The sequence below is a fragment of the Enterobacter cancerogenus genome (assembly GCF_019047785.1).
GTDB lineage: Bacteria > Pseudomonadota > Gammaproteobacteria > Enterobacterales > Enterobacteriaceae > Enterobacter > Enterobacter cancerogenus.
In genome coordinates this window covers 3,488,146-3,545,816 of record NZ_CP077290.1, presented here as the reverse complement: position 1 = coordinate 3,545,816, position 57,671 = coordinate 3,488,146, and the positions used below count along the sequence as shown (strand labels likewise).

The window sequence follows — 57,671 nt, the reverse complement described above, 5'->3', positions numbered from 1 at the left end:
GCAGCTGTTTAACGCCTGGGACAAGATGTATCCGGTGACGGCGTGGGAGTGCCAGCGCGATGAGCGCATTGCGAAAGTTCAGGGGAATCACAACCCTTACGTCCAGCGGGCTTGCCAGGCGCAAAAGAGCTAACCTACACTAGCGGCAATTCGCTTACACCGCATGACACATGGAATTTCTGACTATGCGCATTCCCCGCATCTACCATCCTGAACTGATTACCGCAGGCCGTGAGATCGCCCTGTCTGACGACGCCGCCAACCACGTAGGCCGCGTGCTGCGTATGGGCGCAGGCCAGGCGATTCAGCTCTTCGACGGCTCCAACCAGGTGTTCGACGCTGAAATTACGCGCGCCGACAAAAAAAGCGTGCACGTCAACGTGCTGCGCGGTGAAGTGGACGACCGTGAATCGCCGCTGCATATCCATCTGGGACAGGTGATGTCGCGCGGTGAAAAGATGGAGTTCACCATTCAGAAATCCATTGAACTCGGTGTAAGCCTCATTACGCCACTTTTTTCTGAGCGCTGTGGCGTTAAACTGGATGCTGAACGTCTGAACAAAAAGATCCAGCAGTGGCAGAAAATTGCCGTTGCGGCCTGCGAGCAAAGCGGCCGCAACCGGATACCGGAGATCCGCCCGGCGATGGATCTTGAGGACTGGTGTGCTGAAGAGGAGAGCGGGCTGAAGCTCAATCTCCACCCTCGCGCCAGCGCCAGCATCAACACGCTGCCGCTGCCCGTCGAGCGCGTGCGCCTGTTGATTGGCCCGGAGGGCGGCCTGTCGGCTGACGAGATCGCCATGACGGCACGTTACCAGTTTACTGATATTCTGTTAGGGCCTCGCGTTCTGCGCACTGAGACAACGGCGCTCACCGCCATTACCGCACTACAGGTGCGTTTTGGCGATCTGGGTTGACCCATATTGATGGAGAAAAAAATGATCAAGCTCGGCATCGTGATGGATCCCATCGCAAACATTAACATCAAGAAAGATTCCAGCTTCGCTATGCTGCTGGAAGCGCAGCGTCGCGGCTATGAACTCCACTATATGGAGATGAACGATCTTTACCTGATCAACGGTGAAGCCCGCGCGCGTACCCGCCTCGTTAACGTCGAGCAGAACTACGACAAATGGTACGAATTCGGCAGCGAGCAGGATATCGCCCTGGCCGACCTCAACGTCATCCTGATGCGTAAAGATCCGCCGTTCGATACCGAATTTATCTACTGCACCTATATCCTGGAACGCGCAGAAGAGAAAGGCACGCTCATCGTCAACAAGCCGCAGAGCCTGCGCGACTGCAACGAGAAGCTTTACACCGCCTGGTTCTCTGACCTGACGCCGGAAACGCTGGTGACCCGCAGCAAGGCACAGCTGAAAGCGTTCTGGCAGCAACACGGCGATATCATCATGAAGCCGCTGGACGGCATGGGCGGCGCGTCTATCTTCCGCGTTAAAGAAGGCGATCCTAACATTGGCGTCATTGCCGAAACGCTGACCGAGTTGGGTACCCGCTACTGCATGGCGCAGAACTACCTGCCTGCCATCGTCGACGGCGACAAACGTGTGCTGGTGGTGGACGGCGAGCCGGTGCCTTACTGCCTGGCGCGTATCCCGCAGGGTGGCGAAACCCGCGGCAACCTCGCAGCCGGTGGTCGTGGCGAACCGCGCCCGTTGACCGAAAGCGACTGGGAAATTGCCCGCCGCGTTGGCCCTACGCTTAAAGCCAAAGGGCTGATTTTCGTCGGCCTGGACATCATCGGCGACCGTCTGACCGAAGTGAACGTCACCAGCCCAACCTGCATCCGTGAAATCGAGGCGGAATTCCCGATTTCGATCACCGGTATGCTGATGGACGCCATCGAAAAACGTTTACAGAAGTAACCCACCAAAGAGTGACAGCGTTGTCGTTTCTCCGCATACTGGACGCTGTCGCTTTTTAAACCAGGAAACAGACCCTCTGACAATGAATTTACAGCATCACTTTCTTATTGCCATGCCTGCACTCCAGGACCCAATTTTCCGCCGCGCCGTGGTGTACATTTGTGAATACAATGAAGACGGTGCGATGGGAATTATCATCAACAAGCCGCTGGAAAACCTCCAGGTAGAAGGGATTCTGGACAAGCTGAAAATCACCACGGAAGAGCGTCTGCCAGAGATCCGTCTTGATAAAGCCGTCATGCTGGGTGGGCCGCTTGCAGAAGATCGCGGTTTTATTCTGCATACCCCGCCGGTCTTTTCCTCCAGTATTCGCATTTCGGATAACACCGTTATCACCACCTCGCGCGATGTCCTTGAAACACTCGGTACGGCAAATCAGCCTTCCGAAGTGCTGGTTGCCCTGGGCTACGCCTCATGGGAGAAAGGCCAGCTTGAGCAGGAAATTCTGGATAACGCCTGGCTGACCGCGCCCGCGGATATGAACATCCTGTTTAAAACCCCGATTGCCGATCGCTGGCGCGAGGCCGCAAAACTTATCGGCATTGATATTCTGACCATGCCGGGCGTAGCGGGGCACGCCTGATGAGCGGAACGCTTATTGCCTTCGACTTTGGCACCAAAAGCATCGGCGTTGCCGTGGGCCAGCGCATTACCGGCACGGCACGCCCGCTGACGGCGCTCAAGGCCAACGACGGCACGCCCGACTGGAACCTTATCGAACGTCTGCTCAAAGAGTGGCAGCCGGACGACGTGATTGTCGGGCTGCCGCTGAACATGGACGGCACCGAGCAACCGCTTACGGCCAGAGCGCGTAAATTTGCCAATAAAATTCATGGCCGCTTTGGTGTATCCGTGAAGCTGCATGACGAGCGTCTGAGCACCGTCGAAGCGCGCGCCGGGCTGTTTGAACACGGTGGCTTCCGGGCGCTGAACAAAGGCAGCGTCGACTCGGCCTCCGCCGTCATTATCCTCGAGAGCTATTTCGAGCAGGGTTACTGAGCCTCTTTTCACGCGGTAGCCCGGCAGGTTCCTATAGCCTGCCCTGCGCCCGGCGCTCAGCCAGGCTCTGTTCAAAGTTCTGCATGCCCGCCTGCTGACCCGTTTGAACGATCCCGGGAAGCTGCCAGGTTTTGCCTTCACGGATCAGGTTCGCCGCCGCCGGGGTATTCACCAGCAGCTCATAAAGCGCGACGCGCCCGCCCTGCAAATCCGGGCGCAATTTTTGCGCCAGAACCGCCCGCAGGCTGCCCGCCAGCTGGGTGCGCACCGGGTCTTTCTCCTGCGCCGGAAAGGTATCCACCAGCCGTTCAATGGCCTGCGATGCCCCGCGCGTATGCAGCGTTGCCAGCACCAGATGCCCGGTTTCTGCCGCCGTCAGCGCCAGGCGGATCGTTTCGCTGTCGCGCAATTCCCCCAACAAAATCACATCCGGATCTTCACGCAACGCGCCCCGCAGCGCCTCGGCAAACGTCGGGCTGTGCTGGCCTATCTCGCGCTGCTGGATCAGGCAGCGTTCACTCTGATAGATAAATTCCACCGGATCTTCGAGCGTCAGAATATGCCCGTCGGTGTGGTGGTTGAGAAAATCGACCATCGCCGCCAGAGTAGTGGATTTTCCGCTGCCGGTTGCCCCGGTCACCAGCAGCAGCCCGCTGTCATTCAGTAACAGCTCCGGGATCGCCCGCGGCACGCCCAGCGCAGAAAGTTGCGGGCAGGCACGCGGCAGCAGTCGCAGCGCGACAGAGGCACCCTGCATATGCATAAACGCGCTGCCGCGCAGGCGCTGGTTTTCGCCGGTGGTGACGGCAAAATCCACCTGCCCGTTTGCCCACCACGTCCCCTGCTGTTCATCATTAAGCCACTCCCTGAGCAGCACGTTCACGTCCGGAGGCGGAAACGGGGCGGGCTCAAGGCGGCCTAATCGCCGCCAGCGCGGGGGGGCATCACTGCACAGGTGTAGATCGGAGACGTTATGCTTTACACTAAGGGCCACGATTTCTTCCACATCCATAGACTACTCCTCGGAAAATGAACGACATTGCGCATAACCTGGCACAGGTCCGGGACAAAATCTCAGCCGCTGCAACGCGTTGCAACCGTGCTTCAGAAGAAATTACGTTGCTTGCAGTCAGTAAAACTAAGCCTGCGAGCGCCCTCGCAGAAGCGATTGCCGCCGGGCAGCGGGCGTTTGGTGAAAACTACGTGCAGGAAGGCGTGGACAAAATTTGCCATTTCCGTGACCAGGGGCAGGACGATTTGCAATGGCACTTTATTGGCCCGCTGCAGTCGAACAAAAGCCGTCTGGTCGCGGAGCATTTCGACTGGTGCCACACGATCGATCGTCTGAAGATTGCCTCGCGCCTGAACGACCAGCGCCCGGCAGACATGGCTCCGCTTAACGTGCTGATTCAAATCAACATTAGCGACGAGAACAGCAAATCCGGCATTGCGCTGAGCGAGCTCGACGCCCTGGCGGCAGAGGTGGCAGCGCTGCCGCACCTGACCCTGCGCGGGCTGATGGCAATCCCGGCACCTGAGTCAAGTTATGAAAGGCAGTTTGCCGTAGCACGGCAAATGGCTGTAGCATTTGAGGCGCTTAAAGCGCGCCACACAACGGTAGACACGCTTTCTCTGGGCATGTCGGATGATATGGAAGCCGCGATTGCGGCAGGCAGTACGATGGTGCGCATCGGCACAGCAATTTTCGGTGCGCGCGATTACACCCAATAATAAGGAAACCTAAGGAACGCCATGAAGACGTTGACTTTCCTGCTCTCAACAGTGCTTGAGCTGTATACGATGGCGCTGTTACTGCGCGTCTGGATGCAGTGGGCCCGCTGTGATTTTTATAATCCGTTCTCACAGTTTGTCGTGAAGGTAACCCAGCCCGTCGTGGGGCCGCTGCGCCGCATTATTCCGGCGATGGGGCCTATCGACAGCGCCTCGCTGCTGATGGCGTTTATCCTGAGCGTTATCAAAGCGATCGTGCTGTTTATGGTTATTACCTTCCAGCCAATTATCTGGATCGCTGCCGTTCTGATCCTCATCAAAACCGTCGGCCTGCTGATCTTCTGGGTCTTGCTGGTGATGGCAATCATGAGCTGGGTGAGCCAGGGCCGTAGCCCGGTGGAGTACGCGCTTATCCAGCTGGCTGAACCGCTGCTGCGCCCGATTCGCAATCTGCTGCCGTCGATGGGCGGTATCGACTTTTCGCCGATGATCCTTGTCCTGCTGCTGTACGTGGCTAACATGGGGATCGCCGAGCTGTTACAGGCGACGGGCAACATGCTGCTGCCGGGGCTGTGGATGGCGCTATGAGTGCCGTAAGCACCTGCGCTGACGGGCTGGTTTTACGGCTGTATATTCAGCCGAAAGCCAGCCGCGACAGCATTGTTGGGCTGCATGGCGACGAGCTAAAAGTCGCCATCACCGCCCCGCCGGTGGATGGTCAGGCCAATGCGCATCTGACCAAATATCTGGCTAAACAGTTTCGCGTCGCCAAAAGCCAGGTCATCATTGAAAAAGGTGAACTGGGGCGACATAAACAGGTAAAAATCCTCAATCCGCAATCGATCCCGACTGAAGTCGCGGCGCTGACAGAACAGGACTAAACCATGCAGAAAGTTGTTCTCGCTACCGGTAATGCCGGTAAAGTGCGCGAGCTGGCCTCGCTTTTAAATGATTTTGGGCTGGACGTGGTCGCCCAGACCGAGCTTGGCGTGGATTCCGCCGAGGAGACGGGCCTGACGTTTATCGAAAACGCGATCCTGAAAGCGCGCCATGCCGCTCAGTTTACCGGGCTGCCTGCCATTGCCGACGACTCCGGCCTGGCCGTGGATTATCTTGGCGGCGCGCCGGGAATTTACTCCGCGCGCTACTCTGGTGAAGATGCCACCGACCAGCAAAATCTGGAAAAGCTGCTTGTCGCCCTGAAGGATGTGCCTGACGACCAGCGCACCGCGCAGTTCCACTGCGTGCTGGTTTACCTGCGCCATGCCGAAGACCCCACGCCTGTTGTCTGCCACGGCAGCTGGCCGGGCGTGATCGCCCGCGAGGCGGCTGGCAGCGGCGGCTTTGGCTACGACCCAATTTTCTTTGTCCCGTCTGAGGGCAAAACCGCTGCGGAACTGACCCGCGAAGAGAAAAGCGCGATTTCCCACCGTGGACGCGCGCTGAAACTGTTACTGGAAGCATTACGTAATGGCTAACCTGCCACCTCTGAGTCTGTATATTCACATCCCGTGGTGCGTGCAGAAATGCCCGTACTGCGATTTCAACTCGCACGCGCTGAAAGGCGAAGTGCCGCACGATGATTACGTTGCGCATCTGCTGGCCGACCTGGACGCCGATGTACCTTACGCACAGGGACGTGAAGTTAAGACCATTTTTATTGGTGGCGGTACGCCGAGCCTGCTTTCAGGCCCGGCGATGCAGACGCTGCTGGACGGCGTGCGTGCGCGCCTGAACCTGGCAGCGGATGCTGAAATTACGATGGAAGCCAACCCCGGCACCGTTGAGGCAGACCGTTTTGTCGACTATCAGCATGCGGGGGTGAACCGTATCTCCATCGGCGTACAGAGCTTTAGCGAGCAAAAATTAACGCGCCTGGGGCGCATTCACGGCCCGGACGAGGCAAAGCGCGCAGCGCATCTGGCAACGGGGCTTGGCCTTCGCAGCTTTAACCTCGATTTGATGCACGGCCTGCCGGACCAGTCGCTCGACGAAGCGCTGGACGACCTGCGTCAGGCGATTGAACTTAATCCGCCGCATCTCTCCTGGTATCAGCTGACCATTGAGCCAAACACGCTGTTTGGCTCTCGCCCGCCGGTACTGCCGGATGACGACGCGCTGTGGGATATCTTCGAGCAAGGACATCAGCTGTTGACCGCTGCTGGCTATCAGCAGTACGAAACCTCCGCCTATGCGAAGCCGGGCTACCAGTGCCAGCACAACCTGAACTACTGGCGCTTTGGCGATTATCTGGGGATAGGCTGCGGCGCGCACGGCAAAGTGACCTTCCCGGACGGGCGCATCCTGCGTACCGCTAAAACGCGCCATCCGCGCGGGTACATGGAAGGCCGCTATCTGGAGCGTCAGCACGACGTCGAGGCGGCGGATAAGCCGTTTGAATTCTTTATGAACCGCTTCCGCCTGCTGGAAGCCGCGCCGCGTGCGGAGTTCTCGCGCTATACCGGGCTGGCAGAGTCGGTGATCCGCCCGCAGATCGACGAGGCGCTGGCGCAGGGGTATCTCACCGAATGTGATGAATACTGGCAGATCACCGAGCATGGCAAACTGTTCTTAAACTCCCTTCTTGAGCTGTTCCTCGCCGACGATTCCTGAAGACAGCGTCAGGATTTTGTATCCCGTTCTGCCAGCTGAGGGATAGGCTGGCAGAGTATGGGGATGGAAAAATCAAAACAACTCCGCAAGGAAATGACGCCCGAAGAATTACGCCTCTGGTATTTACTCAGAGGACGCCGATTCTTTGGCTATAAGTTTCGCCGCCAGATGCCGATTGGCACATACATCGTTGATTTTGCCTGTTTTAAAGCCAAGCTGATTATTGAGCTTGATGGGGGGCAACATCAGGATGAAGAAGCATATGACTTACGCAGAACGGCTTTTTTAAAGGCTAACGGCTGGGAAGTGATACGGTGCTGGAACAATGAGTTCAGGGTAAATGAAGAGGAGGTACTGATGGCTATTGTGCAACGATTGCAATGCCTGATGCCCTCACCCTAACCCTCTCCCACAGGGAGAGGGAACTTTGCCCCAGGGGTGAGAGTACGTTTACTCCCTCTCCCCTGGGGAGAGGGCCGGGGTGAGGGGCCCGGCACGCAAAACTTACTTCAACGTCCCCACCAGCGCCTTTCTGCTATCTTCCAGCGACACCACGCGTTTACACACGTCTTTGCCGAACTGCTGGAAATCGGCTTCCTGGTTTTTCCATTCGTTCTGAATCGACGTCTGTAATCCGCCCAGGCTACCCAGCACGCCCTGCAGCGGGTTACCGCCGCCTTTCAGCACGGCTTTTGCGCCCATCTCGTTGATGCTGTCCTGCAAAATACCGCCCATCGCCTGGTTCACCAGGTTTTGGCCGTCGGCGCGCACCTGATCAATGGCCTTGTAGTGGAACGTCAGGCCGTCGGTGCGAGTCTCGATAATGCGATTCATCTGCTCTTTCAGCTGCTTGTCCAGCCTGGTCAGGCGGGTGCGCATGTTGCTGCTCTCACCCACCTCTTTAGTGATGATCTTGTCCAGCGCCACGCGGCTTTTCTCAACGCGCGTCAGGGCACCGTCGTTCACCCACGGCAGTGCGGTGCGCAAATCAGCCTGATAATCTTTTGCCTGTTCGCGCTGAGCGGCCGTCAGATTTTGCGGTTTGCCGTTAAAGGTGACGTTGCCATCCGGCGTAATCACCAGATCGCCGTTCTCGCCTTTGACCTGCACGGTTTGCGGGCTTAATACCACGTCGTCACGCGGGGTGACGCTACATTTATACTCCGCATGGGCGGTGGTTCCGATTGCCAATAGAGCAACAGCCAGCAACGTTTTGCGCATCTTAAACACTCCCTCAGACAAAATGGGCCAGCTAATGCTGGCCCCGTACCTGCTTTATTAGTCCCACCAAACGTCAAAAAGTTCGCTGACGCGGACATCTTCCATTTTGTGGTCTTCAAGCCATTTGCGGACCAGCGCCTGATGCTCTTCGGTGCATTTACCCACTTCCTGGGTGCAGATCAGACCTTCCCACGCCAGATAGCCGCTGCCGTCAAAGGCCAGCTTGTTGGGTTCGATCACCTCGTTGATGAACGCATCTACGTCCTGATCGATCTGCTCAACGCTGGTACCTTCCGGGAAACGCCAGGCAACGGAGAAACCCACTTCCTGGAATTCTTCGATGTGCATCTTTTTACGCAGACGACGGCTACGATTCTTTGCCATTATTTCACCCTCTCGAACATTAAGTCCCATACGCCGTGACCAAGACGATGGCCACGCTGTTCAAATTTTGTCACCGGACGTGAATCCGGGCGCGGTACATAGTCGTTGCTTTCAGACTGGTTTTTATACCCATCCAGCGACGACATCACTTCCAGCATATGTTCCGCATAAGGTTCCCAGTCGGTCGCCATGTGGAAAACGCCGCCCAGCTTTAACTTACTTTTCAGCAGCTCTGCAAACGGTGCCTGAACGATACGGCGTTTATTATGACGTGCTTTGTGCCACGGGTCAGGGAAAAAGAGCTGAACCATGTTCAAAGAATTGTCAGGAATCATTTTGTGCAGCACTTCTACCGCGTCGTGGCACATCACGCGCAGGTTCTCAACGCTCTCTTCATGGGCCATTGCCAGACACGCGCCGACGCCCGGCGAGTGCACTTCAATGCCGAGGAAGTTCTGCTCGGGGCGCGCTTTCGCCATAGTCACCAGCGAGGTGCCCATACCAAAACCAATCTCCAGCGTGACGGGCGCGTCGCGGCCAAACAGCGCGGTGAAGTCGACAGGCTGTTCAGTGAACTCAACGCCCATCACCGGCCAGTAGTTGTCCAGCGCGTGTTGCTGCCCTTTTGTCAGGCGGCCCTGACGGCGGACAAAGCTGCGAATACGGCGCAGCGGGCGGCCGTTTTCATCAAATTCCGGTGAAATGACGTCGTTTTTCATAAAAAGTAGTCTGCTCGTGAGAGTGTTCGGGAAACGGGCATTATCCAAAGTTAAGGCATCTATGCAAGCATGGGAAAGATCCGGTTTACAGCAGATTGACGCTGTGCTGCAATCTGCGTCCCTGATTATGCGAATCGATGACCATGCAAGCCTCTCAATTTTCAGCCCAGGTGCTGGACTGGTACGACAAATACGGGCGTAAAACCCTGCCCTGGCAAATTGAAAAAACGCCCTACAAAGTATGGCTCTCCGAGGTGATGCTGCAACAAACGCAGGTCGCGACGGTCATTCCTTACTTTGAACGCTTTATGGCGCGCTTTCCCACGGTCACCGATCTGGCGAATGCCCCTCTGGACGAGGTGCTGCACCTGTGGACCGGGCTTGGCTATTACGCCCGCGCGCGCAACCTGCACAAGGCAGCACAGCAGGTGGCGACGCGCCATAACGGCACATTCCCGGAAACGTTCGATGAAGTGGCGGACCTGCCCGGCGTCGGGCGTTCCACCGCGGGCGCGATTCTCTCCCTCTCCTTAGGCAAACACTTCCCGATCCTCGACGGCAACGTGAAGCGGGTGCTCGCACGCTGCTACGCGGTGGACGGCTGGCCGGGCAAAAAAGAGGTCGAGAAGCGTCTGTGGGACATTAGCGAAGCGGTCACGCCGGCAAACGGCGTTGATCGTTTTAACCAGGCGATGATGGATCTCGGCGCGATGGTCTGCACCCGTTCAAAACCGAAGTGCGAACTCTGCCCGGTGAACAACCTGTGCGTGGCCTATGCAAACCACGCCTGGGCGCAGTATCCCGGCAAAAAGCCGAAGCAGACGCTGCCCGAGCGCACCGGCTATATGCTGCTGATGCAGCACGGCGACGAGGTGTTTTTGGCGCAGCGTCCACCGAGCGGCCTGTGGGGTGGTCTATACTGCTTCCCACAGTTTGAAAATGAAGATTTGCTTCGCGAATGGCTGAAACAGCGCGGCATTGCGGACGATACTCTCACGCAGCAAACCGCGTTTCGTCATACCTTCAGCCATTTCCACCTGGATATTGTGCCCATGTGGCTTCCCGTGTCCTCCTTCGCCTCCTGCATGGATGAAGGAAGCGGTCTCTGGTATAACTTAGCGCAACCGCCATCAGTCGGGCTGGCGGCTCCCGTGGAGCGCCTGTTACAGCAATTACGTGTCGGTGCACTGATTTAGCACCGGCCAGAAAATGAGGAATGAGTATGGCCAGAACTATTTTTTGTACTTTCCTGCAGCGCGACGCTGAAGGCCAGGATTTCCAGCTCTACCCGGGCGACCTGGGTAAGCGCATCTACAACGAGATCTCCAAAGAAGCCTGGGGCCAGTGGCAGAAAAAGCAGACCATGCTGATCAACGAGAAAAAGCTCAGCATGATGAACCCGGAACACCGCAAACTGCTGGAGCAGGAGATGGTGAACTACCTGTTCGAAGGTAAAGACGTGCACATCGAAGGCTATACGCCACCGGAAAAATAATATCGCGCCGCTGTTGCCCGGCGGCGCTTCGCTTGCACGGGCCTACGGTTTTGTAGGCCGGGTAAGCGCAGCGCCACCCGGCGAAAGCAACGACTAAGCAAACACAACACGCACTCCCGGAATGATGAAAAAATTTTTAGCGCTTGCTCTTGTTGCGCCGTTGCTGGTCTCTTGTTCCTCAAAGAAAGGCGAGGATTACAACGAAGCCTGGGTGAAGGACACCAACGGTTTTGACATTCTGATGGGGCAGTTTGCCCACAACATCGAGAATATCTGGGGATTTAACGAAGTTCTTATCGCCGGACCTAAGGACTACGTTAAGTACACCGACGCCTATCAGACCCGTAGCCACATCAACTTTGATGACGGTACGATCACCATTGAAACCATTGCAGGTACTGAACCCGCCGCGCGCCTGCGTCAGGCCATTATCAAAACCCTGCTGATGGGTGACGATCCCGGCACTATCGATCTTTACTCGGATGCCGATGACATCACCATCTCCAAAGAGCCATTCCTGTATGGCCAGGTGGTGGATCAGACCGGGCAGCCGATTCGCTGGGAAGGTCGCGCCTCGACGTTCGCCGATTACCTGCTGAAAACGCGCCTCAAGAGCCGCACCAACGGCCTGAAGATTATCTACAGCGTCACCATCAACCTGGTACCGAACCACCTCGACAAACGTGCGCATAAGTACATCGGCATGGTGCGCCAGGCATCGCGTAAGTATGGCGTGGATGAGTCGTTGATTCTGGCGATTATGCAGACCGAATCCTCATTCAACCCGTACGCGGTCAGCCGTTCCGACGCGCTGGGGCTGATGCAGGTTGTTCAGCACAGCGCCGGTAAAGACGTGTTCCGCTCTCAGGGGCGTTCCGGGACGCCGAGCCGTAGCTATCTGTTCGATCCGCAAAGCAACATTGATACCGGCACCGCCTATCTGGCAATGCTGAATAACGTTTATCTGGGCGGGATCGATAACCCGACCTCGCGGCGCTACGCGGTGATCACCGCCTATAACGGCGGCGCGGGCAGCGTGCTGCGCGTCTTCTCCAGCGACAAGGTCCAGGCTGCGAATATCATCAACAGCATGGCTCCAGGCGATGTCTATACCACGCTCACCACCCGCCACCCGTCGGCAGAATCCCGTCGCTATCTGTATAAGGTGAATACGGCGCAGAAAAACTATCGTCGCCGTTAAGCCTCTCTCCCCTCACCCTAACCCTCTCCCCACAGGGGAGAGGGCAGGGTGAGGGGGAACAGACTTCCCAACCCATACAAAAACCTTATTTGCATCACAATTTAATCTGCAAATTAATGTGGATTGCATTTTTTTGCGGGAGGTAACAAAACATAATCTCTCCTGCTGATAGAATTGCATCAAATAACAACCCTGAATGTTCTTATAACAACATATCTCCCGCTCACTTGTGAGGAAAGTAACATGAACCTTAAGCTGCAGCTTAAAATATTGTCGTTTCTGCAGTTCTGCCTGTGGGGAAGCTGGCTGACTACACTCGGCTCCTATATGTTTGTGACGCTCAAGTTCGATGGTGCGTCAATCGGTGCCGTCTACAGCTCGCTCGGTATTGCGGCTGTTTTCATGCCAACGCTGCTGGGTATCGTGGCGGATAAGTGGCTGAGTGCGAAATGGCTCTACATGCTTTGCCATCTGGTGGGCGCGGGGACGCTGTTTATGGCGGCCGAAGTGACCACACCGGGGGCGATGTTCATGGTGATCCTGCTTAACTCGCTGGCCTATATGCCAACGCTTGGCCTGATCAACACCATCTCCTATTACCGCCTGAAATCCGCGGGCCTGGATATCGTTACCGATTTCCCGCCTATCCGTATCTGGGGCACCATCGGCTTTATCATGGCGATGTGGGGCGTGAGCTTCGCGGGCTTCGAGCTGAGCCACATGCAGTTGTACATCGGGGCTGCGCTCTCCGTGGTGCTGGCGCTGTTTACCCTGACGCTGCCGCACATTCCGGTCTCTAACCAGCAGAAGAACCAGAGCTGGAGCACCATGCTCGGTCTGGACGCCTTTGCGCTGTTTAAAAACAAACGTATGGCGATCTTCTTTATCTTCTCCATGCTGCTGGGCGCAGAGCTGCAGATCACCAACATGTTCGGCAACACCTTCCTGCACAGCTTCGATAATAACCCGCTGTTTTCCGGGAGCTTTATCGTTGAGCACGCGTCGGTGATGATGTCCATCTCGCAGATCTCCGAGACGCTGTTCATCCTGACCATCCCGTTCTTCCTGAGCCGCTACGGCATCAAGAACGTCATGCTGATCAGTATTTTTGCGTGGATGCTGCGCTTCGGCCTGTTCGCCTACGGCGATCCAAGCCCGTTCGGCACCGTACTGCTGGTTCTGTCGATGATTGTTTACGGCTGCGCCTTCGACTTCTTCAACATCTCCGGTTCGGTGTTTGTCGAGAAAGAGGTGAAACCTGAAATCCGCGCCAGCGCGCAGGGCATGTTCCTGATGATGACCAACGGCTTCGGCTGTATTCTGGGCGGCGTGGTGAGCGGTAAAGTGGTTGAGATGTACACCACCAACGGCATTACCGACTGGCAGCCGGTGTGGCTGATCTTCGCCGCATACTCGCTGGTGCTGTTCTTCGCGTTCATCGCGCTGTTCAAGTACAAGCACGTGCGTGTGCCAAACGGTGCGCAGCCGATAGCGCATTAACTGTTGTGCCCGGTGGCGGCTTCGCCTTACCGGGCCTACAAAAACACCGTTCGTAGGCCGGGTAAGCGTTAGCGCCACCCGGCTATTTTATGGCAGACAGCACCCACCCCACCGACAGCAAATCCGCGCTGCCGCCGGGGCTTAAGTTCCGTTCAATTAACGCCTTATCCATCTTAAGCAACGCATCACGATCCCAGCCGTTCACCAGCAGTTCCCGCGCATAGCCCTGCACGTAGCATAACCCTTCAATGCCGCCGCGCGACACCAGATTGCTGTCCTGATTTATCGCCATCAGGCGCAGCAGCAGCTCGTGAAGCGAACGCCCTGTCCATCCGGCCAGCGCCCTGCGCACCGTGGCAAAGCCGCTCTCCGCCTCGCCGCGCGCGCCGGTTAAACCATACTGCTGATAGTGCCGCTCACCCGCCGTTGCCTGCCCGCTGCGCCCGGCAAGTTCCCGCGCCACCAGTCCACGACAGATGTTACTCACCTCACAGCAGAGGCTGTCTGCACAGAGATTTTTCACACGCCCGGCAGCGAAACAGAGCAGGCCGAGCGCGAAAATGCCCCCTTTATGCGTATTCACGCCGTGGGTGGCGGCATACATGGCCTGCTCGCAGGCGATCCCCATCGGGCGGATAATCCGCAGCTGCTCAACGGCGGGTTGATCCGCATGCTGCGCCCCCAGCGCGGCGAACCGTGAAAACCACGGCGAAATCGCCTCAATGCTGCGAACAAACAGGGCATGATCCATATCGCGATGGGAGCCGTTGTTTAGCCGGTCCACCAGCCCCGGCTTGGGCGTTAGCGCCAGCTCCTGCCACAGCGCCTCCTCGGCAAGCGCGGGCACCGCTACCGGGCGCGGGTTAGTCGCGAGCAAACCAATCATCAATCATCTTCTCCACACGGGCTACCACCTGCCCGACGGGATGCTTGCGCGAGCGTGAACAGGCGTGCGCGGGCGCGTCGCAAATCAGGCAGCGTCTGAGGTGCGCCCCCAGCGACTGCCGCCCGACATGGCCGTGCTGAGGGCAGATCACATCGAGGTCCCACAACCTGCCGAGCGGGTGCGTTTGCTCCAGCGTCGCGCAGTGAGCTTTGATTTCCGCCGCCGGATGGGCCACGCACCACAGGGCTTCCGGCCCGGTGGGCAGCCACAGCACCTGGCGATCCAGCACCTGCCAGCGGTTTTCCCACAGCAGCTGGTCACACATCTGGAGCGCCACGCCCATGGTGTTGCGATAGCGCAGGCTGTCTTTGATCTCCCCCGGGGTGACCAGCGTGAGGGAAATTACCGGCTGGTGATAATGCGCAAGCATGTCAGCCTGGCGTGCTGCACGGCGCTCTTTCGCCGCCAGCACCTCGTCCAGGCCGACACCCGCGCGCACGGGTGTCGCTGTCGTCATATTCACTCCTTAACCTGTCTTACGGTGTCGATCACGCTGCCGTCGCGATAGCGGATCACCCCAACAATTTTGTCGGTAAATGCAATGGGCTTTGGCACGCCGGTCAGGGAAATCGCCCGCGCGTACAGGGCATCGATATCCACAATCTTCAGCCCCGCCGCCAGCAGGCGCTCGCGGATTTCCGGGCGGGCCGGGTTCACCGCGATGCCGTGATCGGTCACCAGCACGTCGATGCTCTCCCCCGGCGTGAGGCGGGTAGTGACGCGCTTCACCACCGTGGGAATACGGCTACGCAGCAATGGCGCGACCACGATGGTCAGGTTGGCTGCCGCAGCCACGTCGCAGTGCCCGCCGGATGCGCCGCGCATCACGCCGTCGGAGCCGGTGATAACGTTGACGTTAAACTCAACGTCAATTTCCAGGGCGCTGAGGATCACCACGTCGAGCTGGTCGCAGCTTGCCGCCTTGCTGCCGGGGTTGGCGTAGACGTTAGTGGAGATCTCAACGTGTTTCGGATTGCGCGCCAGCGAGGCCGCCGCCTGTCCGTCAAAGCACTGGGTGTCGAGCAGCGTGTCGATAAGCCCCTTTTCATGCAGGTCCACCAGGCTGCCGGTGATCCCGCCGAGGGCGAAGCGCGCCGTCACGCCGCTGCGCTCCATCTTCTCCTCCATAAAGCGCGTGCAGGCTGTAGCGGCCGCGCCGGAGCCGGTCTGCATCGAGAAGCCCGGCCTGAAGTAGCCGGAGTGTTCAATCACGTCCGCCGCATAGCGGGCGATCATCAGCTCGCGCGGGTTGCTGGTAACGCGCGCCGCGCCAACGCTAATTTTTGCCGGATCGCCGACGCTCTCGACCTGCACGATATAGTCCACCCGATCCTGCACGATGCTGGCGGGCATATTGGGGAACGGCACCAGCGCTTCGGTCAGCAGTACCACCTTGCGGGCATAATGCGCATCCACCATCGCGTAGCCCAGCGAGCCGCAGCAGGAGGTGCCGTGCGTACCGTTGGCATTGCCAAACGCATCGCTGCACGGCACGCCAAGAAACGCCACGTCGATGTTCAGCTCGCCGTCCTGGAGCAGCTTCACGCGCCCGCCGTGGGAGTGGATTTGCACCGGCTCATCCATCAGTCCGTGGGAGATGGCCTCTGCCAGCCTGCCGCGCATCCCGGAGGTGTAAATCCGGGTGATCACGCCGCTCTTTATATGCTCAATCAGCGCGTCGTTGCAGGTCATCAGCGAGCTGGAGGCCAGGGTCAGATTTTTGAAACCCATCCGCGCCAGCAGCGCCACGACGCTATTGATCACCCGGTCCCCTTCACGAAACGCGTGGTGGAAGGAGATCGTCATACCGTCCTGCAGGCCGCTGCGCATCACTGCCTCTTCGAGGGAGGCGCACAGTTTGCGGTTGTGCTTCGCGTCAGCGTCCGCCAGCCACGGCGTCGCGCTGTGGGCGGTATCAAAGGGTTGAAGATCCCGCAGATGGGGGAAATTCACATGGAGAAGTTCTGTCTGATTCATTCTGTCATCCTTACCGACGCACGCCGGAAGCCGCCGCGCGTTCCAGCACGACCTGCGCATGGTGAATAATCGGGGCATCGACCATTTTGCCGTTGAGCGAGACCACGCCCAGGCCGTTACGCTCGCCCTCCTGCGCGGCTTCAATCACCCGCTTCGCGTGCTCTACCTCCTGTGGGGTTGGCGCGTAGGCGTTATGCAGCAGGTCAATCTGGCGCGGGTTGATCAGCGATTTACCGTTAAAGCCCATCTTGCGGATCAGTTCGACCTCGCGCAGGAAGCCCGCTTCGTCATTAACGTCTGACCAGACCACGTCGAAAGCGTCGATACCGGCGGCGCGAGCCGCGTGCAGCACCGCACAGCGGGCGTAGAACAGCTCGGTGCCGTCACCGCGCTCGGTCTGCATGTCCATCACGTAGTCGAAGGCCGCCAGCGCGATGCCGATTAATCGCGGCGAGCTGCGGGCAATCGCCACGGCGTTGATCACGCCAACCGCCGATTCAATCGCCGCCATCACGCGGGTGGAACCTGGCGCACGTCCGCACTCACGCTCGATGCGCTCAAGGTGGCCTTCCAGTTCATACACATCTTCAGGGGTGTCGGTTTTCGGCAGGCGGATCACGTCCACCCCGGCCCGCACGGCGGCCTCCAGATCCAGCAGGCCAAACGGCGTACTCAGCGGGTTAATGCGCACCACGGTTTCGATATCCTGATACATCGGGTGTTGCAGGGCATGGAACACCAGCATGCGCGCGGTGTCTTTCTCGCGCAGGGCCACCGCGTCTTCCAGATCGAACATGATGGAGTCCGGTCGGTAGATAAACGCGGTGGAGAGCATGGCGGCGTTGGCGCCGGGCAGGAACAGCATACTGCGGCGGAGTTTGCTCATTTCAGCGCCTCCCAGTGGATTGCCTGCTCATCGGCGGCGCGCAGAAGCGCGCTTTGCAGCCGGGCGCGGATCACACAGTCCAGCGCCCCTTTGTCTTCAATCATGATCAACCCCTGGCGCACGTTCAAGGCGCGCAATGTCTCGTTGACCACCTGGCGGATCTGCTCGCCAAACTGCTTAATCACTTCACTGTGGATGACAATCTCCAGCTCGCCGTTGGCGGGGGCGATTTTCACCATCAGGTCGCTGGACTCCTGCGTACCGGCCAGCGCCTCCCTTACAATTTTCATTTTCGTTTCCTGATCGTTATGCCACTTCCGCACGCTCGCGATAATGCGTTTCGAGGTGCGTGAAGGTGGAGTCCGGGACAATCTCCCGGATCCGGGAAAACTGCTGTGTCTTGAGTAAACGGCGCACTTCCGAGGCCGAAATGGCATTACCGGCCGCTTTTATGCGCGGCATCTCCACCACCTCAATGTGCGAGGCAAGCAGGTCGTGCAGCGTCTGGTTGTACTGACGGGTGATATCGCAAAACGGCTCGGAGCCGATAAAGCGATGGGTGATCCCCAGCGCCGGGGCAATAAAGTCCCGAAAGATCAGCACGTCGATTTCGCTCCACGCCTGCTGCACCTTGCCGCTCTCCTTCAGAAAGTAAGCCGGAAAAGTGGCCCGGGAGATGATGTACTGCGAGCCTTCGTGTACCACCACGTTCGGCAGATGCGCCACGCCGGCACGCACCATCTCAAGCCGCGCGCTGAACGGGAAAAACGACGCATCTTCGCGCACCACAAACAGGTGCAGCGTGTCGCACTGCCCCGCCGCCTGCTCCACCAGATGCCGGTGGCCCAGCGTGAACGGATTGGCGTTCATCACGATCGCGCCCGTCTTTTTTCCGGCTCTGCGCGTCGCGCCAAGGGAGCGGCAGTAGCGGGCGATCCCCTGCGGGGTGTTCTCCATCAGTACCGCGTTATTCCCGCTCCGGGCAATCGGCCAGAAGCCGCTGCGGGCAAAGCGCTCCGTGTTGCATGGCCGGGTGCAGAGGAAGAGGTGAAAATGGCCGCGTTCAAGCGCCGCATTCTCGACTTCCGCCAGCAGCCGGGCGCTGAGGTTTTCCCCGCGCAGCTGCTCGTTAACCGCCACGCATTTAATGACGTTGGCGGCCAGCCCGGCGCAACCCACCAGCTGCGTGCCGGACCAGGCCTCGACGAACAGCGTGATGTCGTTGTCCAGCCCGAGTCCGCTGTCCGCCAGCAGGTAGCGGATCTGGCTTAACCGCTCCGGATGTTTCGCCACAACGGTGTGGCGAAAATCAATGGGGTGAGAGTGCATGCTGCCGCCTTACTCAGTGTGCTGCCGCAAGCCCGACGGCAGGCGCTTCGACGATCACGTTGCTCAGATGACCGATGTGTTCGATCTCCACCTCAATGCGATCCCCCTCTTTCATAAACAGCGGCGGGTTGCGCTTTTTCCCTACGCCGCCCGGCGATCCGGTGATGATCACATCCCCCGGGCTGAGGCGGGTGAAGGTGCTGATGTACTCGATCAGCTCCGCAACCTTATGGATCATGCTGCTGGTGTTGTCCTCCTGCACCATGCGGCCATTCAGCCAGGTGCGGATCGCCAGCTGGTGCGGGTCCGGGATCTCATCCGCCGTCGCCATCCACGGGCCAAACGCCCCGGTCTGACGCCAGTTTTTCCCGGCGGTGAACCAGGTGTGCTGCCAGTCGCGGGCGGAGCCGTCCATGTAGCAGCTGTAGCCCGCCACGTGGCGCAGGGCGTCGTCGCGGCTGATGTTCTCCCCGCCTTTCCCGACGATCACCGCCAGCTCGCCCTCATAGTCGAATTCGCGGGAGTGGCGCGGTTTGATCACCGGCGCGTTGTGGCCGGTCTGCGAGTCCGGGAAGCGCACAAATAGCGTCGGTGCCGGGTTGTGCTGGTCAAACTCCTTGCGCTTGTCAGCGTAGTTCATGCCGACGCAGAGGATTTTTTCCGGCTGCTCAATCACCGGTAAAAAGGTGATGGCGCTCATCGGGACATCGACCGCATCGTTAAGGTACCGGGTAGCCTGCGCCAGCCCGTTTCCCTGCAATAGCGCCTTGAGGTCGGCGTAGCGATCGCCCAGACGGCGGCCTAAATCAATGATGCCGTCGGCCTGGACAATGCCGTAGCTGCGTTTACCCTGATATAAAAAGCTTGCGAGTTTCATTGTTTTTTCCTGAAGACTTAAACGAGGAAGTTGCCCAGTATCAGCAGAGAGACGGAGACGTTAATCGCCCCACCGATACGGGTAGCAATCTGGGCGAAGGGCATCAGGCTCATGCGGTTGCCTGCGGTCAGAATCGCCACGTCGCCGGTCCCGCCCTGCCCGCTCTGACAGCAGGAGACGATGGCGACATCAATCGGATGCATACCAATCTTTTTGCCGACGAAGAACCCGGTCGCCACCAGCGCGGAGACGGTGCTGACGATCACCAGCAGGTTGCTGAGGGTGAATGCCGCAACCAGTTCGTGCCACGGGGTGATCGCCACGCCGACGGCAAAGAGGATGGGATACGTTACTGACGTCTGGAAGAATTTGTAGACCACCTGCGAGCCTTCAAGAATGCGCGGCGACGCGCCATTGCAGAGCTTCACCAGCACCGCCATAAACAACATGCCAACCGGCGCAGGCAGGCCAATCAGCTTGTGGCCGAGCATACCGAGCATATAGAGCAGCACCGCCAGCAGCGCGCCGGAGGCTATGGTGGTGACATCCGCTTTACCGGAGAACGCAGGCTGCGAAACGGTAGTATCGGCGTTGGCGCGGTTTGGCATCAGCTGGCCTTCACCGGTCAGGTGCGGGTAGCGTTTCCCGAGCTGGTTCAGGCAGCCGGAGATGATGATGGCGGTCAGGCCGCCGAGCATCACCATCGGCAGCACGCGACCAAGCGCCACGCCCTGATCCATATGCAGCAGGGTGGCATAGCCAATGGAGAGCGGGATCGCCCCTTCCCCCACGCCGCCCGCCATGATCGGCAGAATGATAAAGAAGAAGATCTGGAACGGCTCCAGGCCCAGCGCCAGACCGACGCCCATCCCGACAATCATGCCGACGATTTCCCCGCACAGCATCGGGAAGAAGATGCGCAGAAAGCCCTGAATCAGCACCGTGCGGTTCATGCTCATGATGCTGCCGACAATGATGCAGCAGATGTAGAGGTAGAGAATGTTGGTGGATTTGTAGAATTTGGTGGTGGATTCAACCACCACGTCCGGCAGCAGACCGTAGTAGACCAGCGCTGACGGGATAAAAGTGGCGCATATCGCCGCCGCGCCCAGTTTGCCGACAATCGGCAGACGTTTGCCAAACTCGCCGCAGGCAAAGCCGAAGAATGCCAGCGTGGCGACCATCACCACGATATCGCTCGGCAGCTTGCCGCCCAGGCAGTCAATGGCGATCAGCACGCCCGCCAGCACAAACAGCGGCAGCGGAATAATCCCGACTTTCCAGGTATCCATAATATGCCACCAGCGCTCTTTGAGCGAAGGCCGTTGAATATCAATCGGGTCGTGGGTAACAGAGAATGAATTGTCAGTTGTGCTCATAATAAGCCCCTTCGTTATTTTGTCCGTTGAGCTTAGAGTCACAAAGGCTTACTTTATGTGAGGAATGGCATATTAAAAGCGAAGTTTTTATGGCCGCTATGGTTTTTATGGTTTCTATTATTTAATGTGATTCACACCTTATTTATTGGCGTGGTTTTTATGGTTTTTATTGCCGATTAAACCTGTAAGCGACACGCAATATCGCACCATTAAGATAAACCTTAATTATCGGATTTACCGGACCACCAGCGCTGTGCAAAGGATCACAAGTTTCAGGCAAACCCCGCGCCAGCAGGGGAAAAGATGTTATATTCCTTTTTTCCATTGATGCGCTGCGTGATAATGATGAAAGTCTCCTTCCAGATAAAGCTGTTTATTTCCCTGGTCGCCTTTTTCTCGGTGCTATTTGCCCTGCTGGGGGGATATTATTATGTGGACGTGGGCAGGCAGCTTTATCAGGAAATGAGTATGCGCGCCAGAATACAGGCGGAAGAGATCGCGCTTATTCCGAGCTTACGTCAGGAGGTCGCAGAGAAAGATATCCGCGGCATTCAAGAGTTCATGAAAAAAATAGCCGCGCACAGCGACGCCAGTTTTATTGTCATCGGTGACGATAAAGGGCTGCATCTTTTCCACTCGGTATTTGCGGACCGGGTCGGCAAAACGCTGGTCGGCGGCGACAACGAAGAGGTGCTGCGCGGCAAAAGCACCACCACCATTCGCAAGGGCGGTCTCGGGATTTCGCTGCGCAGTAAAGCGCCCATTTTTAACGACGCGGGCCGCGTGGTGGGGATTGTGTCGGTGGGCTATCTCACCAGCTATCTCGATACCATCACCGTCAACAAAGTGATTAACATTCTGATCGCTGCCGTGCTGCTGCTGATTGCCCTGTTTATCTTCTCGTGGTTCTTTACCCGCAGCATTAAAAAGCAGATTTTCTCTCTGGAGCCGCGCGAAATCGGCCTGCTGGTGCGCCAGCAAAAAGCGATGATGGAGTCCATTTACGAAGGGGTGATTGCCATCGACAGCAACCTGCGCATTGAGGTGATCAACCAGGCCGCGCGAAAACTGCTGGGGCTGAGCCAGCCCGCCCGCGCGCTGCGGGGGAAACCGATCAACCAGGTGATCGACCCCGTCCCGTTTTTCGCGGCGCAGACGATGCTGGCGAAAGATACCCATGATGAGATTTGCCGCTTTAACGATCTCACGGTGATCGCCAGCCGGGTGCGCATTATGCTGGAAGACTCACTCCAGGGTTGGGTGATAACCTTTCGCGATCGCAATGAAATCGACTCGCTTAGCGCCCAGCTCAGCCAGGTGAAGCGCTATGTCGATAACCTGCGCATCATGCGTCATGAGCAGTTGAACCGCATGACGACGCTTTCCGGCCTGCTGCACATGGGCCGCTACGGCGAGGCGATTGACTACATCCAGGCGCAATCGGAACACGCCCAGGAGCTGCTGGACTTTATCTCCTCACGCTTTAGCTCGCCGACGCTGTGCGGCCTGCTGTTAGGCAAAGCCGCGCGGGCGCGCGAAAAGGGCGTAGCGCTGTCGTTCGACCCGGCCTGTCGGATCGATAAACCATTCCTGCCGCTGCTTGAGGAGGAGCTGATATCAATCATCGGCAATCTGCTGGATAACGCCATTGAGGCGACGCAGCGCGCCCCGCTGCCGCATGAGCCGGTTGAAGTGCTGATTACGCTAAACGAGCGCGAGCTGATTATTGAAGTGGCCGACCAGGGGGTTGGCATCAAACCGGAGATCCGCGACCAGATATTTGAGCGCGGCATTACCACCAAAACGCGTGGGGATCATGGTATTGGCCTGTACCTGATCGAAAGCTATGTCACTCAGGCTGGCGGCACCATTGAAGTTGCTGATAATTCGCCGCGCGGCGCAATATTTTCGCTGTTTATTCCCGCCACAGGAACCGCCCGGCGACCCGCGCAGGAACTGGAAGATACTGACTATGCAACATGAACTTATCGACGTACTGATCGTTGAAGACGAGAACGAACTGGCGCAACTGCACGCGGAGCTTATCGCTAAGCATCCTCGCCTGAGGCTGGTAGGCATTGCCTCGTCGCTGGCGGACGCGCAGGTACAGCTGGAGAGCAAGCGTCCGCAGCTGATGCTGCTGGATAACTACCTGCCGGACGGCAAGGGCATCACGCTTATCGGCAACCCCATGCTGACCCGCGCCAACTGCTCGGTGATTTTTATCACGGCCGCCAGCGATATGGACACCTGCAGCCAGGCGATCCGCAACGGCGCGTTTGATTACATTCTCAAGCCGGTCTCCTGGAAGCGGCTTAGCCAGTCGCTTGAGCGCTTCGTGCAGTTTGCCGAGCAGCAGCGCGTCTGGAAGATTGTCGACCAGCAGAACGTGGATTCGCTTTATCAGCTTCAGGCCAAGAACTACCGCCTGGATAACGGCAGTAAGGGGATTGAGGAGAACACGCTGGCGCGGGTCCAGGCACTGTTCAACGATAAAGCGGCACACTGTTTTTCAGTGGATGACGTGGTGAGTGAAACCGGCCTGAGTAAAACCACCACCCGACGCTATCTGGAGCACTGCGTGGAGGCAGGTTTTTTGAGCGTGGAGATGTTGTACGGGAAGATTGGGCATCCGCGGAGGATGTATAAACGGGCAGAAGCCTGACTGTTTTGTAGGCCGGGTAAGCGTTAGCGCCACCCGGCGATTTGCACGGTGGCGCAAGCTTACCGGGCCTACGTTCGGGCAACGGGTTTACCTCAACACATACCCATACAGCCGCTTAATCCCGTCCGCATCTTTTTCGCTGTAGACCCCCTGCAACTCCGGCGAGAAGCCCGGCAGCATGTTCACGCCCTCTTCCAGCGCCAGGAAGTAGCGCTGCACCGCCCCACCCCAGACTTCACCCGGCACCACGCACAGCACACCCGGCGGATACGGCAGCGCACCCTCAGCGGCAATACGCCCGCCGGCGTCGCGAATGCGCACCAGCTCGACGTTGCCGCGGATATACTCCTGATTGGCATCCTGCGGGTTCATCATCACCGACGGCAGACTCTCCTTGCGGAACATCGCCTTTTGCAGATCTTTGACGTTAAAGCTGACGTAGAGATCGTGCATCTCCTGACACAGCTGGCGGATGCTGTAGTCGCGATAGCGCACCGGGTACTTCTGGTAAATGGTCGGCAGCACGTCCGCCAGCGGGGTGTCGTCTTCAATGTGCTGCTCAAACTGACCCAGCATTGCCACCAGCTGCGCCATCTTCTCAGCACTTTCAGCCGGGGTCAGCAGGAACAGGATCGAGTTAAGATCGCACTTCTCCGGCACGATGCCGTTTTCGCGCAGGTAGTGCGCGAGGATGGTCGCCGGAATGCCAAAGTCCGTGTACTCGCCGGTTTCAGCATCGATCCCCGGGGTGGTCAGCAGCAGTTTGCACGGGTCGACAAAATATTGATCCCGGGCGTAGCCGTCAAAACCATGCCATTTCGCGCCAGGTTCAAAGCTGAAGAAGTGGCGCTCGAGAGCGATGGTCTGCGTCGCGTGATCCTGCCATGGACGCCCACCCACTACCGGCGGGATAAACGGCCTGATCATACGGCAGTTGGCGATAATCGCCTTACGCGCCTCGATGCCCAGCTCGACGCATTCCGCCCACAGCCTGCGCCCGCTCTCACCCTCGTGGATCTTGGCGTTAACGTCCAGCGCGGCAAACAGCGGATAAAACGGGCTGGTGGAGGCGTGGAGCATAAAGGCGTTATTGAGCCGCTTATGCGGGCAGAACCGCGCCTGGCCGCGAATGTGGTTATCTTTTTTATGGATCTGCGAGGTTTGCGAGAACCCGGCCTGCTGTTTATGCACCGACTGGGTCACGAAAATGCCCGGATCGTTCTCGTTGAGCTCCAGTAACAGCGGAGACGTTTCCGCCATCATCGGAATAAACTGCTCGTAACCGACCCAGGCAGAGTCGAACAGGATGTAGTCGCACAGGTGGCCGATCTTGTCGATCACCTGACGCGCGTTGTAGATCGTCCCATCATAGGTGCCAAGCTGAATGACGGCCAGACGGAACGGTCGCGGCTGATCGGCCTTTTGCGCCGCGACCTCGCGGATCTGGTCACGCAGATACGCCTCGTCAAAACAGTGCTCGTCGATACCCCCGATAAAACCGAACGGGTTACGCGCCGCCTCAAGATAAACCGGCGTCGCGCCCGCCTGGATCAGCGCGCCATGATGGTTAGATTTATGGTTGTTGCGGTCAAACAGCACCAGATCGCCGCGCGTGAGCAGCGCATTGGTCACCACTTTATTGGCGGCGGAGGTGCCGTTCAGAACAAAATAGGTTTTGTCGGCATGAAAGACTTTTGCCGCGAACTTTTGCGCGTGTTTGGCGGAGCCTTCATGAATCAGCAGATCGCCGAGCTTTACGTCGGCGTTGCACATATCGGCCCGAAAGACGTTCTCACCGAAGAAATCAAAGAACTGCCGCCCGGCCGGGTGTTTTTTGAAAAACGCCCCGTGCTGATGCCCCGGGCACGCAAAGGTGCTGTTTCCCATCGCCACATACTGGCTGAGCGTGTCAAAGAAGGGCGGCAGCAGGTTTTCTTCATATCGACAGGCGGCGGATTCCAGTTCCAGGAACTCCTGCGCTTTGCCCGTCATCACCGCCATCACCCCGTCAGGCACCTCTACAGGCTCCGGCGAGAACAGAAAGACCGGTAGCTGGAACCCGGTGCGTTTCAGCAGCGCGAGAATGCCGCTGCAACTGTCAGCGACCGTAAGAACGACTGCCGCCACGTCGGTAAAATCGGTGTTATCCAGCGTCACCTTTTCGCGATGCGTGGAGACCAGGGAAACCAGCTCGCGGCTGACGGCAATTTTCAGTGATTTCATAAACGCAAATACCCGTTGCAGGGGGAAAATGGCCCCGGACAGAATACCCATTCTGCCGAAAGAGGTGCCGGGCGAAGCACCTCTTCGCCAACCGACAGCATCATTATGCACGATCTCATTCAAAATCAGGCAGAGAATGGCGTCTTCATGCCATACTGATGCACAATGAATGATTAAATAACAGGAGCTTACCGTGGTCATTGGCCCTTTTATCAATGCCAGCGCCGTATTACTGGGGGGCGTTCTTGGCGCCGTATTAAGTCAGCGATTGCCGGAACGTATTCGCGTCTCTATGCCCTCCATTTTTGGTCTGGCGTCGCTGGGTATCGGGATCCTGCTGGTGGTGAAATGCGCCAACCTGCCGGTCATGGTGCTGGCCACCCTGCTCGGCGCGCTGATTGGTGAGTTTTGTTATCTCGAAAAAGGGATCAATAGCGCGGTCAGCAAAGCCAAAAACCTGATTGCCCGGCCGGGCAAGGCGAAGAGCGGCTCACACGAGACGTTTATCCAAAACTATGTCGCCATCATTATTCTGTTTTGCGCCAGCGGCACCGGAATTTTCGGTTCGATGCAGGAAGGGATGACCGGCGATCCGAGTATTTTGATTGCGAAGGCGTTTCTCGATTTCTTCACCGCCACCATTTTCGCCACCACGCTCGGCATCGCCGTCGCGGCGATTTGCGTGCCGATGCTGCTCGTTCAGCTGGCGCTTGCCACCTGCGCCACGCTGATCCTGCCGCTCACCACGCCAGCGATGATGGCAGACTTTACCGCCGTCGGCGGCCTGCTGCTGCTGGCGACAGGGCTGCGCATCTGCGGCATCAAAATGTTTGCGGTGGTCAATATGCTCCCCGCCCTGCTGATCGCCATGCCGCTTTCAGCGCTGTGGACACACTTTTTCGCTTAAGATGACGACGAAGTGGTGAGAGAGTGCGCAGTCTGCAACGAAAACCACAAAATTCGTTGACGGCGGGAAGTGAATCGGGTTTAATGCGCCCCGTTGCCCGGATAGCTCAGTCGGTAGAGCAGGGGATTGAAAATCCCCGTGTCCTTGGTTCGATTCCGAGTCCGGGCACCACTCATTCATAAGAACGGACCTCCACGGAGGTCCGTTTTTGCATTCTGAGCCCGCCAAAACACATAGCCTCAACCTGCTCCTGTGCTCTCCCGGTTTGTCTCCCCTGTCGTTTCTGGCAGGGTGCCCGCAGCCTCACGCCTCGGTCTGTCCTTACGCCTGTTTACCCTGAGTTTGCGCGTGTAGGGTGTCCCTCTGCTGCGTGTTCATATACTGCATCCATAAACGATACCAGGCCGCATACTCGTTAAAAAAAATCGCGACGTTTTTAATTTTGAGCTTATGCAGTGCGTTTAACTTATGGGTACTCACCGTTTTTTCGCTGACGTGCAATTTCATTGCAATATGCTTTTGGCTGATCCCTAAACAGATCATCCTTATTATCAGCGCTTCTCTGGTGGTCATTTCCTTTGGATGTCGTTGCTTCGCGCAGCCGAAACGCCATCCGCTTAATAGCATGCTGAAAATGTTGACCCCTGCCGTTCGATTTATTAATGAACGTCGACAGAGGATAAAAGCAGATACCGGATCGGAATAGATAAGATGCTTGATCTCATTGTCATCAAGCACATAAATATAGTCTTGCCCGGTATCAAATATGATCAGGCTCTCAGGTTCAGGAATATTAAGATTAATGGATAGGGCCTTAAGGCCAATCACGAAAAATGAATCCCCAGAAAAGATCTGCATTGTCTCTCCATGAAAAGTGGAAAATAGCTTCCTCCTGACATTCTGCCCCGGTGGCGATCTGCGCGACCGGGGCAGTGGCTTAAGGGGTGTTAAAAATGATATTTGAGGCCAACCATGGCCGCAGCATCGTGATAGCCTTTATCACCCACCTGGACGCCGATATTTCCCCAGGTGTTCAGCCGCGGGTTGATCTGCCCTTCAACGCCTGTTTTGATTTCGCCCAGATTCCGCGCACCCGCCTGGTAAACGCTCACATCATCCATCTTCGTGCCAAAGTCACGGGTGTTATGGATCCAGTTAAGCTCAACGTAAGGCTGGAATACGCGTTCCTTATCGTTATCCATCGCATGGTGGCTTTTCAGGAAAGTACGAATGCCCAGCCTGGTGCGGATATTCCCGTCGCCTTCGCTTTGAATGCGGGTGCCGTTTGCCTCATGGAAATCATCGGCTTTTACCCCCATCCATATCGCCTGCGCCTGAGGCTGGATGAACCATTCGTTCAGCGTCCCCTGGCTCCCCGTGAATTCACCGAGTTTCTGCGTATAACCCGCCTCCAGCGACGCGGTGAACCCCCGGGATTTGTACGATTCACTCGCTAATTCTTTACCCTCAACGCTGTTAGTAAACCAGTTGTACAGCAACCAGCTGTCCACCCAGGCGCCCTGTGACGCCGGGGCATTGGCATACCAGGTGGCGTAACCCCCTATGCTATACCCCTCCACGGAACCGCTGGCGCGGTAGCCACTCATTACGCTGCGCGTCGAACTGTGGTTATTACCGTAGCCCGCCATAAAGCCGACATGCCAGCGATCGACGCCATCCCGACTCCAGCGCGCCACGTCGCCGCCCATCTGCGCCACATAGCGATTACTCTGGGTTGTCAGCTGACCGCTACCGTCATGCCAGCCGTTATGGCCGCCGACCTGACGCAGCCACAGGCTGGTGACTTCAGGCTGTGCCGACAAGGCATCCACAAACCCAGGCTCTCCCAGTCGGTCGTGCAGACTCATTGCAAACAGGGTATTGGCTGCGGCGATATTGGCGGTGTAACTGCCCGCTTCCGGACGAATCACCGGCGTTTTTCGTTGCGGATCCGGCGTAGGTTCAGGTTTCGGACCCGGCTCAGGCGCGGGAGTGGGATCGGGGTTCGGACCAGGTTCAGGGGCTGGCGTAGGTTCTGGAGTAGGTTCTGGCTCCGGATCAACCGGTGTCGCCTGGCTGGTCAGATACCAGTTTTCGCCCTTTTGCAGGAGGGAGTAATCATATGCGCCCGCCACAATACGGCCCGACTGCACGAAATTGCCGTAAGAGCGTCCGCCAACGTCAACAATCTCAATGCCTTCAACGGTTTGCGCACCGTGCCCGCCCAGGTTATTGATAGCGACATAGGTCGTCCCCGCCAGCACGTCACCGCCGACGATCAGTTTATTACTCGGCGAGCTGTCATCCCCCAGCACGCTGTTAAACATCAGCGTCCCGCCGTTGCCGGCATAATCCCCGGTCACCGTCAGAGTGTCCACCGCGTTACCCGCAGAGAAGGCGATGGTGCCGTTGTTGGTCAACTGGCCGACAACCGAACTGCCGCTCATGTTCCAGCGGCTGGTATTATCCAGCGCCAGCGACGTTGCGTTATCGACTGCGCCGTTCAGCACCGAGGCTGACGTCAGGTCAACCGCCACGCTGTTGGCAACGTCCGAGGAGGTAATGTCGCCATTCAACTGGCTGTTAGCCGCCGTTAAGGTCACGGTGCTGTAGAGGTTGTTAGCAGGATCAGCTGCATCCTCATAATGGCTCACGTTCATCACCTGACCGTTGCCGCCGCTGAGCGTAGAGTCGTTTACCGTCAGCGCCAGCGTCGTGGTGTCAGCATTAATCGCCTGCGCCTGCGCGCTTTGCAACGTCACATTATTCAGCGACACGTTATTGCTGAGCGTGGTGGAGTAACCATTCACATACAGCCCGGCTGCCGCATCGCCAGACGTTACGATCGTGCTGTTGCTGATATCCAACTGCCCTGCGCGGCTCCATAGCCCAAAGCCTTGTTTGCCGGTGGTCTCTATGCGCACGTTATCGGCGGTAATAGCCGAACCCGGGTAGGCCAGTAGCCCTGCCGCAAGTTCACCGTGCGTGGTGATATCGCTGTTGGTTAAGGTTCCCTTCCCACCGGTTGCGGCAAACAGGCCGGCCCCGCCGGTACCCTGGGTAGTAATGGTCAGCTTATCGCCCGTGAGCTGCTGCCTTCCGCTATACAGCGCATAGGCGTTAAGCCCCTCGGTCTCAAGGGTACTGTTGGTAATGGTTGCCGATCCATTCTGCGCATTCAGCGCGATTGCGCGATCGCCTGCGGTAGAAAGGGTGGCGTCGTTTATATTGACGGAGGAGTCACTGCTGACGACCCACACCGCATCGCTGTATTTACCCTGCGTTGCGTACCGGCCTCCATCAATGTTTACTGTTGCGGCCTGATTGGCATTCACCGCATAGCTACTGTCGCCGGTCGTTGTGGCGGTGGTATTGGTCAACGTTAAATCACCCGCCATAACCTTGATGGCGTCGCCGCTTTCGGTGGCAATGGCGCTGTCGCTAAGCTGCGCGGTAGCGAAGCCTTGCGTTGACCAGGTCCCGTCCAGATTTAGCCCCATCGCGTTATTTTGAGCGGCGATCGTGATATCAGAAAGGGTGGCAGAGCTATTGTTCGCAAGATAAATGCCGCTGGCAGCGTTACCGCTAACATTAATCTCCAGATTGTCGCCGGTGAAAACGCTATCGTCTATCCACGCCCCGCCGCCGCGCGTTCCGCTGCTGGTGAGAAAAAGCTGGCTGCCGTTAAATTCCGCGCCGTTTTTTGCCTGGATAATAAAGGCACCGCTTGTGTCATTTACAAGCGTCAGATTTTCGAAATGGAGTTTTCCTCCATCAACGACAATAGTGTTACTATTTGCGGCGCAAACAGAATTACTTACAAAAAGATAGATCGGTAACGCACAGAGTAAACGATGCCACTCACCCTGACTGGTGTGATAATTATCCATAATGTTGCCTTTCACTAATCCATTTATAAACACAGCGTGTTTCTTTCATTACACCCGCATCTGGCGACGAACGAAGCGTAACGATAAAACTCGGCCTGATTTGAGGCGCCCATTTTACGACTGGCGTTACGATAATGGGTGCTGATTGTCTTTCGTGAGCGATTCAACATTCGTGAGATATCGCCGCTGTTGTAACCCCTGCCAATTAAGAGCATGACATCGGTTTCCGCATCAGAGAGCTGTGCGTATTTCTTCAGTCCAAAACTCCAGTAAGCATCTTTCTTATTGAAATGAACATGATAGTCCGCAGTCGCGATCGCCAGAATTTTACCGATCTTCATCGATACGTCATTGAGCGTTTGATTGCGGGCCAAAAACGGAACATGCAACGTGAGCTTTTCTGGCTCCCTGGTATCTTTAAGCCAGCGGTCGCTATTACTACGAATTTTCTTCCTGTTCAAAACATTAATCGTTACAAAATCATCATAGAAGATGATATTAGCGTCATCCTTACTCATTTCATCTGTTGATAATGCAAAACGCGCATCATTCAGACGTTCGTTTGGCATTTGACTCAAAATTAAGGATTTTACCCCTAACCCACGATAATAGTTAGAATCCATCAACAATATATTCAACATATTCCACACCCATGTGTTGCATTCCCTTTAAGGCAAGTTATCTCCGGAAACAGCAAGATAAACAATAAATGCAATAAACTGCATTCGCTAGCGGGAACAGATCTCCAGGAACTTTACAAATTAAGACAAAGCTCACCTCGATATTATTCAAAAACCTCTCTCTTGGTAATGGCTATCAAACATTTTAGGATAATTCACCAAGAAAATTGCCCAAGGAAAGATCTTAATTTATAGGGTAAATTTCTCTATTTAATATAAATTCACATTAATTAAAGAAGTTTCAAATCCACCTTTTCTGACTCCATGTCATAACGGCCATTCATACACAAATCTACCGGGTGGGGCTGCCAGTCAATTAGACCTCTAATCTCAAAAGCAATAACGGCATGTCTCGTCATCTGTTCCTTTTCCTGCAATGAACGCACCAGCAGTGTTTCAGGGATAATACGCGGTTCGAAACGTATGATAGCCTTACGAATAGCCTGCTCGATAACCTGCCAGTTATTACGATTTTCATGCCTGCCGATCAGCGCCGGAATACCATAATTAAGCACCGATTCCGTTACTGCTTTATAGCGTTGCTCGTTGAGCGTATCCTCGATATTTGTATGATTAATTAAATCAGCAATATCTTTTTGAACCAGCTGACGTATCGTTTTAACATCGACAGGTCTGGCGCGATCGTGTGGGCTTTTAGGTTCGTCATCCTGTAACCGCTCAAGAAGTGTAGGAAGATAGCGGCCTTCTCTGGTAAAGGACTTATTCGAATACAATCTCACCCACCTCCATGATCGAATGCTCACAGCTGTCGGTAATCAGTACCTTACGGCCATGGCCGAGAATGAGCAGATCGGACAGCATCGACCACTCTGTCTTTGACCCCAGCTTATAGTCCTGGCCATCATCCGCCATAATCGGGTAGCGCGCCGGAATGAAGCCAAAATACTCCTCCCCCGCGACGTTAACGGAAGCTTGTGTCCAGAGAAGGTCGATCAGATCTTTCGGTTTTGAAATACGCAGTTGCTGGACTTCAGAGAACGGCAGCCAACGATATCCACCGGCGCAAATAAACTCGCACACAGGCCCGAGACGCCCGTCACTGTCTGCAATCCAGGTAAATTCGCCCAGGGTATCACTTTTACCACGGCTTTCCGGAGCAAGTTCAAAGGCTTCAGATCGCGTGATATCTGATAGCGCCATATTGCCCTGGCAATATTGTCCGTTGGCCTCGTGTAGTTTCGCCATCCACTGCGGCATATCACCCTGTAATGTTGCGGCCAGACGCTCGCCGGATAAAACCTGCGTGCGCTGCATTTCACTAAAGACGAGATTTTTATATAACTCACACTGTTTTTTCATTTCCTCATCAAGTAGCGATAATGTCTGCAGCTGCAGTAATGCGCTATCCCACGCGCCATCGACGCAATACAATTTAAACAGCACTTCCCGGGCTTTGAGATCGTCTGGCGATGCCTTCACCTGCGAGAGTACCTGCTCCAGTAAATTGTTCAGAGAAGAGGTTTTCAGTGTTTCAGTTAATGTCGTAATATCCTGCATGATAGTAACTCCTGTTATTAATAGTGAGAATCGAGGCCAATTTTGTGGAAATCACGAAACACCAGTTCGGGTACCTGATTCATTCCTTTCGCCACGATCGGGTCGGGTGACAGAGATTTGAGTAAATCGATTTTTTCTTCTTCGGCAAAAATATCGTCCGCGATGCCGCTGCTTTCAAAATCGGGCCAGACCTTTTCCATCAGAAAAGTTCTGTCGACAATACATTCCGTTAAGGTCTTTTCTTTAAGACATTCTTTTACGCGGTCAAACTGATTATCAGTTTTAATGAGATAGGCGGCTTCGTTGCTGACGTTATCGTAATACTGGCGTCCCTGCTCTTGCCAGATAAGGAACCGTTTGTACTCGATTTCAAGCATTTTCAATACATCATCACTGTTTCGTTGCGCGATAACGTTATTGAAATAATGTAAGTCATTTATATAACTGCCGCCGTTCGGCAAAATCTCTTCTACTTCGGGGATCTTGTCCGTTGCCTGCCATGTATTATCCGCACCGATAAACGGCAACAATTCCTGATGCGCTAGCGCGTCGTCGTCGTCCGTGACCATCTCAAGCCTGAAGTGTCCTGCCTGAAGATAGCTGCCGACGCGCAGGGGTTGGCTCTCGCCATAGCAAAGCTCTACGCCATCCAGCAAACAGATGGCGTTAACGCAAAAGTTCCGCATGACCGGACGGGTTAAATGCCAGTAAAAAGCCACCGCATCTTGCCCCTCCGGCACCTGGCTGTGGGGTCCAAAGACCCCACTGCTTACCTCTAACGCGATGGCCCGATCCGCCGTAATACCTTCCTGCAGCGACACGGGCTGGCGCGATGTGGGCCATTGAAAACGGAACTTCATCTCGTTAACCGATATAGACATCGCCAGAGCCCGTTATGACAGCCGCCCCGCACCCGGTGACATCGCCCAGTCTGGCGGCCGGAACGCCGTTGATAAAGACCGATCCTGATCCGACTGCCACGGGTGCGGCACCATGTAACAGCGCGCATGGCGCGATACTGACGCCCACCATCGCGGCGGGAATGCCGTTAACGTAGACATCGCCCGACCCGGAACATAAGGCGCCACCGTGAGCGGTAGCATCTCCGACACGTGCTGCGTTTTGCATATTTCACTCTCCTTTGAAATTAGTGGGTGACGACGAAATGTATTCGTCGCCAGATGCACATTAGGGTTCAGGCGTTGCGCTGCCTGTCTCCGTTGGCGTTTCCGTCGGAGTCTCCGTTGGCGTTTCCGTCGGAGTCTCCGTCGGCGTTTCCGTTGGGGTTTCCGTCGGGGTCTCCGTTGGCGTCTCCGTCGGGGTTTCCGTTGGGGTCTCCGTCGGCGTTTCCGTCGGGGTCTCCGTTGGCGTTTCCGTTGGGGTTTCCGTCGGGGTCTCCGTTGGTGTCTCCGTCGGAGATTCCGTTGGTGTCTCCGTCGGAGATTCCGTTGGCGTTTCCGTCGGGGATTCCGTTGGCGTTTCCGTCGGGGATTCCGTTGGGGTCTCCGTCGGGGATTGCGTCGGCGTGTCCGTAGGTGGAATCGTTGGCGTTGGCGTCGGCAGTGGCGGTAACGGAAGCACAACGCCAAACAGCGCTGAAATCGCAGGGAGGCCCGGCAGACCAATCATTCCGCCGCCGCCACCTCCCCCGCCGCCACCGCCGCAGTTATCGCAGCAGTCGCCAGGGTTAAGCTCGACCGTGCCACCCTGAATAATGACCTGATCGGAACCGACGATTTTGATCTTCTTCGCCGAGATCACCAGCTCGCCGCCCGCAGTGAGCGTCATCGCCCCTCCCGCAACGGTGGTGCTTGCTCCGCCGACCGCCAGAGAGTGATAACCCCCCACGTTGACCTGATGAGCACCGCCAACGGACAAAGAGTGGTAGCCGCCTACGGTCGTCATAAACGCACCGCCGACGTTAATTCCTTTCGCCAGCGCCACGTTATCGGTCTGGCCTCCTCCCACCTGAATGGCCAGCGCGCCGCCGATCATTGCGCTACTGTTGCCGATCACATCCGACATATAGTTCGCGCCAACAAACAGGTTTCGCGACAGGCCGACATTCACGTTGGAGTTCATGCCAATCGTCTGATCCTCGTTTTGCTTGGTTAGACGCGTCATATTGCGCTCGGCCTGTTCCCAGTACTGTTCAAGCCCGGGCTTATCTTCAAAGCGAATGCCGTTAAAGTTGCTGCGCCCTCCGCCCACGGTGCGGCTGACCAGCCCGCTCTGCGTGGCGTTTACCGGCAAATCCCACGGCGGCATCGTGACGTTGTTGTACAGGCTGCCAATAATCAGCGGCCTGTCTGGATCGCCGTTAATAAAGTCGACAATCACTTCATGACCGATACGGGGAATATAGATCCCGCCAAAGTTATTGCCGGCCCAGGCCTGGCTCACGCGTAACCAGCAGGAGTCGGACTCTCTGTTTTTACCGTAGCGATCCCACAAAAAACGCACTTTTACGCGGCCGTATTCGTCGGTCCAGATCTCTTCGCCATCAGGCCCCACAACGATAGCCGTTTGCGGTCCGCTGGTTTTCGGCTTGGGCACCGTCATCGGGTGGCGATAAATTTTGGTGGTTGGCTGAACGGTAAAATCGCAGTGATAGCGGAACTCATCCACGCCGGTCACCTGATTAATCTCTTCCACCAGCAGATGGCTTCGCAAAATCATGTATTCGCGGTTCGCTTTTTCGACGGGATAATTCACCAGTTCAAAGTCACACCCGCAGGCAATACCGCGCAGTTCGCCGGATCCTTCGCAGCGTGAGCCGAGCGCCCCGCGCTCTTCCATGCGCACCCGCGCCAGCTGCTCACCAATAGTGGGCTGCTCGTAATCGCCAGGCCAGTGGAAGATCTCCATATCGTTGAAACTGGTTTTACGCGGCTTGCTGTCCAACGCCATGATATCGGCGCGTGATTTCGTAAAATCATAATCATTGGTGACCCATTTCCCGGAGGTAATCGTCTCCTGGAAATGGAACTGGCTGATATATTCCTGGTCCATCTTTGGACGATCGGCAGCATACTGAATCACGTGATAGGCTTCACTCGGGAAACGTTTATGCGCCCCGACGTTATCCACCAAAATCAGTTTGTGGTGCTGTTCAGCATGTTCAAAGAACCAGTAAATACCCCACTCTTCCATTAACCGTTCAATAAAATTGAAGTCGGTTTCACCATACTGAACCTGGAAATCCAGCAGCGGATAACTTCCCGACAATCTTTTTTCTAACGGGAAGTTATATTCACCTAACACCTCATCAATAATATCCACCACGCTTTTTTGCTGGAATATCTTGAAATCAGAGGTCAGTTCTGCCAGATGTAGCCATGGGCGAATCACAATCTCATAAAGTGCCTGATTACCATCGCGTCCGATATAACGGGCGCGTTGCACTATTCCTGAGATTTCCCGGGTATCTTTACCAATAGCAAAAATATCCCCCAGACCGTTGCCATCCAGTTCAATGGTGACGGTCATTTCTTTGCCGATTAACGCTTTTAAATCGACATTCGACGCGGCCTGCCAGGGAATTAACGGGTTAGCCGGGGTTTTAGCCGTAATCACATAGGAGTACAGGGACGACAGCGCTTCTTCGCCATCCAGCTTAGAGATGACCAGAGCGGTATCGCCCAGCAACGACGGCATCGCCGGACTGCTTAATGTTATAGTACGTGACATATATTCACCTGATACGTTGTGAATCCAATATTTTTCTGTGTCGACTTTCCCGCCATAACCATATTCCTGACTCGTTTAACAGACAGTCAGGCCAGTTTTTCCATGGCATAACGTCAACTCCATCGCTTTTCCGGATGCAATAGTCTTCCTGTGATCCCTCCCTGAGTAAGGCCTGCGAACGCGTTTTAAAACGCCAGGCTGGCGTCAGCGCAAAAGACTCCCAAAATGGCGAATAGGCACGCTGCAATGCCGTGCGCCATTGCCGCAGCAAGGGTGTGTTGCGGGCAGAAAAATCCTTTTCCTGTACCATATTTAAAATTCTACTCATCCAGAAGGTCAGCGGAAATTCAGCCTGCATGTTCTTATTCAGCCACTGGTGTGAGACCGCGCTGTACATCCCAATAAGCCTTTTTTCACCGTGTTCATTACAAAGAACTTTATACGCCCCGACATAATGATATTTATCCTGTGCAGTGCTGGACGATATGACAAAACACCACGGATATGCCGTAGACAAATATTCGTCTGTCATTGCTGCCGCCATGTTTGTCAGAATTTTTTGAGAAATAAAAGCCTCCGTCTGGCGCTGTTTTTTTCTCATTCTGACAAACGGACTGGCACGCGACTCACCACCAAGTAAATACAGTCGTAGAGACATCTTCCCCTCGGATTTAATATTCGCCAGGACAACGAAAATCTTTCAACATATCCACAACCAGCTGATCTTTGAAGGTTAACCCCTGGACCTCGAGGTCGGCACGTCTGGCGTCCAGCGAATAACGTAAAATCAGTTCATCATTGTCGGTTGAGGAAATATCGCGGGCGCTATCCAGCCAGCGTAAAAGCGACCATGGACCGCTAAACATCAGCGCCGAGTTCCCCGTCGCGGCCCTGGGGGTCACATTCATTGTCGTTTTTGATACGGCGCGTGACGTTGGCCAGACGACCGACGTTGATGAAACCGGCCCGTGTGCATAATTCACCTGCTGACCGTCAAAATTCATATTGAGCTGCGTAACCGCCGGGTCCAGATGCAGAACCGAAATATCAAACGCGAGCGCTAGCTTCCGGCCATTCTCGCCCTGGAAAAAGGCTTCGCGTATTTCTGCCGCCTGCTCGAAAAACGCCAGCATATTCGCATCATCCGTCTCGACATCGCCTTTATAACGCCACGGCTGCGAAGAGGTATCGACTTTATCCGCGAGGTGTTTTTTGTAATATTCATCAACAAGGCCGCCCACGCCAAAAAAGCGTTCAAAGTCTGCGCGTTTAACTTCACGCGTGGTATCGGCGAAAGGATAACGTCCCTTAAGCGTGGTGCGGCAAACCTGTCCGATACTCTCCTCAATGCCTTCATTGCTTCTGGCAATAGCCTCCTGGCTGGCGTGATGGTAAACGCTGTCCAGCAGCGGCCCCACCAGGTGGCTCAGCGGATCGGGCCAGGTTTGCGATTCGGCACTGATTTTCAGGGCCGTGTTCGGCAGCGACGGTGAGTTCCCGTTTTTCAGCGCATCGTCGTAAATCACAAACAGCGTGTACTGCTCGCTTAACGCCCCCATCAGCTTGCCCAGCTCCGCGCCGGTCATCGCCGGGCTTCCATCCTGCGCCAGTTCGCGGCTGCCGGTGGCAAATTCACGCAGCGCAGCGAACGGGTTATCCACCCGCTCCCTGAGCAACTTCTTTTCCATGCTGGCGTAAGCGAGGCTCACCTTCTCCGCCGCATTCAGAATTCGCCCTTTGGTGCTGACGTTATCCAGCAGCGATTTTTCATCGCTTTTCACCAGCGTCGTCTCCTTCACAATACGCTGAATGAGATTCACCAGCGGCGAGTTGGAGGCGCTGAGCGTACGCAGCATATAGATATTTGCCGTCACGCCTGCCATACCGTAATCCTGCGTGAGCACATTCTCTTTAATGCGAATATGGCTCAGAAAATCCTGCCAGCGCTGGGTATATTCATCCAGATAGAGGGCAAGGATTTGCTGCTGCACCGGGTTAACCAGCGTGCCGTCGTTGCCGATGGCTATTTTGGGGGGCGCAGCGTCCGGCTTCGCTTTTCCCAGGACCCAGGCATCCTCATGCGCTAACAGCATCAGCCCCGGACCCATTTTTTTTTTAAACGCCTCGTAATACCCGGCTCGGGTAAAAAGGCCGGGAATGGCGCTCTCGCTATAGTCATCGCTCAGGGTAAACAGGTCGCCGCCCTGGGATTTAGCCATTTCACCGAGGGTTAAATCCGCTGGCGCATCCTGCGCCAGCGAGGCTTTGATACGCCCGTAAAGGCGGCTGGCTAAGTCTTCGCGTTCCAGCACCGCCCGCGCGTATTTCAGCAGCCCTTCATCCGCATCCTGACCAAAACGCCTCCACTCAGGCACGGCAAAAAGCTGGGTCAGATGCGAGACAAACACCTGACGTTCTTCATAGGGCTGGAGCTTGCCATTTTGCTCCCACAGTTGGGTAATGCTGGCGATCATCTCCTGCTTGTCGAACTTGCCCTGGCCGGAGACCTGCAGATAGAGCTTTAACAGGCTGTAGATGCGCGTAGCGTCACTGCTATCAATCGCATCCTGTAACGCCACCACCACCTGCTGCTGGATTTGCGGCAGCAGCAGTCGTTGCAGGAAATACTGATAGAGCGAATCCGACGCCGTCGCCACGTCCGTGCCGGTATACAGCCCATAACGCCATGACAGTAACGGGTTGAACACATCCAGCGTGCCGTAATCTGGCAGCGAGCGTGACATCGCCAGCAGACGCGGCAGCATGGTGTCGTTCGCCGCCTGGTTAAAGCGGTTAACTTCGCCGCGCAGCGCAGCCACTTTTGTCTCGATGGCATCCAGATAACCGCTGTTGTTGTGATAGCTGTTATAGAAGCCGTTCAGCAAAATAAAGGCGATCACAATGCACAGCGTATGTCCCAGGAAGCGTTGCAGGCGATACTTTGACTGGTTGGCCAGGTTATAGCGCGCCAGATGCAGGTCTTTAACGATCACCTCGCTAAAGGGCTGTTTAAGAAAGTATTGCCGCCCATAGGAGACATCGTTTATCAGGAAGTCCTGGTCATCTGACTTCGCGCTCAGCGATGCCATCACCTCCGGCGACTTATGCTCGACGTAGTTTGACCAGTGGCGAATCACGCTCTGGTTATTCAGCAGGTTAAAATCGATCGGCTGATGGCTGCTGCTAAAATAGATGCCGCGCAGCTGGGTATAGCTTTGCGTTTCATCGTAGCGGGAGGCAAAAAAGATGTTATGCACCACTTCCGCCACCATCCCGGAAAGCAGATGGAAATCTTGCGGTAACGCGTACATCTTTTTGCGATCCCGGTGGTCATACTCCTCCTGCTGACGCACGATCATTTCGCGCTCCAGACGCTCTTCAAGCAGGGAGAACTCCTCGGCGATCTGGCTACGCAGCCCCGAAACGGAAGCGCTTTTGGCATCGCCATAAGGGAACGTCACGCCCCAGACCTGCTCGCGCTCCTGATCGGTCAGGATCCTGAAATATTCGGTAAAGCCTGGTAACTGATCGAGTTTCGTTACCAGCACATATACCGGAAAACGCACGCCCAGCGTCTGACGCGCATCCTCAATTTTTGCCCGCAGGCTGGCCGCCAGCTCAAACAGTTCGGCTTTATTGCGGCACATCACGTCGGCGGCGGAAAAGGTCAGCACCACACCGTTAATCGCCTTCACCGGACGGTGTTTTTTCAGCGCTTTCAGGATCGCGCGCCACTCGCTGAGGTAAGTTTCCGGCTCACTGATGTATTTCCCGGAGGTATCAAGCCAGATCGCGTCATTAGCGAACCAGCACTCGCAGTTGCGGGTAGGCGAAGCCGGTTTCCCGACCTGATTCAGCTGCTCAGGCAGCGGGAAATTCTGGCCGGACGCGAGGATCGCTGACGTTTTACCGGCACCGGCGGTGCCGATCATCATATACCAGGGCAGCACATCCAGCGGCTTACGCGCCAGGATCACGCGCTGGAAAAACGACAGCGTGCCGTGGCTTTTATTGACGTAATTAACCGCATTACTGATGACCGCCATCACTTCCGCGCTGTTATCATCCGCGACCGGCCCCTTATTGCGGGCAAACTTATTCAGCAACGTCGGGTTGTCTTTCAGCGCCAGCAGTAATAACCACAAGCCGTATAACAACGCGACCAGCAAAATAACGGCAATGATCGCCAGCCTGACGCTCACCGGCGCAACAGGCCAGCTTTCACCCACCAACAGGAAGGGGCCAAAGACCCAGACAACCACGCACAGCGTCGCGGTCAGCGCAATAAACGCGGGCCAGCCCAGCCAGAGGCAGACCAGGCAAAATGCCGCCAGCAGAATAAAAATAATGCGCGATTCAATGCTCTGCAGAGGACGAGATTCACCAAATCCAAAGAAGGGTCCCAGGAACCAGATGGCGGCGATCAGTAAGGCAGCACAGCACACAATCAGCAGCGTCTTCATAAACCGCGTGGTGAAGACTCTATTTAAATAAGACATTGTCGTCCTCGTTAATACGTGACAAAAAACTCGACACGGCGATTCTTCGCCCTTCCCTGAGCCGTCGCATCGGACGCCACGGGTTGACTACTCCCCACGCCGCGGACTTTCACTTTGCTCTCAGGCAGCCCAGCCGAAATAAAATATTGCGCCACTTCCGCCGCGCGTTTTTCCGAGAGCACAACGTTATTAGGCAAGCCTGGCCGACTGATTGGCGTGGCATCCGTATGACCGACAATCACCACGTCGCCGTTCACGCGTCGGACTTCGCTGGCGATACGTTCTATGACTTTCACCATCTCAGGCTGAACACGGACAGATCCGGACAGGAACAGCGCATCCCCTTTCAGCACTACTTTGCTCTGCTTCTGGCCCTCATCCACGCTCAGAAGCTGCTGCCTGATTTCGTTACGCAGCAGCACCGCCAGCTTCAGACGCATGGCAGGTTGCGCCACGGGCACGCTGAGGTTTTGCATGGCATAGATGCCATTGGTGATGCCGTCGGTGCGCGACAGTAACCAGAATTTGCACCAGAGAAACGACGACGCCACCAGTACGCCAGCGCACAGCGCGCTTAGCCGCACGGGAATGACAATCTTCTCGCGCACCGCAGGGCCGTGCGGCTGTAGCCCATGCGGCGACAGTGCGGGCGGAGTGGTGTTGCGCGTGCTTTGGATCAGGGTCAACAGGCGCTGGCGGATCTTGCTGAGCTGGCGGTCACCATCTTCAATAATGCTGTAGCGTCCTTCGAACCCCAGCCCCAGGATGCGCAGTAAAACCTCCAGCACATCCGCGAATTCAGTGGGATTCATGGAGAGGCGGCCAACCAGCAGGAAGAATTTATTCCCGCCGTCGTTGTCCCCTTCGAAGTGGTTCAGCAGGTTGCTCTGCGACCAGCCCGCCTCAAGTCCCCATGCCGTGGTATGCGCCGCCTCATCAAGCGCGGTGCACAGGCAATACCGTACTATCGCCATCTTTTTCCACGGGATGTTCACCTCGTCGCAGACAACGCCGAACAGCGTGATCTGGCTTTTAAGGGTATTTTTGAGGATCTCAACATGGGTAATATCGTTAATCTGCTCCGGCATATCGCCAAGCGCGCGCAGCAGCGGCTGCGCGGCTTCCAGCAGCGGATTCTCCGCCGCCTTCACGCGTAAGATCCGCTGCTGCACGCTTTCGCTTTTCAGCGCGTGTTCGCCACGTGGCGTAGGGTCGCCAACCGATCCTGTTTCCCCTTTCGACGTTGCTTCCGGCTCCTGTATCCAGTCGCCCTGCTCATCCAGAAGGAACTTACCCAACGCCTGCGGCGAGCTGTCTTCGAACTCCGTCGGTTCCGCGGAGACTTGCGGGTTGATATCGTCTTTCATCAGTTCCTGATTCCCCAAAGTTCCATCTTCAGGCCAGGGAACTCACCCGCAATGTGCAGTGCCAGCGCGCCGGTGGTTGAAATCTTGTCCCAGAAAGGCCCATTTTTGAGCAGTTCAAAATAGACGTAGCCCGTGCTGTAGGGGATCTGACGCGGCGGTACCGGCAGCCCCTGCAACACCAGGCCCGGCAGGTGCGAGCGAACCAGTTCATGGAGCTGTTGCGGCGCGCTGATTTTGGCCTGCGCCTGGAACTGCTGCTGCAATACGTCCATCGGCAGCTGCGCATGAACGGCCAGCACCAGATTTGAGAACGAACGCAGCTCGTTCGGCAACATCGAAGCAGCCCAGACGCCGTTGCCTTTGGCCTGCAGATCAATAAGCTGCCCGGCGCGCACCAGGATCTGGTTCAGCAGGTCATGCACATCGTCGACCAGGGGACGAATGGAAGGATAAAGGCTGGCGTGGTCATAGCCCGGCGCGCTCTTGGGACGACGCGTTTTGGTGCGCACAAAGGTTGAAAGCTCGCCCGCCAGCTTCGCCAGCTCTTCGTAAAGCACGATGGGCGGCAGTTCCGGAATATGGCGCAGGTGGTCGAGAATCGGCTCGTATTTATTGAAAATCTGCAGCAGCAGATAATCCACCACTTCGGAGCTGGCGCTGGCCTTGCCGTCGGATGCCGACAGGCGGTGCGCCAGCATCCCGGCGCGCATTTTGACCAGACCATTAAGGTGGGTCAGCCATTCGCTCAGCAGCGGGTTCGCCGCATAGCCGGTGACGGGCGGGATATAATCGTCCAGATGTAACAGCACGCTGCCATCGGGCTGAATGGCTTTCACGCGGGTCAGCGGCAGGCCAATCCACGATTCGGTCATTTCCGTTTGCGACATCAGCCTGAGACGCAGTTTGGCCAGCTGAACCGGCTTCGGCCCCTGGCGAATCGCATTGGTGTCGCACAGTTCCGTCTCTTGCGCGCGAAAACGCGCCAGCGAACTGGCGTCATGCTGGCTGAAGATTGTCTCATCGCTATTATCAAGGCGTAACGGTACCGCCAGATAAATCGTCTTGCCCAGATGTTCTGGCAAAATCGTTAGCGGCTCGGGTAAATCGGCGTGGTCGGGCACATCAAACGGCGTGCCGTCCGGCAATACGCCGCGTGCGGTACGCAGCACCAGCTTGCCATACGACAGCGCCTCGCGGTCGATTTCATACTGCGAGAATCCCCAAAAGAAGGGGCTCAGGGTCGATGCTCTTTTATGTGCGTAGTATTCAAAATAGCGTTCTTGCTGTTGAAAAAGCTGCGGACGAAGAAACAGCCCTTCACTCCAGACGACTTTATTCGTTCTCACGGTTTAATCCATTTCTTTAATTGTTATTGCTGTTTTCTGGAAATGCGCATTCAACTCACGCGAATCATCGCTAAAGAAACTCGGCCGCCACCACGACTTTTTCTTTTCTGGCAGATCCCAACTCGCCAGCCACAGAGAATCATTAAGGCTGCGATAGGCACCAATGAAAGCAAGGCTGCGTGTAGTACCGTCTGGTTTAATCAGAATGGTGCGCGACTCTCCGGGTTGTAAAATCGCTTCATAGACTTTTGAAGCAGCCGCCTGTACAGGCTTGCTGGTCCCCTCAACAATTTCATAGAAATCCGCATTGGTTAAAACATCCAGATCCTTGACGTTATAAATAAATATATTGAGTGGCGCCGGATCGCCCATTTCATTGGGGTTAATATCGTTTGCCGCCAGCAGATTTATTTTTATTTCATCACCATCGGGCGCGGGACTGCTGCTTCCACTACAGGCGACTAAAAAGAGTGACAGTAATAAAACTGCCGTTCCTTTAAGCATGTGTTTTATTTCTTTTCCGCTAAGCATAGGTTTCCACTCAATCCATCCGAACGACGTCATTGTGAGAAGAGTTTTGCCGCCGTAGCGGCAAAACTCTGTCAGCGAACCGGCGTTAATTAGCTGCGCAGGTTAGCTTTTACGTCATAACTGGTAGAAATTACGCCAGACTTCGCGCCTTCGGCGTTCTGCATGACGTAGTCCTGAGTCAGTTTGGTGAAGGCGAACGTCACGCGTTCACGTGGACGCGTTTCGTCTTCGTGGGAACCCGCCGTTTCAACGCGAGTAATAATGACATCAGAGAATTTGATGGTCAGATATTCCAGCGGATCGCCGCCAGCTTTACGAACCACAAACTGAATGTCTTTAATATGCTTACCGGACAGGCAGTAGCTCAGCAGGTTAGTACTGGCCTTATCGACATAGTGCTCAAAGCAAAAATCTTCAACTGTTGCTTTACCTGCGCCGCCGCCGGAGCCGCTGTGCATATTCGAACTCTGTGCGCTAGCCCAATGCCAGGACAGCACTTCGATTTCATTTTTATGGGTAGCATCAAGAGATTCGCCTTCGATGCCATCAATTTTAATAAACATATCCTGAGCCATATGATTTCCTTAATTAGCTCTTATTAACAACGTTACTTAATGAGTAACGAACGAAATGAAGACAAAATATTTTTGTCTTTCACAGTGCGCAAGGATCCCTGCGCAACCGCATCTTTTAAGAATAATAAAGTGATTATTCTTATTACTTTATTGCCTGAATTACGCCACGTCTTTCAGTGACGGTAATTTAGCGACCATGCGCAAAGAAACGGTCAGACCTTCCAGCTGGAAATGAGGACGCAGGAAGAATTTCGCCTGGTAATAACCCGGGTTACCTTCCACATCTTCTACCACCACTTCCGCTGCCGCCAGCGGACGACGCGCTTTGGTTTCCTGCGACGAGTTCGCCGGGTCGCCATCGACATAGTTCATGACCCAGTTGTTCAGCCAGCGCTGCATATCTTCACGCTCTTTGAACGAACCGATTTTGTCGCGCACGATGCACTTCAGGTAATGTGCGAAACGTGAACAGGCGAACAGGTACGGCAGACGCGCAGAAAGATTGGCGTTGGCCGTGGCGTCTGGATCGTAATATTCCGCCGGTTTCTGCAATGACTGCGCGCCAATAAACGCCGCGTAATCGGTATTTTTACGGTGTACCAGTGGAATAAAGCCATTCTTCGCCAGCTCCGCCTCGCGACGGTCGGAAATCGCAATTTCCGTCGGGCATTTCATATCCACGCCGCCATCGTCGGTCGGGAAGGTATGGCACGGCAGATCTTCCACCACGCCACCGCTCTCTACGCCGCGAATCATGGTGCACCAGCCGTAGTGTTTGAACGAACGGTTGATGTTTACCGCCATCGCATACGCGGCGTTAGCCCAGACGTATTTGCTGTGATTCGCGCCGTCGGTATCTTCTTCAAAATTGAAGTTATCCACCGGGTTGGTGTTGATACCGTAAGGCAGACGAGCAAGGAAGCGCGGCATCGCCAGACCGATATAACGAGAATCCTCAGACTGACGCAGGGAGTTCCACGCGGCATACTCCAGGTTCTGGGTAAAGATTTTCGTCAGATCACGCGGGTTAGCCAGCTCCTGCCAGGAGTCCATCTGCATCACCGATGGCGACGCGCCGGTAATAAACGGCATGTGAGCGGACGCCGCCACCTTGCCGATGGAGGAGAGCAGATCCACATCCGGCGCGCTGTGGTCGAAATGGTAATCCGCCACCAGGCAGCCGTAAGGTTCGCCACCAAGCTGACCGTACTCTTCTTCGTAGATCTGCTTAAACAGCGGGCTTTGATCCCATGCGATCCCTTTGTAGCGCTTCATGTTGCGACGCAGGTCATCTTTGGAAATGTCCATAAAGCGCAGCTTGAGCTTCTCATCGGTTTCGGTGTTGTTCACCAGGTAGTGCAGGCCGCGCCACGCGCTTTCAAGACGCTGGAACTCTTCATGATGAAGGATCAGGTTAATCTGCTGTGACAGCTTAAGGTCAATCTCCGCGATAATCGCCGCGATGTTTTTGTACGCATCGTCAGCCATGGTGATCGAGGTAGAGAGCGCCTGTTCCGCCAGGGTTTTCACCGCCATTTCGACCGCCGATTTCGCCTGCTCGGACTTCGGCTTGAATTCACGGGTCAGTAACGCAGTAAAATCATTTTGCGTTGCGGCCTGCGGCGCGGCCTGCTTATGGTTTTGTGCTTGAGTTGCCATTTTTATCTCTCTGATTCACATTCAGGACGCGGCTTCATCAGCCTGTTTAGGTTTTGGCGCCGATGCCAGGGTGTTCAACAGCGACTTGTCATTCAGCACCTTCATCACCAGACTTTCCGCGCCTGCTTTACCGTCCATATAGGTCTGCAGATTGGCGAGCTGCGTACGGGCTTCAAGAAGCTGAGATAGCGAGTCAACTTTGCGGGCAATCGCATCCGGAGAAAAATCGTCCATGCTTTCGAAGGTCATATCGACCATCAGCTGCCCTTCACCCGTCAGGGTATTCGGCACCGCGAACGCCACACGCGGACGCATGGCTTTCATACGCTCGTCAAAGTTATCGATATCGATACTCAGGAATTTACGGTCTGCCACAGGCGGCAGCGGCTCCAGCGGTTTACCGGATAAATCCGCCAGTACGCCCATAACGAACGGCAGTTCAATTTTCTTTTCGCTGCCATAGATTTCCACGTCGTACTCAATTTGTACGCGCGGCGCACGGTTACGTGCGATAAATTTTTGTGAGTTACTCTTGCTCATATGGATATATACTCTTTAATCACCGTTTATGTATAAATCATGACTGGTCTGATAGTTAACGTTCAGATAATTCGCTGATTCCACTCCCTGTTATTTATAAACAAGCTCGACTCCTGCTACCGTCTGCACTTTGCCGGCAGTAGCCGCTGAGTCACCCTTCGCATAATAGCTCGCTAAAAATCGATGACTTAATGGGTCCGCCGTGGCAGAAATAACGTAATCCTGCCCGGATGTCGCATCATCAATAATGACCTGCGAACTGTCTTCTTTACGTAATCTGATCTGAACATTTTTGCTCATATCAGTTCCGGTACCGTTAACCAGGTTTCCCGTCGCGGTATCCGCGCCGGAGGCGCTGCTGTTGAAAAACACCGTTACGGTCCTGCTGGCCGGGCACTCTTTTAAGGTGATATTAAACGGTACGCTGCCCGCTTCACTGCCGTTGGACTGCAGCGACATCACCGAGATTTTAGGCAATGTAACGACTTCATTATTGCTGCCATTATTAATCTCTACGACACAGGTTTCGTCGGTATAGGTGCCCGTAAAATAAACATCCATTGAGTAATTCACTGCATAAACGCAGGCTGCCGGAGTGCCCAACAGAGCCAGAAAGAGCGCGTTTTTTATTAATGACATACCACCTCCACCTGGGTAATCGAACCGGCCGATTTATTTATTTTGTTAGCGATATCGCTATTGGAATAAATCGTACACAGGCGATCGCCAGACGCGTTTTTCACATATAAATTGCTGTTCTCGGCCTGCCAGCCGCGAATAAACGCCATACCGCCCTGTCCAATAATGCCCAGACTGTTATCCAGCTGGTCAAAAATATCCGCGCCGATAGGTAAAGGCTGTCCGTTCCGATCCCGGACAATTAATATCGCAGGCGCCCCCACCTGGGTTTTAATATTCACTTTCACCGCAGCGCCCATACGCGGAATCACCGTACTTTCGCTTTCCAGCACATCCACGTTATCAGGCAGACCCACGGTATTCACCGCAATGGTGTTTTCACGATAGGGGGTGAGCGACGGCACAATCGCAAAGCCGCGGGAGTCGATGCGAGAACCGTAGCCGTTCAGCATCCTTGCCCCTTCTGCCCCCGGGGCGTCAATCAACGCAAACGGCGCATCGCCCAGTCGCGGCCCCAGCGTAACGCCGCCGCTGTGCGCCACCACGCTGCCGTTTGCCGACAGCGAGAGCTGACGCGTCTTATTCCCCACCGACGCGGTCGCGCCCAACTGCCCTACCGGCGAGTTGTAATTCACGTTGCCATTGAACGCCGCCTGCGTGGACGTATCCCGGGCTTTATTCATTGAGGTACCCACCCCGTAGCTCAGGTCGTTTTGCACGCCCTGACTGCCGATGGCGTTCATCTGGAAACCGCTGCCACCGTTATTGTCATGCATGGCGGTAGAGTAGACCGTGCTGAACAGCGGTTTTTCTGTGACGCTGCGTCCCAGCGGCACGCTGACGGACAGCATCACGTTATTCACGTTGTGTCCGTCGCTGTTATACGACCGGGAAGCCGACACCGACCACGAGAAATAACGCTCGGATTTGTTATACGAAACCATGTACTGGCTGGTCGACGGACGATCGTCCCAGTAGTTATAAAAATTACCGGAAAAATTTATCCTGCTGCCGTTCCATAACGGCTGACCGATACTCAGGGTAAAGCGCTGCCGGGTGCGATAATCCACCAGATAGTCATTACTTCTGGAGCCATAGCGCTCAAGCGCCGCATCGCGGAGGCTGTAAAACCCCGTTGATGAGTATCGGTAAGCCGCCAGCGTGACGTCTGTTGACGTGGCATCCAGGAACTTACTAAAACCAATATTAAAACTGTTGCCGGAGGAGACCTTGCCGCCGCCGAGTTCGCTGCGCGCGCGGGTCGCATCCAGCGATATGCCCCCAAGAGGGGTATTAAACGCGTTTCCCAGCCCTACCGCGGCGTAGTGATCGGCCAGCTGGCCGCCGCCGTACAGGGTATACATATTGCCAATGCCATACTGGTAAAAGCCCTGGGCAACGCCGGGTTCTTCGGCAAGCGCATCGTCCTGCAACTTACCTACCGTCACGCCAAAGCGGTCGACGCCAGCGTGCAGCAACATCGGCGGCGCGGAAAAGGGCACCACCTGCGTCCGCTGACGGCCATCTGCCTCCGTCACCGTCACCTGCAAGTCACCGCCATATCCCATTGCGCCAATGTCGCTCAGTTCAAACGGACCCGGCGGTACGGTTGTCTCGTATAGCGTCTGGCCCCGCTGCGTCACCTGTACTTTGGCGTTGGTTTCCGCGATGCCGCGTACCATCGGGGTGTAATAACGTAAGCCTTCCGGCAGCATACGGTCGTCAGACTGAAGCTGGATCCCTCTCACCGTCATGCTGTCGAACAGATCGCCGCTGGTCACGCTATCGCCCAGCGTCAGCTGGCTTCTGAGCACCGGAACGTCGCGCTGCAGATACGTCATGATGGAGTGAGTATGCGTTGAGCCCGTATCGCTCCAGTTGGTGTTCAGCCGCTTACGAAATCGCCAGTCATAGACGTTCAGCCCCATCATCAATCCCAGGTTGCCGCTGGCGGATCGATCGTTTTCCCCGCCGGACTGATTGACGTTCTGCTGCGCATAGGCGTTGGCGTTATAGTCCAGCACCCCCGCCAGCACGCCGGGATCCCACGAGGCAGGATCGGTATAACCCCGCGGGAACTGCACCATGTATGCCTGCGGAACGACCAGGTCGAGGTAAAAATCGCCGGACAAATAATTCGCGTGCGCGCCTTCCACCCACTCATCCACCGTGGCGCATTGCTCGCTGTCTGAGGCCTCGGGTTTCGCCGTCACCTTAATGCCCAGATGGGTCAGTTCGTCATAGGTGAAACAGGGCTGAGCGCTAACATTGCCTTTAACGGTTTTAAACAGCACCTTACGCTGCCCCCGGCTCTGACCATTGACCGCGACCTGTACCGCATACTCCCCCGCTGGCGCCGGGTTACCCTCGTAAAAACGAGAGACATCAACGCTAAGGCCGTGAATAAACGAGCTGTTAAACTTCACCACGTCGTTTTTACCGCTGGTTGCCAGATCCCCGGTGCTGGCATGCGCCAACACGGAAACGCTGGCTCCTAAAGAAGCAATAAGAATATGGCGTATCGCCGCCGCGATTTTCGACTCACGGATTGCGCGGCGTGCATGTTTTTTTATCTCTTTCGGCTTCACGTCCTTGTCTCCCCCGCTACGCGGCTCTCAGCGTTTTATTGTTTCTTTATTGACAGGGTGTTACCTGTTGAATGAGCCAACTGATATTTAACGACGCCGCCGTAATCGTTAATCAGGCGGACTTCAACGCTGCCGATCGTTGCCGGCGCTTTATTTTTATTTGCCAGGACAAATTCTTTACTGCCAAACGGCGGGATCATATCCGTCGCCAGGGGATATTGAGTGTTCCCTGAATAGGCGATTGCCGAATCAAATGAAAAATAGTAAGGCGTTGGATTGCTCACTTTAATACCCCGGGTCGGGCTGATGATTTCCCAGCGCAGTTTTTCAAATTCATTGGCACTGCTACTTTTTAACGCGGTCGGGCGATAAAATATTTTAATACGGGTTCTGAATGCCAGCTCCAGACGATCGGTGTCTTTCGCCTTTTCATTCATCGGCGGAATTTCCAGCATATTAAACCAGAACACCGACTCCCGATCCTGCGGCAATGGCATACCATTATAAATAAGACGTACACTCTGCCCTTTGCCTGGCTCTACGCGATAAACGGGCGGTGTGGCGGTAAATGGCACCTTAATATTATTAATGTCAGTATTTTTATTACCATCATCAACCCAGACCTGAACCAGTGTCGGTGTATTATTTTTATTATTCGTTCTTACCGTCTGCTCTTTTTCAGAACCGGGAAAAATCACCCGCGTACCGGATATGGTCATCCCGGCAACGGCAACCTGAGCTGCCAGAGAAAAAAAGAGAAAAGCATTTAATAATATTGCACGTTGAAATTTCATAGTACTGCCCCGCAGGTAATACGGTCTATCTGATAAAATGGCGTAACAGGGGCGATTGCTCGCCCCGGATTTAATCCTGACGGAAAAAACTTACGGATACGCGATGGTATAAGCCGCCTGCGCGTAAACCTTACCAACAGAGGTCGCGCCCGTTGCGTAGTAACCACCGTAGTAACGCATGGTTGCTGAACCGTTAGTCACGGTAGCAGGCGCGCCGGTTTCACCCAGTTTCAGCTGATTCTCGTCGGAGTTATACAGACGTACCTGTACGTTCCCGGCCGCAGGGTTGTTTGCATCTGCCGTGAACTGGTTAGTCAGGTTACCGGTTGCGCTGTCAACGCCAGAGCTGCCGACCGCTTCAAAGTGCGCGGCTACCTGAGTAATACCGGTAGGGCAATTTTCAACATTCAGGTCAAAGCCTTTAGAACCAGCAGTGTCGCCTGACTTGGCCAGGGTCTGAATCGCTACCGTCGGCAGTTGTACCTGACGGTCAACAGAGTCCGCGGCAATTTCGCAGGTGCTGGTAATAAGTTCACCGTTAAACGTTACGGTACCCTGCGTGGCAGCCAGCGCAGAAGTAGATACTGTCGCCATTGCCAGCGCGCATAATGTCATTTTGAAAGTAGACATAACAAATTCCCTATATTAGCGTTATTCAAATTAAAACTTCGCGACCCAAAGATCGCTTTTGGGTTTTTTACATACTTCCTGTAGATTAAATGTTTAGCTTTTCCTCCACTTGCATCACAACATCAATTTCCTTTTCTTCAGATAAAATACACTGCATGGCTATTGTTTTATTTTTTGCCGATTTGTCGACCTGGTTTAAAAGTGCACTGCCAATCTTTGGTAAAATATTTTTCTCAATAAAGCGGATCAGCATCCTGGCACCGGTTTCAGCAACCGGACACTGTTCAACAACGTGCTGAACCAGTTCGTCGCTAAAGGTAAGCGCCATGTCATGCTGCGCTTTCGCTCGCTCAGCGATACGGTTCAAATGAATTCTGACAATATGCTGGAGTGAATCCGTCGCCAGCGGTAAATAAGGTATAACGGTCACGCGGCCTAAAAACGCTGCCGGGAAGACCTTCAGCAATGCGGGCTGCAATAATTTCAACAAACCTTCTTCATCAGGCATGGTTTGCGGGTCAGCGCAGGCGCTGCTAATAATGTCGCTGCCAGCGTTACTGGTCAGCAAAATAACGGTATTGCGAAAATCAATCTGCCGCCCTTCACCGTCTTCCATCGACCCTTTATCAAATACCTGGAAAAACAGCTCATGCACATCGGAGTGCGCTTTTTCCACTTCATCCAGCAAAATAACGCTATAAGGCTTACGACGTACCGCTTCGGTTAATACGCCACCTTCGCCATACCCCACATAACCCGGCGGCGATCCTTTCAGCGATGAAACCGTATGCGCTTCCTGATATTCACTCATATTAATGGTGATCAGATTCTGCTTGCCGCCATACAGCTGGTCGGCAATCGCCAGCGCGGTTTCCGTTTTCCCGACCCCGGAAGGGCCAACCAGCATGAACACGCCAAAAGGTTTTTGCGGATCGGCAAGCCCGGCGCGCGCGGTCTGAATACTCTGGCTCAGGCAGGTTAACGCATACGTTTGACCAATGACTTTTTCCGCCAGACGCTGCGGCAGCTCCATGACGGCGCTGACATCGTCTTTCAATACCTGGCCTACCGGGATGCCGGTCCAGTCCGCCACGATCGCCGCCACGATGCTGGCGTTCACTTCCGTCTGCACCAGCGCCTTTTCGCCGCGGATCTTGCTCAGCGTCTCCTCCAGCTCATTCAAACGAGACTGCAGGTAACTGATTTTTTCCGCTTCCGGCATCTGCGGATCTTCCACCGTGGCGGCAAGCAGTTGCTGGCGGGTATCGATAATGGCCGCCACCAGTTCGCACTCCTGCGTCCAGCGCCGTTCCAGCACCGTCGCTTCTTCAGCATGGTCGTCGATGGTGCGCTGGATCGGCTGAAGACGTGTATCGTCCTCTTTGCCAAAGCCAATCGCTTTTTCGAGCATGGACAGTTCAGCCTTCGCCGACTGCTGACGGAACTTCAACAGCTGTAGCTCGGTTGGCGGCGCGTGCTGCGCCACGGCAACCCTGGCGCAGGCCGTATCCAGCAGGCTGATCGCTTTATCGGGCAACTGTCGGGCCGGAATATAACGATGAGATAAACGCACGGCGGCGCGGATCGCCTCATCCATTACCCAGACGCCGTGGTGTTTTTCCAGCACCGGCAGCAGGCCGCGCAGCATGGCGATAGCCAGATCTTCAGAGGGTTCGTCTACCTGAAGCACCTGGAAGCGTCGCGTCAGCGCCGGATCTTTTTCGATGTGGCGCTTAAACTCGCTCCAGGTTGTCGCGCCGATGGTGCGCAGCTGCCCGCGGGCCAGCATCGGCTTCATCAGGTTAGCGGCGTCTCCGGTGCCGGCATTGCCGCCCGCGCCAACCAGCGTATGCACCTCATCAATGAAAAGAATCACCGGATCAACTGATTTGGCGGCGTCTTCCAGCACCGCTTTTAAACGCGCCTCAAATTCGCCCTTCATGCTGGCTCCGGCGGAAAGCGCGGTCACATCCAGCGTCAGCAGGCGAACCTTTTGCAGCGCGGGCGGGACTTCTCCGGCGGCTAATGCCAGCGCCAGGCCTTCCACGACGGCCGTTTTCCCTACCCCTGCTTCCCCGGTGAGCAGCGGGTTATTCTGTCGACGACGCAGCAGAATATCGATCATGGTGTTGATCTCTTTATCCCGCCCCAGCACCGGATCAATTTTGCCTTCACGCGCCAGCGCGGTCAGATCGGTCGAATATTGCGCCAGTCCGCCGCTCTGCGTACTGCCCATGGCGTTGCTGGCTTCACCCGGTACGCCTGCTTCGGCGGAAACCATTGCCCCACCCGCTTCGCTCTCTTCCGCAGAGTCGCGAATAATGTAGCCAAGATCTTTGCTCAGCTGCTCCAGCGGAATTTTTTCAAATACGGATGAAATCCCGAAAAGCGCGCGGCGTAGTTCCATGGTGGTCAACAGCGCCATCAGCAAATGGCCGCTACGAATACTGGTGTTTTGACACTCCAGGCTGGCAAATATCCAGGCCCGCTCGATGGCCAGTTCAATATGATATGAAAAATCGGAAATTGAGCTGGCTCCCGCCGGCAGGCGCGTTAATGCCTGAGCAAAATCACGTTCGAGCATTTCAGCATCAAGTTCAAAATGCCGTACAATATGACGTATATCGCTATCCTGCTGCTGATAAATCTGATTTAACCAGTGGATCAATTCAACGTAAGGATTACCGCGTAATTTACACAGCGTAGTGGCACTCTCCACGCTTTTAAACAGGCTTACATTTAGTTTTCCGAATAGGTTTTTTCTCGTAATCGCCACAACAAAACTCATCCCATTTTAATTTGACGTCGTTTTCGGCCACTACTCCTGTAGTGGAACAGTTTTTTACCTGCCTGCACTGGAGTATTCACAGAGGCAACAACTGGCTACTTCGGATTAATACTAAACACAGTTGGTAATAAGAAAAACCCTTAATCAGAATAGCGAGTGGGATTTAAGAAAATAGCTCAAAGGCGATTCCTAATTTCGCTGAAGACGATAAAAAGTGTGATCATCAAGTACGCATTTAATTCTAGAATCCGGGCGATATAAAAGAAAGTCGCGAAATTGACGGGATGCAATGTGGAACACAACTTTCTAGATTACTATAACCAGGAACTGACGTTTGTCAGAGAAATGGCGCGTGAATTTGCTGAGCGGCACCCGAAAATCGCCGGACGACTGGGGATGCAGGGGATAGAAACTGCCGATCCTTACGTAGAGCGTCTGATTGAGGCATTCTGCTTTTTATCTGCCCGAACGCAGATAAAACTCGATGCAGAATTTCCTAAATTCACCCAACGATTACTGGATATCATCTATCCAAACTACAATTCGCCAACGCCGTCGATGGGGGTCGTTCAGCTACAGCCGAATCTAAAAGAAGGCGATTTAACGCACGGCTACGTCATCCCCAAAAAAAGCACGTTTTACAGCCGGTTACTGCCTGGTGAAATGACCCGATGCGAGTTCAGAAATAACCAGGACGTCACGCTGTGGCCACTGGATATTGCAGAAGTGCGGTTAACCTCCGTACCGCCGGATATTCCTAACCTGGAAATCCATCGTCTTAACCACCAGCAGTTGAAAGGCGCACTGCGCATTAAACTGCGTTTACAGGGTGATTTAGTCTTTTCGGATTTGAACGGACTGGATGAGTTGCCCATTTATATTCAGGGCGATGAACGCGTTGTATCCCATACCTTTGAATTGCTTCACGGCAGACATGTGGCGGTAGTAGTCCGTAGCGGAGACGGTGAAAAAACGCAGCATCACGTCATTGTCAACGACGCGTTAAAATTTGAAGGCCTGGCGCCCGACCAGAGCCTGTTGCCCTTACAATGGAATATGTTCCACGGGCACACACTGATCCAGGAATATATTGCCTGCCGCGAGCGATTTTATTTTTTCTCGATCGCCAAACTGGCCGCTGCGCTGGAAGGGAATAATACCAACGAAGTAGAAATCATTATTCTGCTAAACACCTTACCGCAGGATCTGGTGCCACATCTGGACGCTTCGCGCTTTTTACTGCACTGCACCGCGGTCATTAACCTCTTTCCCAAACGCGTAGACCGCATTGAAGTTAACCGTGCGCTGAATAATTTCCACATTGTGCCGGACCGCAGCCGTCCTATGGACTACGAAGTCTTTTCCGTCGATAAAGTCTTTGGCTTGCAGGCGGAAACCAGCGAGGAGCTCACCTTTAATCCGCTGTACCAGACCCGACACAGCGACACCGGGAATTTTGGCCGGTATTTCTCAATCAGACGGGAAGTCAGGGTGAAAGAGGCGAGCCATCGCAAATATGACACCCGCACGCCTTACAGCGGCACGGAGATTTTTATTTCCCTGGTCGATCAACAGGAAGCCCCCTACAGCGAACATATTCGCTATCTGCTGGTTGATGCCATGGTGACCAACCGCGATCTGCCCCGCTTGCTGACCAGTACCGGCAACCTTGAGCTAACCATGTCGGACTCCGTTCCGATTCACGGCGCCCGTTTCGTCAGCTCGCCCAGCGCCCCGCGTTCGCCATTCGCCGTCGGCGAGGCGGCATGGCGGCTTATCCGTCAGCTTAGCTTTAACTATCTGCCTCTCTCCGAGATGGAACACGCCCGGGGCGGCGAGTCGCTGCGTAACATGCTGCGCCTGTTTACCAACTCTGCCGATACGGAAACCCTAACCCAGATTAACAGCCTGGTCGGGTGTAAAACCGAGCCGGTGGTGCGTCGCCTGTCAGAAGAGGGGCTACTGGTTTACGGGCGCGGCGTACGTTGCAGTTTAACCGTTGATGAAGAGGGTTTCTCCGGCATCAGCCCGTACCTCTTTGGCCTGGTGATGGAAAACTACCTGGCGCGGCACGCAGCGATCAATATCTTTACCGAAACCGAGCTGCACTCCATGCAGCGCGGCTTGATCGCACGCTGGAAGGCGCGTCCCGGCAGACGAGGCGCATTATGAAATCCGTCGACGCCTGGTTTGATGACGACAAGCCCTGGGAAGCGGGTTTTATCAGCACGATGCGCGCGATTGCCGCCCGCACGCCTGATCTGCCGGCGCCTGGCAAAGCCCTGCTGCCCTCGCAGGAGCGTTTTCGGCTGGGACAAGTGGCCACCATGGCCTTTGCGCCGCGTGAAATCGCCGCCATCAGCCAGCAGGATGACAAAATCAAACTGCAGCTTTTTGGCCTGGGGATCTGGGGCGCACAGGGCGCGATGCCGCTGCACCTTTCCGAACTGGCTTACTCCCGCTACGAGCAGCACGACCACACGCTGATTGATTTTGTCGATATTTTTCACCACCGCGCGCTTAGCCTGTTTTATCGCGCGTGGTTTTTATCGCAGGACACCGCCTCGCTGGACCGGCAGGACGACGAACGTTTTTCGTTTTACGTCGGCAGCCTGATCGGCCTCGACCCGGCGGAACTCCCTCCCGACCCGCTGCCTGTCCACACCCGGCTGGCCTCTTCCGCCCACCTCATTCGTGAAGCCCGTAACCCGGACGGCCTGCTGGGAGCGATGCACTACTACTTTGGCGTGCCGGTGCGCATGGAAGAGTTTGAGCTGCAATGGATTTACCTGGAGCGCAACGATCAAACCGCGCTCGGCGACAGCCACTGTGCCGGGCTGCTGGGTGACGGGGCGATCCTCGGCAACACCGTGCTGGACAGACAACATAAATTCAAGCTGCTCATGGGGCCGCTGACCCTTGACCAGTACATGCTGTTC

54 protein-coding genes and 1 tRNA gene (2 of these 55 only partly in view) are annotated in these 57,671 nt (G+C 55.5%); 21 read left to right on the top strand and 34 right to left on the bottom strand.

Annotated features, from left to right (window positions below; all coding sequences use genetic code 11):
* The 5 genes from endA to ruvX all read left to right on the top strand — a co-directional run.
* Window positions 1-133 carry the 3' end of a deoxyribonuclease I gene (endA, locus tag I6L58_RS16770; RefSeq protein ID WP_006178442.1) on the top strand. Its footprint begins 575 nt before the window's first position, so 133 of the gene's 708 nt are visible here — the last part of the coding sequence; its start codon lies off the left edge, out of view; its stop codon occupies window positions 131-133.
* 52 nt (window positions 134-185) lie between these two features.
* Entirely contained in the window at window positions 186-917 is a 732-nt protein-coding gene (gene rsmE, locus I6L58_RS16765; protein ID WP_042321930.1) for a 16S rRNA (uracil(1498)-N(3))-methyltransferase, read from the top strand.
* A 21-nt stretch (window positions 918-938) separates the two neighbouring features.
* Window positions 939-1,886, top strand: coding sequence for a glutathione synthase (gshB, locus tag I6L58_RS16760; RefSeq protein WP_042322311.1), 948 nt, complete (start codon window positions 939-941; stop codon window positions 1,884-1,886).
* 82 nt (window positions 1,887-1,968) lie between these two features.
* Window positions 1,969-2,529, top strand: a complete 561-nt coding sequence (locus I6L58_RS16755) for a YqgE/AlgH family protein (protein WP_006178445.1) — start codon at window positions 1,969-1,971, stop codon at window positions 2,527-2,529.
* The gene (ruvX, locus tag I6L58_RS16750) at window positions 2,529-2,945 is read left to right on the top strand and encodes a Holliday junction resolvase RuvX (protein WP_006178446.1); all 417 of its coding nucleotides are present in this window, start codon (window positions 2,529-2,531) and stop codon (window positions 2,943-2,945) included. The genes I6L58_RS16755 and ruvX overlap by 1 nt, the downstream gene beginning before the upstream one ends.
* A 31-nt stretch (window positions 2,946-2,976) precedes the next feature.
* On the opposite strand, the gene I6L58_RS16745 is transcribed toward ruvX, so the two are convergent.
* Window positions 2,977-3,957, bottom strand: coding sequence for a type IV pilus twitching motility protein PilT (locus I6L58_RS16745; protein ID WP_088208561.1), 981 nt, complete (start codon window positions 3,955-3,957; stop codon window positions 2,977-2,979).
* Window positions 3,958-3,974: 17 nt separating this feature from the next.
* Between I6L58_RS16745 and I6L58_RS16740 the strand changes: the two genes are divergently transcribed.
* The 6 genes from I6L58_RS16740 (at window position 3,975) to I6L58_RS16715 (ending at window position 7,691) form a co-directional block, all read left to right on the top strand.
* The gene (locus I6L58_RS16740) at window positions 3,975-4,676 is read left to right on the top strand and encodes a YggS family pyridoxal phosphate-dependent enzyme (protein ID WP_088208560.1); all 702 of its coding nucleotides are present in this window, start codon (window positions 3,975-3,977) and stop codon (window positions 4,674-4,676) included.
* A gap of 21 nt (window positions 4,677-4,697) precedes the next feature.
* Complete coding sequence (locus tag I6L58_RS16735; protein ID WP_058608623.1) at window positions 4,698-5,264, top strand: YggT family protein; 567 nt, start codon at window positions 4,698-4,700, stop codon at window positions 5,262-5,264.
* Complete coding sequence (gene yggU / locus I6L58_RS16730) at window positions 5,261-5,557, top strand: DUF167 family protein YggU (protein ID WP_014885193.1); 297 nt, start codon at window positions 5,261-5,263, stop codon at window positions 5,555-5,557. Before I6L58_RS16735 ends, yggU begins: the two co-directional genes overlap by 4 nt.
* Window positions 5,558-5,560: 3 nt before the next feature.
* On the top strand, window positions 5,561-6,154 hold the full coding sequence (locus I6L58_RS16725; protein ID WP_006178451.1) for an XTP/dITP diphosphatase: 594 nt from the start codon (window positions 5,561-5,563) through the stop codon (window positions 6,152-6,154).
* Entirely contained in the window at window positions 6,147-7,289 is a 1,143-nt protein-coding gene (gene hemW, locus I6L58_RS16720) for a radical SAM family heme chaperone HemW (RefSeq protein WP_088208559.1), read from the top strand. Before I6L58_RS16725 ends, hemW begins: the two co-directional genes overlap by 8 nt.
* Before the next feature lie 63 nt (window positions 7,290-7,352).
* Complete coding sequence (locus I6L58_RS16715) at window positions 7,353-7,691, top strand: endonuclease domain-containing protein (RefSeq protein ID WP_088208680.1); 339 nt, start codon at window positions 7,353-7,355, stop codon at window positions 7,689-7,691.
* Window positions 7,692-7,793: 102 nt separating this feature from the next.
* Here the strand turns inward: I6L58_RS16715 and I6L58_RS16710 are convergent, their stop codons facing one another.
* Genes I6L58_RS16710 through trmB form a run of 3 tightly spaced genes read right to left on the bottom strand, consistent with a single transcriptional unit; the run spans window position 7,794 to window position 9,613 of the window.
* Entirely contained in the window at window positions 7,794-8,510 is a 717-nt protein-coding gene (locus I6L58_RS16710) for a YggN family protein (protein ID WP_058608626.1), read from the bottom strand.
* Between the two features lie 57 nt (window positions 8,511-8,567).
* Entirely contained in the window at window positions 8,568-8,894 is a 327-nt protein-coding gene (locus I6L58_RS16705; RefSeq protein WP_006178455.1) for a YggL family protein, read from the bottom strand.
* Entirely contained in the window at window positions 8,894-9,613 is a 720-nt protein-coding gene (gene trmB, locus I6L58_RS16700) for a tRNA (guanosine(46)-N7)-methyltransferase TrmB (RefSeq protein ID WP_088208558.1), read from the bottom strand. The genes I6L58_RS16705 and trmB overlap by 1 nt, the downstream gene beginning before the upstream one ends.
* Window positions 9,614-9,756: 143 nt before the next feature.
* Here trmB and mutY point away from each other — a divergent pair, with 143 nt between their 5' ends.
* The 4 genes from mutY (at window position 9,757) to I6L58_RS16680 (ending at window position 13,809) form a co-directional block, all read left to right on the top strand.
* Window positions 9,757-10,809 (top strand): A/G-specific adenine glycosylase, encoded by a 1,053-nt coding sequence (mutY, locus tag I6L58_RS16695; RefSeq protein ID WP_172980148.1) that lies wholly within the window; start codon window positions 9,757-9,759, stop codon window positions 10,807-10,809.
* A 26-nt stretch (window positions 10,810-10,835) separates the two neighbouring features.
* A complete protein-coding gene (locus I6L58_RS16690; protein ID WP_042321942.1) occupies window positions 10,836-11,108 on the top strand; it encodes an oxidative damage protection protein in 273 nt (90 codons plus the stop codon).
* Between the two features lie 124 nt (window positions 11,109-11,232).
* Window positions 11,233-12,309: a membrane-bound lytic murein transglycosylase MltC gene (mltC, locus tag I6L58_RS16685; protein ID WP_042321946.1), complete on the top strand. Its 1,077-nt coding sequence runs from the start codon at window positions 11,233-11,235 to the stop codon at window positions 12,307-12,309.
* A gap of 243 nt (window positions 12,310-12,552) precedes the next feature.
* Window positions 12,553-13,809 (top strand): nucleoside permease, encoded by a 1,257-nt coding sequence (locus I6L58_RS16680; protein ID WP_088208557.1) that lies wholly within the window; start codon window positions 12,553-12,555, stop codon window positions 13,807-13,809.
* An 82-nt stretch (window positions 13,810-13,891) separates the two neighbouring features.
* Here the strand turns inward: I6L58_RS16680 and citG are convergent, their stop codons facing one another.
* Genes citG through I6L58_RS16640 form a run of 8 tightly spaced genes read right to left on the bottom strand, consistent with a single transcriptional unit; the run spans window position 13,892 to window position 21,203 of the window.
* Entirely contained in the window at window positions 13,892-14,695 is an 804-nt protein-coding gene (citG, locus tag I6L58_RS16675) for a triphosphoribosyl-dephospho-CoA synthase CitG (RefSeq protein WP_088208556.1), read from the bottom strand.
* Window positions 14,673-15,212: a citrate lyase holo-[acyl-carrier protein] synthase gene (gene citX, locus I6L58_RS16670; protein ID WP_058608629.1), complete on the bottom strand. Its 540-nt coding sequence runs from the start codon at window positions 15,210-15,212 to the stop codon at window positions 14,673-14,675. The genes citG and citX overlap by 23 nt, the downstream gene beginning before the upstream one ends.
* Before the next feature lie 2 nt (window positions 15,213-15,214).
* Entirely contained in the window at window positions 15,215-16,732 is a 1,518-nt protein-coding gene (gene citF / locus I6L58_RS16665; RefSeq protein ID WP_088208555.1) for a citrate lyase subunit alpha, read from the bottom strand.
* Window positions 16,733-16,742: 10 nt separating this feature from the next.
* Window positions 16,743-17,618: a citrate (pro-3S)-lyase subunit beta gene (citE, locus tag I6L58_RS16660; RefSeq protein ID WP_006178466.1), complete on the bottom strand. Its 876-nt coding sequence runs from the start codon at window positions 17,616-17,618 to the stop codon at window positions 16,743-16,745.
* A complete protein-coding gene (gene citD / locus I6L58_RS16655) occupies window positions 17,615-17,908 on the bottom strand; it encodes a citrate lyase acyl carrier protein (RefSeq protein ID WP_088208554.1) in 294 nt (97 codons plus the stop codon). Before citD ends, citE begins: the two co-directional genes overlap by 4 nt.
* 16 nt (window positions 17,909-17,924) lie before the next feature.
* Window positions 17,925-18,947 (bottom strand): [citrate (pro-3S)-lyase] ligase, encoded by a 1,023-nt coding sequence (citC, locus tag I6L58_RS16650; protein ID WP_058608631.1) that lies wholly within the window; start codon window positions 18,945-18,947, stop codon window positions 17,925-17,927.
* A 13-nt stretch (window positions 18,948-18,960) separates the two neighbouring features.
* Window positions 18,961-19,824, bottom strand: coding sequence for a fumarylacetoacetate hydrolase family protein (locus I6L58_RS16645; protein ID WP_006178470.1), 864 nt, complete (start codon window positions 19,822-19,824; stop codon window positions 18,961-18,963).
* Window positions 19,825-19,841: 17 nt separating this feature from the next.
* The gene (locus I6L58_RS16640; protein WP_006178471.1) at window positions 19,842-21,203 is read right to left on the bottom strand and encodes a 2-hydroxycarboxylate transporter family protein; all 1,362 of its coding nucleotides are present in this window, start codon (window positions 21,201-21,203) and stop codon (window positions 19,842-19,844) included.
* A 345-nt stretch (window positions 21,204-21,548) separates the two neighbouring features.
* On the opposite strand from I6L58_RS16640, the gene I6L58_RS16635 reads away from it, so the two are divergent.
* The gene (locus tag I6L58_RS16635) at window positions 21,549-23,186 is read left to right on the top strand and encodes an ATP-binding protein (protein WP_058608648.1); all 1,638 of its coding nucleotides are present in this window, start codon (window positions 21,549-21,551) and stop codon (window positions 23,184-23,186) included.
* On the top strand, window positions 23,176-23,868 hold the full coding sequence (locus tag I6L58_RS16630; RefSeq protein ID WP_006178477.1) for a response regulator: 693 nt from the start codon (window positions 23,176-23,178) through the stop codon (window positions 23,866-23,868). Before I6L58_RS16635 ends, I6L58_RS16630 begins: the two co-directional genes overlap by 11 nt.
* A gap of 87 nt (window positions 23,869-23,955) precedes the next feature.
* Here I6L58_RS16630 and I6L58_RS16625 read toward each other — a convergent pair whose 3' ends face one another.
* Window positions 23,956-26,091, bottom strand: coding sequence for an ornithine decarboxylase (locus I6L58_RS16625; RefSeq protein WP_088208679.1), 2,136 nt, complete (start codon window positions 26,089-26,091; stop codon window positions 23,956-23,958).
* Between the two features lie 193 nt (window positions 26,092-26,284).
* Between I6L58_RS16625 and I6L58_RS16620 the strand changes: the two genes are divergently transcribed.
* Together I6L58_RS16620 and I6L58_RS16615 are read left to right on the top strand one after the other, a co-directional pair.
* Window positions 26,285-26,998, top strand: coding sequence for a DUF554 domain-containing protein (locus I6L58_RS16620; protein ID WP_088208553.1), 714 nt, complete (start codon window positions 26,285-26,287; stop codon window positions 26,996-26,998).
* A 95-nt stretch (window positions 26,999-27,093) separates the two neighbouring features.
* Window positions 27,094-27,169: transfer RNA gene (locus I6L58_RS16615), tRNA-Phe, on the top strand.
* A gap of 150 nt (window positions 27,170-27,319) precedes the next feature.
* Here I6L58_RS16615 and I6L58_RS16610 read toward each other — a convergent pair.
* From I6L58_RS16610 to tssH, 21 genes are all read right to left on the bottom strand, one after another.
* Window positions 27,320-27,856, bottom strand: coding sequence for a response regulator transcription factor (locus I6L58_RS16610; protein WP_006178480.1), 537 nt, complete (start codon window positions 27,854-27,856; stop codon window positions 27,320-27,322).
* Between the two features lie 89 nt (window positions 27,857-27,945).
* Complete coding sequence (locus I6L58_RS16605; RefSeq protein WP_088208552.1) at window positions 27,946-30,888, bottom strand: autotransporter outer membrane beta-barrel domain-containing protein; 2,943 nt, start codon at window positions 30,886-30,888, stop codon at window positions 27,946-27,948.
* Between the two features lie 23 nt (window positions 30,889-30,911).
* On the bottom strand, window positions 30,912-31,511 hold the full coding sequence (locus tag I6L58_RS16600) for a helix-turn-helix domain-containing protein (protein ID WP_227658119.1): 600 nt from the start codon (window positions 31,509-31,511) through the stop codon (window positions 30,912-30,914).
* A 287-nt stretch (window positions 31,512-31,798) separates the two neighbouring features.
* The gene (gene tssE, locus I6L58_RS16595; protein ID WP_006178484.1) at window positions 31,799-32,302 is read right to left on the bottom strand and encodes a type VI secretion system baseplate subunit TssE; all 504 of its coding nucleotides are present in this window, start codon (window positions 32,300-32,302) and stop codon (window positions 31,799-31,801) included.
* Entirely contained in the window at window positions 32,289-33,086 is a 798-nt protein-coding gene (locus I6L58_RS16590; RefSeq protein ID WP_006178485.1) for a type VI secretion system accessory protein TagJ, read from the bottom strand. The genes tssE and I6L58_RS16590 overlap by 14 nt, the downstream gene beginning before the upstream one ends.
* A gap of 17 nt (window positions 33,087-33,103) precedes the next feature.
* The gene (locus I6L58_RS16585) at window positions 33,104-33,967 is read right to left on the bottom strand and encodes a TagK domain-containing protein (protein WP_088208551.1); all 864 of its coding nucleotides are present in this window, start codon (window positions 33,965-33,967) and stop codon (window positions 33,104-33,106) included.
* Window positions 33,951-34,214, bottom strand: coding sequence for a PAAR domain-containing protein (locus tag I6L58_RS16580; protein WP_006178487.1), 264 nt, complete (start codon window positions 34,212-34,214; stop codon window positions 33,951-33,953). Before I6L58_RS16580 ends, I6L58_RS16585 begins: the two co-directional genes overlap by 17 nt.
* A gap of 60 nt (window positions 34,215-34,274) precedes the next feature.
* Window positions 34,275-36,776 (bottom strand): type VI secretion system Vgr family protein, encoded by a 2,502-nt coding sequence (locus I6L58_RS16575; RefSeq protein WP_217060235.1) that lies wholly within the window; start codon window positions 36,774-36,776, stop codon window positions 34,275-34,277.
* Window positions 36,777-36,780: 4 nt separating this feature from the next.
* Window positions 36,781-37,434: a T6SS protein Cts1T gene (locus I6L58_RS16570; RefSeq protein ID WP_167519828.1), complete on the bottom strand. Its 654-nt coding sequence runs from the start codon at window positions 37,432-37,434 to the stop codon at window positions 36,781-36,783.
* Window positions 37,435-37,447: 13 nt separating this feature from the next.
* Window positions 37,448-41,275 carry a type VI secretion system membrane subunit TssM gene (gene tssM, locus I6L58_RS16565; protein ID WP_233500310.1) on the bottom strand — a complete coding sequence of 1,276 codons (3,828 nt, stop codon included), beginning with the start codon at window positions 41,273-41,275 and terminating at the stop codon, window positions 37,448-37,450.
* Between the two features lie 11 nt (window positions 41,276-41,286).
* A complete protein-coding gene (gene tssL, locus I6L58_RS16560; RefSeq protein ID WP_088208548.1) occupies window positions 41,287-42,642 on the bottom strand; it encodes a type VI secretion system protein TssL, long form in 1,356 nt (451 codons plus the stop codon).
* Window positions 42,642-43,988, bottom strand: a complete 1,347-nt coding sequence (gene tssK, locus I6L58_RS16555) for a type VI secretion system baseplate subunit TssK (protein ID WP_006178493.1) — start codon at window positions 43,986-43,988, stop codon at window positions 42,642-42,644. The genes tssL and tssK overlap by 1 nt, the downstream gene beginning before the upstream one ends.
* Before the next feature lie 3 nt (window positions 43,989-43,991).
* Window positions 43,992-44,519, bottom strand: coding sequence for a type VI secretion system lipoprotein TssJ (tssJ, locus tag I6L58_RS16550; protein WP_254082128.1), 528 nt, complete (start codon window positions 44,517-44,519; stop codon window positions 43,992-43,994).
* Between the two features lie 89 nt (window positions 44,520-44,608).
* Complete coding sequence (locus I6L58_RS16545) at window positions 44,609-45,094, bottom strand: Hcp family type VI secretion system effector (protein WP_006178497.1); 486 nt, start codon at window positions 45,092-45,094, stop codon at window positions 44,609-44,611.
* Between the two features lie 159 nt (window positions 45,095-45,253).
* Window positions 45,254-46,753: a type VI secretion system contractile sheath large subunit gene (tssC, locus tag I6L58_RS16540; protein ID WP_006178498.1), complete on the bottom strand. Its 1,500-nt coding sequence runs from the start codon at window positions 46,751-46,753 to the stop codon at window positions 45,254-45,256.
* A 21-nt stretch (window positions 46,754-46,774) separates the two neighbouring features.
* Complete coding sequence (tssB, locus tag I6L58_RS16535; protein WP_006178500.1) at window positions 46,775-47,293, bottom strand: type VI secretion system contractile sheath small subunit; 519 nt, start codon at window positions 47,291-47,293, stop codon at window positions 46,775-46,777.
* A 90-nt stretch (window positions 47,294-47,383) separates the two neighbouring features.
* On the bottom strand, window positions 47,384-47,932 hold the full coding sequence (locus I6L58_RS16530) for a fimbrial protein (protein ID WP_088208546.1): 549 nt from the start codon (window positions 47,930-47,932) through the stop codon (window positions 47,384-47,386).
* Window positions 47,923-50,520, bottom strand: coding sequence for a fimbria/pilus outer membrane usher protein (locus tag I6L58_RS16525; RefSeq protein WP_058610784.1), 2,598 nt, complete (start codon window positions 50,518-50,520; stop codon window positions 47,923-47,925). Before I6L58_RS16525 ends, I6L58_RS16530 begins: the two co-directional genes overlap by 10 nt.
* Before the next feature lie 35 nt (window positions 50,521-50,555).
* Complete coding sequence (locus tag I6L58_RS16520; RefSeq protein ID WP_058610783.1) at window positions 50,556-51,314, bottom strand: fimbrial biogenesis chaperone; 759 nt, start codon at window positions 51,312-51,314, stop codon at window positions 50,556-50,558.
* A gap of 90 nt (window positions 51,315-51,404) precedes the next feature.
* Window positions 51,405-51,944 carry a fimbrial protein gene (locus I6L58_RS16515; protein ID WP_006178504.1) on the bottom strand — a complete coding sequence of 180 codons (540 nt, stop codon included), beginning with the start codon at window positions 51,942-51,944 and terminating at the stop codon, window positions 51,405-51,407.
* Between the two features lie 85 nt (window positions 51,945-52,029).
* A complete protein-coding gene (gene tssH, locus I6L58_RS16510) occupies window positions 52,030-54,720 on the bottom strand; it encodes a type VI secretion system ATPase TssH (protein ID WP_176399429.1) in 2,691 nt (896 codons plus the stop codon).
* A 303-nt stretch (window positions 54,721-55,023) separates the two neighbouring features.
* Between tssH and tssF the strand changes: the two genes are divergently transcribed.
* Both tssF and tssG read left to right on the top strand, forming a co-directional pair.
* Entirely contained in the window at window positions 55,024-56,904 is a 1,881-nt protein-coding gene (gene tssF, locus I6L58_RS16505; protein ID WP_006178507.1) for a type VI secretion system baseplate subunit TssF, read from the top strand.
* On the top strand, window positions 56,901-57,671 hold the 5' portion of the coding sequence (gene tssG / locus I6L58_RS16500) for a type VI secretion system baseplate subunit TssG (RefSeq protein ID WP_088208544.1). 222 nt of this gene lie beyond the right edge of the window; 771 of the gene's 993 nt are visible here — the first part of the coding sequence; the start codon lies at window positions 56,901-56,903; the stop codon falls past the right edge of the window. Before tssF ends, tssG begins: the two co-directional genes overlap by 4 nt.

What these genes read in the sequence shown, in the direction of transcription:
- rsmE (WP_042321930.1), top strand. Translation starts at nt 186, where the DNA reads ATGCGCATTCCCCGCATCTACCATCCTGAACTGATTACCGCAGGCCGT.
- gshB (WP_042322311.1), top strand. Translation starts at nt 939, where the DNA reads ATGATCAAGCTCGGCATCGTGATGGATCCCATCGCAAACATTAACATC.
- I6L58_RS16755 (WP_006178445.1), top strand. Translation starts at nt 1,969, where the DNA reads ATGAATTTACAGCATCACTTTCTTATTGCCATGCCTGCACTCCAGGAC.
- ruvX (WP_006178446.1), top strand. Translation starts at nt 2,529, where the DNA reads ATGAGCGGAACGCTTATTGCCTTCGACTTTGGCACCAAAAGCATCGGC.
- I6L58_RS16745 (WP_088208561.1), bottom strand. Translation starts at nt 3,957, where the DNA reads ATGGATGTGGAAGAAATCGTGGCCCTTAGTGTAAAGCATAACGTCTCC.
- I6L58_RS16740 (WP_088208560.1), top strand. Translation starts at nt 3,975, where the DNA reads ATGAACGACATTGCGCATAACCTGGCACAGGTCCGGGACAAAATCTCA.
- I6L58_RS16735 (WP_058608623.1), top strand. Translation starts at nt 4,698, where the DNA reads ATGAAGACGTTGACTTTCCTGCTCTCAACAGTGCTTGAGCTGTATACG.
- yggU (WP_014885193.1), top strand. Translation starts at nt 5,261, where the DNA reads ATGAGTGCCGTAAGCACCTGCGCTGACGGGCTGGTTTTACGGCTGTAT.
- I6L58_RS16725 (WP_006178451.1), top strand. Translation starts at nt 5,561, where the DNA reads ATGCAGAAAGTTGTTCTCGCTACCGGTAATGCCGGTAAAGTGCGCGAG.
- hemW (WP_088208559.1), top strand. Translation starts at nt 6,147, where the DNA reads ATGGCTAACCTGCCACCTCTGAGTCTGTATATTCACATCCCGTGGTGC.
- I6L58_RS16715 (WP_088208680.1), top strand. Translation starts at nt 7,353, where the DNA reads ATGGAAAAATCAAAACAACTCCGCAAGGAAATGACGCCCGAAGAATTA.
- I6L58_RS16710 (WP_058608626.1), bottom strand. Translation starts at nt 8,510, where the DNA reads ATGCGCAAAACGTTGCTGGCTGTTGCTCTATTGGCAATCGGAACCACC.
- I6L58_RS16705 (WP_006178455.1), bottom strand. Translation starts at nt 8,894, where the DNA reads ATGGCAAAGAATCGTAGCCGTCGTCTGCGTAAAAAGATGCACATCGAA.
- trmB (WP_088208558.1), bottom strand. Translation starts at nt 9,613, where the DNA reads ATGAAAAACGACGTCATTTCACCGGAATTTGATGAAAACGGCCGCCCG.
- mutY (WP_172980148.1), top strand. Translation starts at nt 9,757, where the DNA reads ATGCAAGCCTCTCAATTTTCAGCCCAGGTGCTGGACTGGTACGACAAA.
- I6L58_RS16690 (WP_042321942.1), top strand. Translation starts at nt 10,836, where the DNA reads ATGGCCAGAACTATTTTTTGTACTTTCCTGCAGCGCGACGCTGAAGGC.
- mltC (WP_042321946.1), top strand. Translation starts at nt 11,233, where the DNA reads ATGAAAAAATTTTTAGCGCTTGCTCTTGTTGCGCCGTTGCTGGTCTCT.
- I6L58_RS16680 (WP_088208557.1), top strand. Translation starts at nt 12,553, where the DNA reads ATGAACCTTAAGCTGCAGCTTAAAATATTGTCGTTTCTGCAGTTCTGC.
- citG (WP_088208556.1), bottom strand. Translation starts at nt 14,695, where the DNA reads ATGATTGGTTTGCTCGCGACTAACCCGCGCCCGGTAGCGGTGCCCGCG.
- citX (WP_058608629.1), bottom strand. Translation starts at nt 15,212, where the DNA reads ATGACGACAGCGACACCCGTGCGCGCGGGTGTCGGCCTGGACGAGGTG.
- citF (WP_088208555.1), bottom strand. Translation starts at nt 16,732, where the DNA reads ATGAATCAGACAGAACTTCTCCATGTGAATTTCCCCCATCTGCGGGAT.
- citE (WP_006178466.1), bottom strand. Translation starts at nt 17,618, where the DNA reads ATGAGCAAACTCCGCCGCAGTATGCTGTTCCTGCCCGGCGCCAACGCC.
- citD (WP_088208554.1), bottom strand. Translation starts at nt 17,908, where the DNA reads ATGAAAATTGTAAGGGAGGCGCTGGCCGGTACGCAGGAGTCCAGCGAC.
- citC (WP_058608631.1), bottom strand. Translation starts at nt 18,947, where the DNA reads ATGCACTCTCACCCCATTGATTTTCGCCACACCGTTGTGGCGAAACAT.
- I6L58_RS16645 (WP_006178470.1), bottom strand. Translation starts at nt 19,824, where the DNA reads ATGAAACTCGCAAGCTTTTTATATCAGGGTAAACGCAGCTACGGCATT.
- I6L58_RS16640 (WP_006178471.1), bottom strand. Translation starts at nt 21,203, where the DNA reads ATGAGCACAACTGACAATTCATTCTCTGTTACCCACGACCCGATTGAT.
- I6L58_RS16635 (WP_058608648.1), top strand. Translation starts at nt 21,549, where the DNA reads ATGAAAGTCTCCTTCCAGATAAAGCTGTTTATTTCCCTGGTCGCCTTT.
- I6L58_RS16630 (WP_006178477.1), top strand. Translation starts at nt 23,176, where the DNA reads ATGCAACATGAACTTATCGACGTACTGATCGTTGAAGACGAGAACGAA.
- I6L58_RS16625 (WP_088208679.1), bottom strand. Translation starts at nt 26,091, where the DNA reads ATGAAATCACTGAAAATTGCCGTCAGCCGCGAGCTGGTTTCCCTGGTC.
- I6L58_RS16610 (WP_006178480.1), bottom strand. Translation starts at nt 27,856, where the DNA reads ATGCAGATCTTTTCTGGGGATTCATTTTTCGTGATTGGCCTTAAGGCC.
- I6L58_RS16605 (WP_088208552.1), bottom strand. Translation starts at nt 30,888, where the DNA reads ATGGATAATTATCACACCAGTCAGGGTGAGTGGCATCGTTTACTCTGT.
- I6L58_RS16600 (WP_227658119.1), bottom strand. Translation starts at nt 31,511, where the DNA reads ATGGATTCTAACTATTATCGTGGGTTAGGGGTAAAATCCTTAATTTTG.
- I6L58_RS16590 (WP_006178485.1), bottom strand. Translation starts at nt 33,086, where the DNA reads ATGCAGGATATTACGACATTAACTGAAACACTGAAAACCTCTTCTCTG.
- I6L58_RS16585 (WP_088208551.1), bottom strand. Translation starts at nt 33,967, where the DNA reads ATGTCTATATCGGTTAACGAGATGAAGTTCCGTTTTCAATGGCCCACA.
- I6L58_RS16580 (WP_006178487.1), bottom strand. Translation starts at nt 34,214, where the DNA reads ATGCAAAACGCAGCACGTGTCGGAGATGCTACCGCTCACGGTGGCGCC.
- I6L58_RS16575 (WP_217060235.1), bottom strand. Translation starts at nt 36,776, where the DNA reads ATGTCACGTACTATAACATTAAGCAGTCCGGCGATGCCGTCGTTGCTG.
- I6L58_RS16570 (WP_167519828.1), bottom strand. Translation starts at nt 37,434, where the DNA reads ATGTCTCTACGACTGTATTTACTTGGTGGTGAGTCGCGTGCCAGTCCG.
- tssM (WP_233500310.1), bottom strand. Translation starts at nt 41,275, where the DNA reads ATGTCTTATTTAAATAGAGTCTTCACCACGCGGTTTATGAAGACGCTG.
- tssL (WP_088208548.1), bottom strand. Translation starts at nt 42,642, where the DNA reads ATGAAAGACGATATCAACCCGCAAGTCTCCGCGGAACCGACGGAGTTC.
- tssJ (WP_254082128.1), bottom strand. Translation starts at nt 44,519, where the DNA reads ATGCTTAGCGGAAAAGAAATAAAACACATGCTTAAAGGAACGGCAGTT.
- I6L58_RS16545 (WP_006178497.1), bottom strand. Translation starts at nt 45,094, where the DNA reads ATGGCTCAGGATATGTTTATTAAAATTGATGGCATCGAAGGCGAATCT.
- tssC (WP_006178498.1), bottom strand. Translation starts at nt 46,753, where the DNA reads ATGGCAACTCAAGCACAAAACCATAAGCAGGCCGCGCCGCAGGCCGCA.
- tssB (WP_006178500.1), bottom strand. Translation starts at nt 47,293, where the DNA reads ATGAGCAAGAGTAACTCACAAAAATTTATCGCACGTAACCGTGCGCCG.
- I6L58_RS16530 (WP_088208546.1), bottom strand. Translation starts at nt 47,932, where the DNA reads ATGTCATTAATAAAAAACGCGCTCTTTCTGGCTCTGTTGGGCACTCCG.
- I6L58_RS16520 (WP_058610783.1), bottom strand. Translation starts at nt 51,314, where the DNA reads ATGAAATTTCAACGTGCAATATTATTAAATGCTTTTCTCTTTTTTTCT.
- I6L58_RS16515 (WP_006178504.1), bottom strand. Translation starts at nt 51,944, where the DNA reads ATGTCTACTTTCAAAATGACATTATGCGCGCTGGCAATGGCGACAGTA.